The sequence below is a fragment of the Delftia sp. WSY_16 genome, assembly GCF_043104415.1.
GTDB lineage: Bacteria > Pseudomonadota > Gammaproteobacteria > Burkholderiales > Burkholderiaceae_C > Comamonas > Comamonas tsuruhatensis.
In genome coordinates, this window is record NZ_JBICKS010000037.1 from 278,717 (window position 1) to 334,911 (window position 56,195).

Annotated in this window: 50 protein-coding genes (2 of these 50 running past the window's edge); 33 read left to right on the plus strand and 17 right to left on the minus strand. The window is 66.4% G+C overall.

Features of this window, described 5'->3' with window-relative positions; translation table 11 throughout:
* The 6 genes from ACF8O7_RS19245 to mnmG form a co-directional block, all read right to left on the minus strand.
* Window positions 1–442, minus strand: partial view of a ParB/RepB/Spo0J family partition protein gene (locus ACF8O7_RS19245; protein WP_016447293.1) — the beginning only. It extends 494 nt beyond the left edge of the window; only the first 442 of its 936 coding nucleotides appear in the window; the start codon lies at window positions 440–442; its stop codon lies off the left edge, out of view.
* Between the two features lie 13 nt (window positions 443–455).
* Window positions 456–1,034: an alpha/beta hydrolase gene (locus ACF8O7_RS19250; RefSeq protein ID WP_212645598.1), complete on the minus strand. Its 579-nt coding sequence runs from the start codon at window positions 1,032–1,034 to the stop codon at window positions 456–458.
* 2 nt (window positions 1,035–1,036) lie between these two features.
* Complete coding sequence (locus tag ACF8O7_RS19255) at window positions 1,037–1,807, minus strand: ParA family protein (protein WP_016447291.1); 771 nt, start codon at window positions 1,805–1,807, stop codon at window positions 1,037–1,039.
* A gap of 13 nt (window positions 1,808–1,820) precedes the next feature.
* Complete coding sequence (locus tag ACF8O7_RS19260) at window positions 1,821–2,435, minus strand: LysE family transporter (RefSeq protein ID WP_043789502.1); 615 nt, start codon at window positions 2,433–2,435, stop codon at window positions 1,821–1,823.
* Between the two features lie 106 nt (window positions 2,436–2,541).
* Entirely contained in the window at window positions 2,542–3,204 is a 663-nt protein-coding gene (gene rsmG / locus ACF8O7_RS19265) for a 16S rRNA (guanine(527)-N(7))-methyltransferase RsmG (protein ID WP_016447289.1), read from the minus strand.
* Entirely contained in the window at window positions 3,201–5,180 is a 1,980-nt protein-coding gene (gene mnmG / locus ACF8O7_RS19270; protein ID WP_016447288.1) for a tRNA uridine-5-carboxymethylaminomethyl(34) synthesis enzyme MnmG, read from the minus strand. The genes rsmG and mnmG overlap by 4 nt, the downstream gene beginning before the upstream one ends.
* 302 nt (window positions 5,181–5,482) lie before the next feature.
* On the opposite strand from mnmG, the gene ACF8O7_RS19275 reads away from it, so the two are divergent.
* From ACF8O7_RS19275 to ACF8O7_RS19285, 3 genes are all read left to right on the plus strand, one after another.
* Window positions 5,483–6,070, plus strand: a complete 588-nt coding sequence (locus ACF8O7_RS19275) for an NADPH-dependent FMN reductase (RefSeq protein ID WP_017405070.1) — start codon at window positions 5,483–5,485, stop codon at window positions 6,068–6,070.
* 95 nt (window positions 6,071–6,165) lie between these two features.
* On the plus strand, window positions 6,166–6,774 hold the full coding sequence (gene gstA, locus ACF8O7_RS19280; RefSeq protein WP_013799958.1) for a glutathione transferase GstA: 609 nt from the start codon (window positions 6,166–6,168) through the stop codon (window positions 6,772–6,774).
* A gap of 287 nt (window positions 6,775–7,061) precedes the next feature.
* Window positions 7,062–8,180, plus strand: a complete 1,119-nt coding sequence (locus ACF8O7_RS19285; RefSeq protein ID WP_126311542.1) for an alkene reductase — start codon at window positions 7,062–7,064, stop codon at window positions 8,178–8,180.
* A 105-nt stretch (window positions 8,181–8,285) separates the two neighbouring features.
* Here the strand turns inward: ACF8O7_RS19285 and ACF8O7_RS19290 are convergent, their stop codons facing one another.
* Window positions 8,286–9,989: a methyl-accepting chemotaxis protein gene (locus tag ACF8O7_RS19290; RefSeq protein WP_016447285.1), complete on the minus strand. Its 1,704-nt coding sequence runs from the start codon at window positions 9,987–9,989 to the stop codon at window positions 8,286–8,288.
* A gap of 300 nt (window positions 9,990–10,289) precedes the next feature.
* Here ACF8O7_RS19290 and ACF8O7_RS19295 point away from each other — a divergent pair, with 300 nt between their 5' ends.
* From ACF8O7_RS19295 to ACF8O7_RS19305, 3 genes are read left to right on the plus strand one after another with little or no spacing between them, the layout of a single operon-like run.
* The gene (locus ACF8O7_RS19295) at window positions 10,290–10,484 is read left to right on the plus strand and encodes a heavy-metal-associated domain-containing protein (protein ID WP_012201975.1); all 195 of its coding nucleotides are present in this window, start codon (window positions 10,290–10,292) and stop codon (window positions 10,482–10,484) included.
* Between the two features lie 21 nt (window positions 10,485–10,505).
* On the plus strand, window positions 10,506–10,943 hold the full coding sequence (gene cueR, locus ACF8O7_RS19300; protein ID WP_046985949.1) for a Cu(I)-responsive transcriptional regulator: 438 nt from the start codon (window positions 10,506–10,508) through the stop codon (window positions 10,941–10,943).
* A 14-nt stretch (window positions 10,944–10,957) separates the two neighbouring features.
* A complete protein-coding gene (locus tag ACF8O7_RS19305; protein ID WP_088166414.1) occupies window positions 10,958–12,583 on the plus strand; it encodes an ATP-binding protein in 1,626 nt (541 codons plus the stop codon).
* Between the two features lie 200 nt (window positions 12,584–12,783).
* Here ACF8O7_RS19305 and ACF8O7_RS19310 read toward each other — a convergent pair whose 3' ends face one another.
* Window positions 12,784–13,527 carry a TetR/AcrR family transcriptional regulator gene (locus tag ACF8O7_RS19310; protein ID WP_392444040.1) on the minus strand — a complete coding sequence of 248 codons (744 nt, stop codon included), beginning with the start codon at window positions 13,525–13,527 and terminating at the stop codon, window positions 12,784–12,786.
* Between the two features lie 130 nt (window positions 13,528–13,657).
* On the opposite strand from ACF8O7_RS19310, the gene ACF8O7_RS19315 reads away from it, so the two are divergent.
* The 8 genes from ACF8O7_RS19315 (at window position 13,658) to ACF8O7_RS19350 (ending at window position 22,606) form a co-directional block, all read left to right on the plus strand.
* Entirely contained in the window at window positions 13,658–14,542 is an 885-nt protein-coding gene (locus tag ACF8O7_RS19315; RefSeq protein ID WP_126311541.1) for an ABC transporter ATP-binding protein, read from the plus strand.
* Window positions 14,539–15,420 (plus strand): branched-chain amino acid ABC transporter permease, encoded by an 882-nt coding sequence (locus ACF8O7_RS19320; protein ID WP_017406956.1) that lies wholly within the window; start codon window positions 14,539–14,541, stop codon window positions 15,418–15,420. The genes ACF8O7_RS19315 and ACF8O7_RS19320 overlap by 4 nt, the downstream gene beginning before the upstream one ends.
* Before the next feature lie 22 nt (window positions 15,421–15,442).
* Complete coding sequence (locus tag ACF8O7_RS19325) at window positions 15,443–16,480, plus strand: branched-chain amino acid ABC transporter permease (protein ID WP_034365427.1); 1,038 nt, start codon at window positions 15,443–15,445, stop codon at window positions 16,478–16,480.
* Window positions 16,481–16,516: 36 nt separating this feature from the next.
* Window positions 16,517–17,698, plus strand: a complete 1,182-nt coding sequence (locus ACF8O7_RS19330; protein WP_016447278.1) for an ABC transporter substrate-binding protein — start codon at window positions 16,517–16,519, stop codon at window positions 17,696–17,698.
* 25 nt (window positions 17,699–17,723) lie between these two features.
* Window positions 17,724–18,542 carry an ABC transporter ATP-binding protein gene (locus tag ACF8O7_RS19335; RefSeq protein WP_016447277.1) on the plus strand — a complete coding sequence of 273 codons (819 nt, stop codon included), beginning with the start codon at window positions 17,724–17,726 and terminating at the stop codon, window positions 18,540–18,542.
* A gap of 145 nt (window positions 18,543–18,687) precedes the next feature.
* The gene (locus ACF8O7_RS19340; RefSeq protein ID WP_392444042.1) at window positions 18,688–20,523 is read left to right on the plus strand and encodes an AMP-dependent synthetase/ligase; all 1,836 of its coding nucleotides are present in this window, start codon (window positions 18,688–18,690) and stop codon (window positions 20,521–20,523) included.
* Window positions 20,524–20,530: 7 nt separating this feature from the next.
* Window positions 20,531–21,319 carry an enoyl-CoA hydratase/isomerase family protein gene (locus tag ACF8O7_RS19345; RefSeq protein ID WP_126311538.1) on the plus strand — a complete coding sequence of 263 codons (789 nt, stop codon included), beginning with the start codon at window positions 20,531–20,533 and terminating at the stop codon, window positions 21,317–21,319.
* A 99-nt stretch (window positions 21,320–21,418) separates the two neighbouring features.
* Window positions 21,419–22,606, plus strand: a complete 1,188-nt coding sequence (locus ACF8O7_RS19350; RefSeq protein ID WP_016447274.1) for an acetyl-CoA C-acyltransferase family protein — start codon at window positions 21,419–21,421, stop codon at window positions 22,604–22,606.
* A gap of 64 nt (window positions 22,607–22,670) precedes the next feature.
* On the opposite strand, the gene ACF8O7_RS19355 is transcribed toward ACF8O7_RS19350, so the two are convergent.
* Complete coding sequence (locus ACF8O7_RS19355) at window positions 22,671–23,708, minus strand: recombination-associated protein RdgC (protein WP_126311537.1); 1,038 nt, start codon at window positions 23,706–23,708, stop codon at window positions 22,671–22,673.
* Between the two features lie 309 nt (window positions 23,709–24,017).
* Here ACF8O7_RS19355 and ACF8O7_RS19360 point away from each other — a divergent pair, with 309 nt between their 5' ends.
* Window positions 24,018–24,563, plus strand: a complete 546-nt coding sequence (locus tag ACF8O7_RS19360) for a Spy/CpxP family protein refolding chaperone (protein ID WP_126311536.1) — start codon at window positions 24,018–24,020, stop codon at window positions 24,561–24,563.
* 176 nt (window positions 24,564–24,739) lie between these two features.
* Window positions 24,740–25,372, plus strand: a complete 633-nt coding sequence (locus ACF8O7_RS19365) for an acyloxyacyl hydrolase (RefSeq protein ID WP_126311535.1) — start codon at window positions 24,740–24,742, stop codon at window positions 25,370–25,372.
* 1,523 nt (window positions 25,373–26,895) lie between these two features.
* On the opposite strand, the gene dinG is transcribed toward ACF8O7_RS19365, so the two are convergent.
* Complete coding sequence (gene dinG / locus ACF8O7_RS19370) at window positions 26,896–29,070, minus strand: ATP-dependent DNA helicase DinG (RefSeq protein ID WP_154832960.1); 2,175 nt, start codon at window positions 29,068–29,070, stop codon at window positions 26,896–26,898.
* Between the two features lie 816 nt (window positions 29,071–29,886).
* Between dinG and ACF8O7_RS19375 the strand changes: the two genes are divergently transcribed.
* The 5 genes from ACF8O7_RS19375 to ACF8O7_RS19395 all read left to right on the plus strand — a co-directional run bounded on the left by ACF8O7_RS19375 (window position 29,887) and on the right by ACF8O7_RS19395 (window position 37,880).
* Window positions 29,887–31,035 (plus strand): efflux RND transporter periplasmic adaptor subunit, encoded by a 1,149-nt coding sequence (locus ACF8O7_RS19375; RefSeq protein ID WP_016454185.1) that lies wholly within the window; start codon window positions 29,887–29,889, stop codon window positions 31,033–31,035.
* Between the two features lie 21 nt (window positions 31,036–31,056).
* Window positions 31,057–34,170, plus strand: a complete 3,114-nt coding sequence (locus tag ACF8O7_RS19380; RefSeq protein ID WP_016447267.1) for an efflux RND transporter permease subunit — start codon at window positions 31,057–31,059, stop codon at window positions 34,168–34,170.
* A gap of 310 nt (window positions 34,171–34,480) precedes the next feature.
* Complete coding sequence (locus ACF8O7_RS19385; RefSeq protein WP_223275166.1) at window positions 34,481–35,617, plus strand: TolC family protein; 1,137 nt, start codon at window positions 34,481–34,483, stop codon at window positions 35,615–35,617.
* A 153-nt stretch (window positions 35,618–35,770) separates the two neighbouring features.
* A complete protein-coding gene (locus tag ACF8O7_RS19390; RefSeq protein WP_017407046.1) occupies window positions 35,771–36,475 on the plus strand; it encodes a response regulator transcription factor in 705 nt (234 codons plus the stop codon).
* A gap of 4 nt (window positions 36,476–36,479) precedes the next feature.
* Window positions 36,480–37,880, plus strand: coding sequence for a HAMP domain-containing sensor histidine kinase (locus tag ACF8O7_RS19395; protein WP_046239392.1), 1,401 nt, complete (start codon window positions 36,480–36,482; stop codon window positions 37,878–37,880).
* Window positions 37,881–37,887: 7 nt separating this feature from the next.
* Here ACF8O7_RS19395 and ACF8O7_RS19400 read toward each other — a convergent pair whose 3' ends face one another.
* From ACF8O7_RS19400 to ACF8O7_RS19410, 3 genes are all read right to left on the minus strand, one after another.
* A complete protein-coding gene (locus ACF8O7_RS19400) occupies window positions 37,888–38,286 on the minus strand; it encodes a YkgJ family cysteine cluster protein (RefSeq protein WP_013799932.1) in 399 nt (132 codons plus the stop codon).
* Window positions 38,287–38,415: 129 nt separating this feature from the next.
* Window positions 38,416–38,880, minus strand: a complete 465-nt coding sequence (locus ACF8O7_RS19405) for a MaoC family dehydratase (RefSeq protein ID WP_016447265.1) — start codon at window positions 38,878–38,880, stop codon at window positions 38,416–38,418.
* A gap of 11 nt (window positions 38,881–38,891) precedes the next feature.
* A complete protein-coding gene (locus tag ACF8O7_RS19410) occupies window positions 38,892–39,863 on the minus strand; it encodes a tripartite tricarboxylate transporter substrate binding protein (protein ID WP_279493759.1) in 972 nt (323 codons plus the stop codon).
* 126 nt (window positions 39,864–39,989) lie between these two features.
* Between ACF8O7_RS19410 and ACF8O7_RS19415 the strand changes: the two genes are divergently transcribed.
* Together ACF8O7_RS19415 and ACF8O7_RS19420 are read left to right on the plus strand one after the other, a co-directional pair.
* On the plus strand, window positions 39,990–40,910 hold the full coding sequence (locus ACF8O7_RS19415; protein ID WP_279495519.1) for a LysR family transcriptional regulator: 921 nt from the start codon (window positions 39,990–39,992) through the stop codon (window positions 40,908–40,910).
* A gap of 133 nt (window positions 40,911–41,043) precedes the next feature.
* Window positions 41,044–42,150, plus strand: a complete 1,107-nt coding sequence (locus tag ACF8O7_RS19420; RefSeq protein ID WP_239009550.1) for a CaiB/BaiF CoA-transferase family protein — start codon at window positions 41,044–41,046, stop codon at window positions 42,148–42,150.
* 81 nt (window positions 42,151–42,231) lie between these two features.
* Here ACF8O7_RS19420 and gyrB read toward each other — a convergent pair whose 3' ends face one another.
* From gyrB to dnaA, 3 genes are all read right to left on the minus strand, one after another.
* The gene (gyrB, locus tag ACF8O7_RS19425) at window positions 42,232–44,811 is read right to left on the minus strand and encodes a DNA topoisomerase (ATP-hydrolyzing) subunit B (protein WP_126311529.1); all 2,580 of its coding nucleotides are present in this window, start codon (window positions 44,809–44,811) and stop codon (window positions 42,232–42,234) included.
* Between the two features lie 202 nt (window positions 44,812–45,013).
* Window positions 45,014–46,132 (minus strand): DNA polymerase III subunit beta, encoded by a 1,119-nt coding sequence (dnaN, locus tag ACF8O7_RS19430; RefSeq protein ID WP_016447260.1) that lies wholly within the window; start codon window positions 46,130–46,132, stop codon window positions 45,014–45,016.
* A gap of 121 nt (window positions 46,133–46,253) precedes the next feature.
* On the minus strand, window positions 46,254–47,660 hold the full coding sequence (gene dnaA / locus ACF8O7_RS19435; protein WP_016447259.1) for a chromosomal replication initiator protein DnaA: 1,407 nt from the start codon (window positions 47,658–47,660) through the stop codon (window positions 46,254–46,256).
* 414 nt (window positions 47,661–48,074) lie between these two features.
* Here dnaA and rpmH point away from each other — a divergent pair, with 414 nt between their 5' ends.
* The 7 genes from rpmH to ACF8O7_RS19470 all read left to right on the plus strand — a co-directional run bounded on the left by rpmH (window position 48,075) and on the right by ACF8O7_RS19470 (window position 53,909).
* Entirely contained in the window at window positions 48,075–48,209 is a 135-nt protein-coding gene (gene rpmH, locus ACF8O7_RS19440) for a 50S ribosomal protein L34 (RefSeq protein WP_012207856.1), read from the plus strand.
* 58 nt (window positions 48,210–48,267) lie between these two features.
* Window positions 48,268–48,777, plus strand: coding sequence for a ribonuclease P protein component (locus ACF8O7_RS19445; protein ID WP_017407041.1), 510 nt, complete (start codon window positions 48,268–48,270; stop codon window positions 48,775–48,777).
* Entirely contained in the window at window positions 48,774–49,064 is a 291-nt protein-coding gene (gene yidD, locus ACF8O7_RS19450; RefSeq protein WP_016447257.1) for a membrane protein insertion efficiency factor YidD, read from the plus strand. The genes ACF8O7_RS19445 and yidD overlap by 4 nt, the downstream gene beginning before the upstream one ends.
* The gene (yidC, locus tag ACF8O7_RS19455) at window positions 49,061–50,770 is read left to right on the plus strand and encodes a membrane protein insertase YidC (protein WP_126311527.1); all 1,710 of its coding nucleotides are present in this window, start codon (window positions 49,061–49,063) and stop codon (window positions 50,768–50,770) included. The genes yidD and yidC overlap by 4 nt, the downstream gene beginning before the upstream one ends.
* Window positions 50,771–50,870: 100 nt before the next feature.
* Entirely contained in the window at window positions 50,871–52,292 is a 1,422-nt protein-coding gene (mnmE, locus tag ACF8O7_RS19460) for a tRNA uridine-5-carboxymethylaminomethyl(34) synthesis GTPase MnmE (protein WP_016454193.1), read from the plus strand.
* Between the two features lie 222 nt (window positions 52,293–52,514).
* Complete coding sequence (locus ACF8O7_RS19465) at window positions 52,515–52,994, plus strand: Crp/Fnr family transcriptional regulator (protein ID WP_016447254.1); 480 nt, start codon at window positions 52,515–52,517, stop codon at window positions 52,992–52,994.
* Between the two features lie 177 nt (window positions 52,995–53,171).
* A complete protein-coding gene (locus ACF8O7_RS19470; RefSeq protein ID WP_070080762.1) occupies window positions 53,172–53,909 on the plus strand; it encodes a hypothetical protein in 738 nt (245 codons plus the stop codon).
* Between the two features lie 17 nt (window positions 53,910–53,926).
* Here the strand turns inward: ACF8O7_RS19470 and ACF8O7_RS19475 are convergent, their stop codons facing one another.
* Window positions 53,927–54,484 (minus strand): adenine phosphoribosyltransferase, encoded by a 558-nt coding sequence (locus ACF8O7_RS19475; RefSeq protein WP_017405006.1) that lies wholly within the window; start codon window positions 54,482–54,484, stop codon window positions 53,927–53,929.
* Between the two features lie 97 nt (window positions 54,485–54,581).
* Here ACF8O7_RS19475 and ACF8O7_RS19480 point away from each other — a divergent pair, with 97 nt between their 5' ends.
* The 3 genes in view from ACF8O7_RS19480 to lptC are tightly spaced (each overlapping or abutting the next) and all read left to right on the plus strand, a layout consistent with a single transcriptional unit that may run on beyond the window.
* Window positions 54,582–55,583, plus strand: coding sequence for an SIS domain-containing protein (locus tag ACF8O7_RS19480; protein ID WP_016447251.1), 1,002 nt, complete (start codon window positions 54,582–54,584; stop codon window positions 55,581–55,583).
* Complete coding sequence (locus ACF8O7_RS19485) at window positions 55,583–56,143, plus strand: HAD family hydrolase (protein ID WP_016454196.1); 561 nt, start codon at window positions 55,583–55,585, stop codon at window positions 56,141–56,143. Before ACF8O7_RS19480 ends, ACF8O7_RS19485 begins: the two co-directional genes overlap by 1 nt.
* Window positions 56,140–56,195 carry the 5' portion of an LPS export ABC transporter periplasmic protein LptC gene (gene lptC, locus ACF8O7_RS19490; RefSeq protein ID WP_016447249.1) on the plus strand. The gene runs 562 nt beyond the window's last position, so only the first 56 of its 618 coding nucleotides appear in the window; it begins with the start codon at window positions 56,140–56,142; its stop codon lies off the right edge, out of view. Before ACF8O7_RS19485 ends, lptC begins: the two co-directional genes overlap by 4 nt.

Sequence of the window (56,195 nt, forward strand, 5' to 3'; positions counted from 1 at the left end):
GCGACAGGCCCTGGGCCTCTTCCAGCGGGTTGAGGTCCTCGCGCTGGATGTTCTCGATCAGCGCCATGGCGGCGGCGGCCTCGTCGGGCACCTCGCGCACCAGCACCGGCACCTCGGCCAGGCCGGCGATGCGGGCTGCGCGAAAGCGCCGCTCGCCCGCGATGATTTCGTATTTGCCGGCGTGCTCGCCCTTGGCCAGGCGGCGCACCAGAATGGGCTGCATGATGCCCTGGGCCTTGATGCTTTCGGCCAGCTCGTAGAGCGCGCCCTCGTCCATGTGGGTGCGCGGCTGGTACTGGCCGGGCACCATCACGTCCAGCTGCAGGATGCTGGGCAGCCCGGTCTCGGCCACGGGGCCGCCGGCCTCTTCCTTGTCGTGGACCTTGGGGCCGAGCAGGGCTTCGAGTCCGCGTCCCAGTCCCTTGGGTTTCTTGGTCACCATGGTGTTGTCCTTGTCAAAGCGATGCCAGCAGCGCGTGTCCGCTGTCCCAATCGCCCAGCCCGCTGGCCGTGTTGAGATGGCCCGAAGGCCCTGCATCGACGAATCGTGCGCCCCAGGCATCGGCCATGGCTTGCACGCGCTGGGCGCTGCAGTAAATGTCGTTGTCGCTGCCGACCACGATGGAGGCAAACGGCAGGCGCTGCATCATCACGGGCGACCAGCCAGGCAATTGCTCGCGCAGCTGGGGCTGCTCGGTATCGCCGGGGGCGACCAGCAGCGCGCCACGCACCTTGCGGGCGGCCAGCGGCGAATGCGCAGCCCACCACGCCACAAGGATGCAGCCCAGACTGTGCGCCACCAGCACCACGGGGCGCGGCGCGTCGAGCACCGTCTCCTGCAGCCTGGCGCTCCAGTCGCCGCGCAGCGGACGGTCCCAGTCGTTTTGCTCCAGGCGGCGGTAGCCGTGGCGCTGCTCCCAGCGGCTTTGCCAGTGGTCGGCGTCCGAGTTCTGCCAGCCGGGCAGCAGCCAGACGTCCTCGGCAGCCCACCCGGTCGGCACGCCCTGCCCTGCCGTTTCATGTGAACCTTGCATGGCTACATCTTCTTGATGCGGCGCACCATCTCGTGCGCGAAATCGATGAAGGCCTTGCTGCCCTTGGCGCCCGGGTCGAAGACCACGCCAGGCACGCCATAGCTGGGCGCCTCGGCCAGGCGCACATTGCGCGGGATCACGGTGTCGAAGACCTTGTCGCCGAAGTGCTCCTTGAGCTGGTCGCTGACCTGCTGCTGCAGCGTGGTGCGCGGGTCGAACATCACGCGCAGCAGGCCGATGATCTGCAGGTCGGGGTTCATGTTGGCATGCACCTGCTTGATGGTGTTGACCAGGTCGGTCAGGCCTTCGAGCGCGAAGTACTCGCACTGCATGGGCACGACCACGCCATGGGCCGCGCACAGGCCGTTCAGGGTGAGCATGGACAGGCTGGGCGGGCAGTCCACGAGCACGAAGTCGTAGTCGGCATCGGCCGCCCTGAGGGCGCCCTTCAGACGCTCGTTGCGGCGCTCCAGCGTGACCAGCTCGATCTCGGCGCCGCTGAGTTCGCGGTTGGCGCCCAGCACGTCATAGCCCACGGCCTCGGAGCGCACGGCGGCTTCCTTGACGCTGGCGTTCTCCAGCAGCACGTCGTAGACCGACAGCTCCAGCGCGCGCTTGTCCACGCCCGAGCCCATGGTGGCATTGCCCTGGGGGTCCAGGTCGATCATCAGCACGCGCTGGCCGATCTTGGCCAGGCCCGCAGCAAGGTTGACGGCGGTGGTGGTCTTGCCGACCCCACCCTTTTGATTGGCGACACAGAAGATTTTGGCCATGGTATTTACACGCTTATTTGGCGATGGCCAGCTTGAGGCCAAAACCGATCAGAAACACGCCCGCAGTCTTTTCGAGAACCCGGGAAACCGCAGGATTGGCGCGCATGCGCTCGGCCAGATGCGCGGTCAGCAGCACCACGATCAGGCAATAGAGAAAGGTCAGAGCAGCCACCGTGGCCGCCATCACCGCGAACGTGAGCAGGCCCTGGTGGCTTGCGGGATCCACGAACAGCGGGAAGAAGGCCATGTAGAACACGATGGACTTGGGGTTCATCAGGGTGATCAGGCCAGCCTGGCGAAAGTAGTGGCGCGGCTCGATGTGCAGCACGGGCTTTTCGCCGGGCCTGGCCGTGAGCATCCTGAAACCCAGCCAGCCCAGGTAGGCGGCGCCCAGCCACTGCACGGCATGGAAGGCCGCGGGATAGGAAGCCAGCAACGCGGCCACGCCCGCCACCGCCATCCAGATCAGTACCTGGTCGGCCGCCAGCACGCCGGCGCAGGCCGCCATTCCGGCACGTATGCCGCCCTTGCCGGTGGAGGTGATCAGCGCCAGATTGCCCGGCCCCGGAATCAGCAAAAACAGAAGAATGGCAACAACGAATGCGCTGAAATCGGAGATGCCGAACATGCTGACCCCTGAGCGATGAAAGCTGGGAGTTTATGCGAGGGCCATGGCCAGCGCATGGGGAACATGGCCCCGCCGCAACGCGGCAGTGTGCCATTCGGTAAAAAAATCAGGCTGCAGCAGTGCGCAGCCAGAGGATGCAGCGCTCGGCATCGAGGCCCGGCACCTTCAATGGTTCCACGTGAAACACCTGCACGTCGGCAGGCAGCGCGGCGATTTCCTCGTCGGGGTGCTTGCCCTTCATGGCCAGCCAGGTGCCGCCCTCCTCCAGCGACTGGCGCGACCAGCTGGTGAAGTCCGCCAGCGAGGCAAAGGCCCGGCAGCTGATCAGCGGATAGCGCGTGGTCAACTGCTCCACGCGGCTGTGGATGCCGCGCAGGTTGGGCAGGCGCAGAGTGGCCGCCGCCTGCTGGATGAAGGCCGCCTTCTTGCCCACCGTGTCCACGCAGTGCACGTCGATCTGCGGGCAGCAGACGGCAAAGACCACGCCGGGCAGGCCGCCGCCCGATCCCACGTCCAGCATGGCGGTGCGCCCTGCGCGCGCAGGCATCTGGGCCAGGTGGCGCTGCAGGGGCGGCACGGCGGCCAGGCTGTCGAGCAGGTGGTGGGTCAGCATTTCCTGCGGATCACGCACTGCCGTGAGGTTGTAGACCTTGTTCCACTTGCCCAGCAGGGCCTGGAATTCCATCAGCGTATCGACCTGGGCAGGGGAAAGCTCCAGGCCCAGCGCCCGCAGGCCGGCCTCGAGAGGAGCGCGCAGTTCCTGGCTCATGCGGATGCCTCCTCGCCCTTCGCGTCTGTCACATCAGGGGCAAAGCCGCGGAAGCCCCCCTTCTTCAGGTGCACCATGAGCAGGGAGATCGCCGCTGGCGTCACGCCCGACATGCGCGATGCCTGGCCCAGCGTCTCGGGCCTGTGCTTTTGCAGCGACTGGCGCACCTCGAAGGACAGGGCCGGCACCTGCATATAGTCCAGCTCGGCCGGCAGGCGCAGGTTCTCGAAGTGGGCGGCGCGCTGCACCTCGTCCTTCTGGCGGTCGATGTAGCCTGCGTACTTGGCCGCGATCTCCACCTGCTCGACGACGGAGGCGCTGAGATCGCCCAGCACCTCGGGCTGCACATCGGCCGAGGCATAGCGGCCCTCGTTCAGGCTCATCAGCTTGCCGTAGCCCACATCGGGGCGGCGCAGCAGGTCGAACAGGTTGTATTCACGCTCGATGGACTTGCCCAGCACCCGCTCCGATTCCTCGGGCGCGACGATGCGCGGATTGACCCAGGTGGACTTCAGGCGCTCTGTTTCACGTGAAACAGCATCGCGCTTGCGGCTGAAGGCATCCCAGCGCGCATCGTCCACCAGACCCATGGCGCGGCCCGCCTCGGTCAGGCGCATGTCGGCGTTGTCCTCGCGCAGCTGCAGACGGAACTCGGCGCGGCTGGTGAACATGCGGTAGGGCTCGGTCACGCCCTTGGTGATCAGGTCATCGACCAGCACGCCCAGGTAGGCCTCGTCGCGGCGCGGCAGCCAGGCTTCCTGGCCGCGGCACTGCAGCGCGGCGTTGAGGCCTGCGAACAGGCCCTGGGCCGCCGCTTCCTCGTAGCCGGTCGTGCCGTTGATCTGGCCCGCGAAGAACAGGCCCTGGATCTGGCGCGTCTCGAAGCTGCTCTTGAGCGAGCGCGGATCGAAGTAGTCGTACTCGATGGCGTAGCCGGGGCGCAGGATGTGCGCGTTCTCCAGCCCCTTCATGCTGCGCACCAGTTCGTACTGGATGTCGAAGGGCAGGCTGGTGGAGATGCCGTTGGGATAGAACTCGTTGGTGGTCAGGCCTTCGGGCTCCAGGAAGATCTGGTGGCTTTCCTTGTCGGCAAAGCGGTTGATCTTGTCCTCGACGCTGGGGCAGTAGCGCGGGCCCACGCCCTCGATCTTGCCCGTGAACATGGGGCTGCGGTCAAAGCCGCTGCGGATGATGTCGTGCGTGCGCTCGTTGGTGTGGGTGATCCAGCAGGGCATCTGGCGCGGGTGCATGGCCGCATTGCCGATGAAGCTGAACACGGGCAGCACGCCTTCGTTGACACCACCGGGCATGCCGTCGCCGGGCTGCTCCTCGCACTGCGAGAAGTCGATGCTGCGGCCATCCAGGCGCGGCGGCGTGCCGGTCTTCAGGCGGCCCTGGGGCAGCTGCAGTTCCTTGAGCCGCGACGACAGGCTGACGGCCGGCGGGTCGCCCGCGCGGCCTGCCGCGTAGTTGTTCAGGCCCACGTGGATCTTGCCGTCCAGGAAGGTACCCGCCGTGAGCACCACGGTGCGGCTGCGAAAGCGCACGCCCACCTGGGTGACGGCACCCACCACGCGGTCGCCCTCGACCATGAGGTCGTCCACCGCCTGCTGGAACAGCCACAGGTTGGGCTGGTTCTCCAGCATGTCGCGGATGGCGGCCTTGTAGAGAATGCGGTCGGCCTGGGCGCGCGTGGCACGCACGGCCGGGCCCTTGGAGCTGTTGAGGATGCGGAACTGTATGCCGCCGATATCGGTGGCCAGCGCCATGGCGCCGCCCAGCGCATCCACTTCCTTGACCAGATGGCCCTTGCCGATCCCGCCGATGCTGGGATTGCAGCTCATCTGGCCCAGGGTCTCGATGTTGTGGCTGAGCAGCAGCGTCCTGCAGCCCATGCGCGCAGCGGCCAGCGCGGCCTCGGTGCCGGCGTGGCCGCCACCGACCACGATCACATCAAATTCCTGTGGGTACAACATGCTTATCACTCCGGGGGCCTGCCCGGCCCAAGCCCCCGACACGGAGCACTCACGCTCCGGCGCTCATGGCAGGTGGCCCTCGTTCATGTAGCGAGGGGAACCCAGCGGGGAACCCGCGATTTTCCCACCTTTGCCGCACCAGTGCCTTGCAAGGGGTCGGCCAGCCCTGCCACCGGGCCGGTACTCTGCCGGTGTTCCACGTGAAACAGGGCGGCGGGCGGCGGCATTCTCCGCAGGATGCTGCGCGCCGCCGCCCGCAACGCGGCCCGCTTGCAAGAAACATGTGCAGGGCCTGTGATGCAATGGCGGCCATGCAGATCCTCATCTTCGCGGGCAGTACCCGCCAACAATCGCACAACCGGCGCCTGGCCGCCGCCGCCGCCGACATGGCGCGCGAACTGGGCGCCCAGCCCACGCTGCTGGAGCTGTCGGATTTCGACATCCCCATGTACAACGCCGACCTGGAGGCCAGCGGCACGCCGCCCGACGTGCTGCGCTTCAAGGCCGCGCTGCACAGCCACCCGGCCTGGCTGATCTGCTCGCCCGAGTACAACGGCAGCTACCCTGCCCTGCTCAAGAACGCCATCGACTGGGCTTCCAGCCCCGTGGCCGGTGATCCGGTCTGGTCCGATGGCACCCTGCCCTTTCGCGGCAAGGTCGTGGGCATGGCCAGCGCCTCGCCCGGCGGCCTGGGCGGCCTGCGCGCCCAGTCGCACCTGGCGCCGCTGCTGCTGAACCTGCAGTGCTGGCTGGCGCCCGTGAGCCACGCCGTGGGCCAGGCAGGCCAGGCATTCGACGACGCCGGCCGCCTGCAGCGATCACAGGACCAGCAGGGCATGAAGGCCGTGCTGGAACAGGTGCTCTGGGCTGCACAGCGCCTGTCGGCCTGAACCCTGGCGCCAGCGCGGTCCCATCATGCGCAGCCCCGCCACATGGGGTTAGCATGGGCGCTTGTCTTTCTTACCCTGATCGGAAGCCATCCACCATGAAGCTCTACTACAGCCCTGGCGCCTGCTCTCTGTCTCCCCACATCGTCCTGCACGAGGCAGGCCTGGCCTACGAGCCGGTCCTGGCCAGCACCAAGACGCACAAGCTGCAGGACGGCACGGACTACTACGGCATCAACCCGCTGGGCTATGTTCCCTTCCTCGTGCTCGACGACGGCGACACGCTGCATGAAGGCCCGGCCATCGTCCAGTACCTGGCCGATCTGGTCCCCGAGAAGAAGCTGGCCCCGGCCAACGGCACCATGGCCCGCTACCACCTGCAGGAGTGGCTGAACTTCATCGGCACCGAGCTGCACAAGGGCTTCGGTCCCCTGTTCAACCCCGCCACACCCGACGACTACAAGCCCGTGGTGCGCCAGCGCGTGCTGGACCGCCTCAAGTGGGTGGACGGCGAGCTCAATGGCCGCGACTACCTGATGGGCGAGCAGTTCACCGTGGCCGACGCCTACCTGTTCACCGTGACGGGCTGGGCCCAGTTCGTGGGCGTGGACATCTCCGAGCTGACCAACCTCCTGGCCTACCGCGAGCGCGTGCTGGCCCGCCCTGCCGTGCAGGCCGCGATGAAGGCCGAAGGCCTGCTCAAGTAAGCAGCGCCGCGCTGCGGCGCTCAAGGCCTGACGGGGCCGGCTGGTGTGGAACCGGCCGGCCCTTTGTCTTTGGTGCCTGCGGCGCAGGCCTGGCGCCTGCGGATGCGCGACTGCACCTCGGCGGGTGCCGCGCGCATCTGCCGGGCCATGCGGCATGCGGGCGTCGCCTGCACGACAGCGCGCAAATCCCTGGCCTGCACGATTGATTCCATGGGCGTAATCTGTGCCGTACGCCGCGCCGCCCGCACAGGTGGCGCTTTTGCTTCACGCACAGAAAGCCCCGTTGCATGACCTCTCTGTTCGATCCCATACAGGCTGGCGAACTGCGCCTGCCCAACCGCATCGCCATGGCGCCGCTGACGCGCAACCGCGCACCCCAGGCCCTGCCCAACGACATCATGGTCACCTACTACGCCCAGCGCGCCAGCGCCGGCCTGCTGATCAGCGAAGGCACGGCCATCAGCCACCAGGGCCAGGGCTATGCCCATGTGCCGGGCCTGTACGGCAGCGAGCAGCTCGACGGCTGGAAGCGCGTGACCGACGCCGTGCACAAGGAGGGCGGGCGCATCGTCACCCAGCTGTGGCATGTGGGCCGGGTCTCGCACACCTCGCTGCAGCCCGAAGGCCAGGCGCCCGTGGGACCGTCCCCGGTGGCGGCCAGATCCAAGACCTATGTGATCGACGAGGACTCGGGCAAGGGCCAGTTCGTGCCCACCTCCGCGCCGCGCGCGCTCGCCCAGCAGGAGCTTCCCGCCATCGTCCACAGCTTCGCCGTGGCCGCGCGCAATGCCGTGGAGACGGCCGGTTTCGACGGCGTGGAGCTGCACGGCGCCAACGGCTACCTGCTGGACCAGTTCCTCAAGACCGGCGCCAACCGGCGCGATGACGACTACGGCGGCAGCATCGAGAACCGCGCCCGCCTGCTGCTCGAATGCACGCGCGCCGCCGCCGATGCCGTGGGCGGCGGCCGCGTGGGCATCCGCCTGTCGCCCGTGACGCCGGCCAACGACATCGCCGATGCCGATCCCCAGCCGCTGTTCGAATACGTGGTGCGCCAGCTGGCGCCGCTGGGCCTGGCCTACATCCACATCATCGAAGGCTCCACCGGCGGCCCGCGTGAATTGCCGGACCGGCCCTTCGACTACGCGGCCCTCAAATCCGCCTACCGCCAGGCCGGCGGCCAGGGCGCCTGGATGGTCAACAACGGCTATGACCGCGACATGGCCCTGCGCGCCGTGGAAAACGGCCACGCCGATATCGTGGCCTTCGGCAAGGCCTTCATCTCCAATCCCGACCTGGTCCACCGCCTGCACGACGACCTGCCGCTGAACCCCTGGAACTCCAGCCTGTTCTACGGCGGCGGCGCAGAGGGCTATATCGACTACCCGTTCGCGCGCCAGGCCTGATTTGCGGCGCTGCAAAGCAAAAAGCCCGCAGGCATGGCCTGCGGGCTTTTTTCGTTCGCGCGATTCACGGGGTCACGTGAAACAGGGCCGCTGGCCCCTGCCTTCTCAGGCGTGTTCCAGCAGCTGGGTCTCGCGCGTGTCCCGGCCAGAGGCCAGCGAGGCGCGGCCTGCCGCCGGCGCCAGGCTGGGCTGGCCCTGGGAGGGACGGCCATAGGAAGCATGCGAGCCCATGGACGCCACGGCCGCACCGGCAATGCGGAACTGTCCCACCACCTGCGCCAGGCGCGCGGCCTGCTCGCGCAGCGACTCGGCGGCTGCGGCCGATTCCTCGACCAGGGCTGCGTTCTGCTGCGTCATGCGGTCGATGTCGCCCACGGCCTGGTTGACCTGGCCGATGCCGCCCGACTGCTCGCTGGAAGCCGCCGTGATCTCGCCAATGATGTCGCCCACGCGCTGCACGCTGTCCACGATCTCCTTCATGGTCTTGCCAGCATCCTCCACCTGGCGCACGCCCACATCCACGGCCTGCACGCTGGTCTGGATCAGCGCCTTGATCTCGCTGGCCGCCTGGGCCGAGCGCTGGGCCAGGGATCGCACCTCGGCCGCCACCACGGCAAAGCCGCGGCCCTGCTCGCCGGCGCGCGCCGCTTCCACGGCGGCGTTCAGCGCCAGGATGTTGGTCTGGAAGGCGATGGAGTCGATCAGGCCGATGATGTCGCCGATCTTGCGGCTGGAGGTCGTGATCTCCTGCATGCTCACCACGGCCTGGGCCACCACGTCGCCACCGCGCGTGGCCGTGGTCGAGGCAGAGGCCGCCAGCTGGTTGGCCAGCTGCGAGGACGATGCCGTCTGCTGCACCGTGGCCGTGAGCTGGGACAGCGAGGCCACGGTCTCCTGCACATTGCTGGCCGTCTGCTCTGTGCGCGAGGACAGGTCCTGGTTGCCCGTGGCGATCTCCTGGCTGGCCGTGGCGATGTTGCCGCTGGCGTCGCGCACCTGGGTCACCATGGAGCCCAGGCTCTGCTGCATCTGGTCCAGCGCGCGCTGCAGGTCGGCCACCTCGTCCTTGCCCTCCACCTTCACGCTCTGCGACAGGTCGCCCTGGGCGATGGTCAGCGCCGTCTGGCGCGCCTGCACCAGGGGGCGGCAGATGGACAGCATGTTCATCAGCGTCAGCGGCACCACCACCAGCACCGTGAGCACCACGGCGGCAACGAAGATCCACTGCGTCTGCTCGGCCACGCCCTGCTCCTCGGCGGCCATGGCATCGACCTGCTGGCGCAGCAGCTGGTCGAGCTGGGCGATGAGCTTTTCGACCTCGGCCACCTCGGCCATGGCCTTGCCGCTCATGCGGTTGGCCGTGGTGGCCGTGTCGTAGCCACCGGCCTCCAGCTGGCGCGCAATGTGCTCGAACTGCTGGCGGTAGCGGTCCACACGGTCGGAGATGCCGCTGACGATGGCATCGTCGGCAGGGTCCTCGTCCTTCAGAAAACGCCCCGCCACGGCCTTGACGCGCTCGATGGCCGCCAGCCACTGCCCGTGGGCCTTGCGCACCTCGTCGGCACGCTCGTACTGGATGATCATGTCCTTTTCATGGGCGCGCACCGCGCCCAGCTCGGCGCGCAACTCCACCATGTAGCCCATCTTGGCGTACGAGGTATGCATGAACTGCTGACTCATGCCATGGATGCGGAACATGCCCAGCATCCCGGCTCCGCCCAGCAGACCCAGCAGCACCAGCACCATGGCGATGGCACCCAGCATCCGCGTGCGGATCGTGAAAGCCCGCATCATTCCCAACAAGTTCATGACCGTTTTCCTCTCTGTCAGTCAGGGCGCACGCACGGTCTCCAAATGCATAGCGCCAACGTAAATACAAATTGTTGCAGTTTGTCAGATGATCGCCAATGGTCTATGACGGTTTTTGCATATTCACGGCTCTTTTCGATCTATCGGCCATTGCAGCGGATCATTGAGCCGGCCGACTCACATCGAGTTGGGCCAAATCAACCCTTGCCCAGCCAGGCGCTTGACCTTGCCATGGTGTCAGGGTTCAACATGCCGTCCATGGCTTGCGCCACTTCGGCGCGCCCCAACCAGGAGCTAGAAATGCAACATGTTTTCACCGTGCAGGGCATGACCTGCGGCCACTGCGAACGCGCCGTCACCCAGGCCGTGCAGGGCGTGGATGACCAGGCCCAGGTAAAAATCGATCGCGCAGCCCAGCGCGTGGAAGTCGACAGCAGCGCCAGCCGCGAGGCGCTGGGCGCGGCCATCGCCGAAGAAGGCTACAAGGTCGCCTGAGTCCCCGGAGTGACACGCACCATGTCCGCCCAAGCACAGCACTGGCCCGTCTCCATCGGCGAGGCCGCGCGCCGCGCCGGTGTCTCGGCGCGCATGGTGCGCCACTACGAAGCCCAGGGCCTGCTGCCGCCCATGCACCGCACGGACGGCGGCTACCGCCAGTACGCCGAGTCCGACGTGCACGCCCTGCGCTTCATCCGCCGCGCCCGCGACCTCGGTTTCTCCATGGACGAGATCGCCACCTTGCTGGGCCTGTGGCAGGACAAGAGCCGTGCCAGCAGCCAAGTCAAGGACATCGCCCAGCGCCACATCGACGCACTGACCGAGCGCATCGCCGCCATGCAGGCCATGCAGCGCACGCTCAAGACCCTGGTGCACTGCTGCCACGGCGACGACCGGCCGGACTGCCCGATCTTGGATGATCTGGCGGCGCCCGACACAGTGGGAAGCGGCGCTTAATTTAAGCTGTGGGCATGCTTACCACGCCCACCCAGCTTCACCAATGGTTGCTTGAGCCTGAAGGTCAGCGGCTTGAGTTCAAGGAAGCCAAGCAGCGCTATGACTTTGAAAAACTGCTCAAGTACTGCGTAGCCCTGGCCAACGAAGGCGGCGGCGCCATCGTGCTGGGCGTGACCGACAAACGACCTCGCCTCATCGTGGGTACGCAGGCGTTCGAAGATCCGGGCCGCACCGAGGCCGGATTGCACCAGAGACTGGGCCACCGTATCCCTGTTGAGGAACTGCGCCTGCCGCAAGGCCGTGTGCTGGTTGTGCGTGTGCCCTCCCGGCTGCCGGGCACGGCATGGCAGATCGACGGCAGCTTTCTCAAACGGGCCGGCGATGATCTGGCGGCAATGAGCGCGCAAGAACTGCGGGCCATCTTCGATGAAACCGGCCCCGACTTCTCGGCACAGCCATGCCCAGGGGCCACGCTGGAGGATCTGGAGCCGTCATCCATTGCATTGTTCCGGGAGCGCTGGGCTCGCAAAGGCAATACCGCTCGCAGACGCGAACTGAGCGACGAACAGACCCTGCGGGATGCAGAGTTGCTCGTAGAAGGCAATCAGGTGAGCTATGCCGCGCTCATCCTGTTCGGCAAAAGAGCGGCTCTGACAAGATGGTTGGCCCAGGCGGAGCTGGTCTTTGAATACCGGTCGTCCGAAGCAGCAGGACCGGCTGCCGATCGCGAAGAGTTTCGAGAGGGCTTTTTTGCGTGGCAGGACGCGCTCTGGAAAAAGATCAACTTGCGCAATGACCGCCAAAGCTACCAGGACGACTTTTTCCGCATGGACCTGCCGACATTTGCCGAGGTTCCGGTCCGGGAAGCGCTCCTGAATGCGGTTGCCCATAGGGACTATCGCCTGGGTGGTTCGATTTTCGTCAGGCAATTTTCCAAGCGGCTGGAGGTGATCAGCCCGGGAGGGCTGCCGCCCGGAATCACGCCCGAGAACATCATTGACCAACAGAATCCGCGCAATCGCAGACTCGCCGAAGCCCTCGCCCGCTGCGGCTTGATCGAGCGCTCTGGTCAAGGCCTGAATCTCATGGTGGAAAGCGCGGTGCGACAAGGCAAGCCCCTGCCCAGCCTTGCAGGAACATCCGCCCACGAAGTACGGCTGACCCTGGAAGGCGGAGTGCGCAACCCGGCCTTCGTACGCTTCATGGAGCACCTCGGCGAAGAGAAGCTGAGCAGCTTCTCGACATTGGACTACCTCGCGCTGGAATGCCTGCAACAGGAAAAGCCGCTGTCTGCCCCTTTGAGGGAACGCCTTGCAGGCCTGCTGGCGGCGGGAGCGGTGGAATCCATAGGTCGAGGCAAAGGGACGCGCTACATCCTGTCCGAGGCCTTGTATGCGTCTTTGGGCGCAAAAGGAACGCATACCCGGCAACGCGGCCTGGACAGAGAGACCAACAAGGCGCTGCTGCTCAAACACCTCACAAAGCACAGAGAGCATGGTGCTGCGCTGGCCGAACTGCGGCAGGTGCTGCCGTCCTTGCCAATGAGTGCCGTTCAGGATCTGCTGAAAGAGCTGCGCAATGAGGGGCGCCTCCAGCTGATGGGTGCGCGCCGTTGGGCACGATGGCATTTGTCGGATTGATATCTGCAGCGTTTGGGCCGTGGCATCAAGACCGGTCTATGAGTCCAAAAGATGCCAAGTTCTTTAGCCTCTTTTAGAGAGTGCGAAAAACTGTTTCCCCACAACGACTTATAAAGCGCCCCAAAATTGCCGGAGGCTCTTTTAGGCTCTTGGAAACACCTCTATAGAACCAAAGCTCTGCGGGCATGTGCGGCTTCGGCTCAATCCTTGGAAGGGTTTGCCGCGCGCTTTGCGGGGGCCGCGCGCCGAGCAGGCTCCGCCCTGCGCAACACCCCCCCCATCAAGGTATCAATGCACTGCTGCGCCACTTCCTCGGCCGAGTACTGGCCGCCGGGCTGGTACCAGCGGCCTATCCAGCTGAGCGCGCCGGCAATCACGAAGGCGGTCATCTTGGGGTCGCAGGAGGCCAGGGAGCCCTCCTGCACGCCAGCGGCCACCAGGCGCCGGAAGGCCTGGTCTATGGCGGCCTTCTGGCGGCGCAGTTCGCGGCGGCTGTCGGGGGGGACCTGTTCGTCGCCGACACGGATCAGGCACATGCCGAAGTCCATGGTGACGATGCGCGCATAGACCTGCATGCAGGCGCGCAGCTGGTCCACGGCCTGGCCACCTGCGCGGCGCGAGGCCTCGATGCCTTCCAGCGTCATGGCCAGGCCCTGGTTCACGCACTGCAGCAGGATCTCGTCCTTGTTCTTGACGTAGTAGTACAGCGTGGGCTTGCTCACGCCCAGCCGCGCGGCGATGTCGTCCAGCGAGGTGGCGGAGAAGCCGCGCTCGTTGAACAGCTGCGCGGCGGCCTGCAGCACGGCTTGGCGCTTGGCCTCGCGCTGCTGCTCGCGGTCGGGCGTGCCGCTCCAGGGCGAGTCCACGGCGGGCGCCGCACGGCCTTTGCGGGCGCGGGTTCCGGGGCTGGGTCGGGTCTTGATTTCAGGGCTCGATGGCTTCATGGCGGCGGGTGCACCGGGGAAATCACCGATGCTGCATGCGGTGGGCGACAACCAGAATCTACTCCAAAGTAAACAGCCTACGCATCAGTAGGCTCCTGCCCGGCTCGACGAACCAACGCACGAGACAGCCATGGAGACACACCCCGACGGCGGCCGGCCCGCCCCCTTGCTGCAGGTCGATGGCATCACGCTCGCCTTTGGCGGCGTGAAGGCGCTGTCGGGCGTGGGCTTCGATGTGCAGCCCGGCTCGATCACGGCGGTGATCGGTCCCAACGGCGCGGGCAAGACGTCGCTGTTCAACACCATCTCGGGCTTTTACCGGCCCACGGGCGGCTCCATCCGCTTCCAGGGCGAGGACATCACGCGCGTGCCGGCGCCGCGCCGCGCGCGGCTGGGCCTGGGGCGCAGCTTCCAGAACATTGCGCTGTTCCGGGGCATGACGGTGCTGGACAACATCAAGCTGGGCCGCCACGCCCACCTGCGCACCAACGTGTTCGATGCCCTGCTCTACCTGGGCCGCGCTCGCCGCGAAGAGGCCGAGCTGCGCCGCGACATCGAGGAGCGCATCATCGATTTCCTGGAGATAGACCACATCCGACATGCGCCCGTGGCCGCCCTGTCCTACGGCCTGCAAAAACGCGTGGAGATGGCGCGCGCCCTGGCCATGCAGCCGCGCATCCTGATGCTGGACGAGCCCGTGGCCGGCATGAACCGCGAGGAGACCGAGGACATGGCGCGCTTCATCCTGGACGTGCGCGCCGAATGGGGCGTGACCGTGCTCATGGTGGAGCACGACATGGGCATGGTCATGGACCTGTCCGACCATGTGGTGGTGCTCAACTTCGGCCAGGTCATCGCCCAGGGCACGCCCGCCGTGGTGCAGGCCGATCCCGAGGTGAACCGGGCCTACCTGGGCGCCGGTGATGTGGGCGAGCTGCGGCGCCGGCTGCGCGGCGCGTCCGCCCGGCCGGAGCCCGCCACGCCGCAGCCTGCCCTGGCACAGGAAGCCGCATGATGGACTGGGCCTACCTGTTCGAGATTGCCCTCACGGGCCTGGCCGGCGGCGGCCTGTATGCGCTGGCCGCGCTGGCCTTCGTGGTGGTCTACAAGGCCACGCGCGTGGTCAACATCGCCATCGGCGAGCTGCTGATGGTGGGCGCCTACCTGTTCTTCACCTTCGCGGCCATGTTCGCGCTGCCGCTGTGGCTGGCCATTCCCGCCGCCGTGCTGGGCACGGGGCTGCTGGGCGCGCTGATCGAGCGCACCATGATCCGGCCGCTGCTGGGCGAGCCGCCGATCTCGGTGTTCATGGTCACCGTGGGCCTGGCCTCGGTGCTGGTGGGCCTGGTGGAGCTGATCTGGACGGCCGACCAGCGCCGCCTGCCCGAGTTCATGCCCACGCAGCCCGTGATGATCGGCGAGGCCTTTCTCGCGCCCAAGGTGGCCTGGGGCGCAGCCGTGGCCGTGGTCTTCATCGCGGCCGTGCTGCTGGTGTTCCGCTACTGGCGCGGCGGCGTGGCCCTGCGTGCGACGGCCAGCGACCAGGCAGCGGCCTATTCGGTGGGCATCAATGTGCCGCGCGTGTTCTCGCTGGCGTGGGCGGTGTCGGCCATGATCGCCGCCGTGTCGGGAATCATCGTCGGCTCCATCGGCGGCATCTCGTCGAGCATGGGCGTGTTCGGCCTGTCGGTGCTGGTGGTCGTCATCGTGGGCGGGCTGGACAGCGTGCTGGGCGCCCTGGTCGGCGGCCTGTTCATCGGCCTGGTGGAGGCGCTGGCCGGCGCCTACCTGGGCGGCGAATACAAGCTGCTGGCCACCTTCATCGTGCTGGTCGTGGTGCTGATGCTCAGGCCCTACGGCCTGTTCGGCACGCACGAGATCGAGCGGCTCTAGACAGTTTCGCAAGGACGGCAGCATGCGCATAGGCACCCTCAAGGAAAGCTACATCGCCGACGCGGCGCTGTTCGACTCCCGCACGCAACGCATCTGGCTGGCCGTGGCCGGCGCGCTGCTGCTGCTGTTCCCCTTCATGGCCAGCGACTACTGGCTGTACCTGGCCTGCCTGGTCAGCATCAACGTGGCCAGCGCCACGGGGCTGAACATCCTCACGGGCTACACGGGCCTGGTGAGCCTGGGCCAGGCCGCCTTCATGGGCCTGGGCGCCTATACGGTGGCCATCGTGCAGGCGCGCTGGGGCACGCCCGTGCTGTTCAACCTGCTGGCGGGCGGCTTCGTGGCCATGCTGGGCGGCATCGTGGTGGGCCTGCCCTCGCTGCGCGTCAAGGGCCTGTACCTGGCGATTGCCACCATCGCGGCCTCGTTCATCGCGCACTTCCTGTTCGCCAACCTCAGGCTCACGGGCGGCACGGCCGGCCTGACGCTGCAGCCGGCCACGGTGTTCGGCGTGGCGCTGGATACGTCGTTCCGGCTGTACTGGGTGATCGTGCCGGTCACGCTGCTGATGCTGCTGGGCGCGGCCAACCTGTTTCGCACGCGCACAGGCCGCGCCTTCATCGCCATCCGCGACCGCGACATCTCGGCCGAGGTGCTGGGCATACCGCTGCTGCGCTACAAGCTGCTGTCGTTCGGGCTGTCCTCGTTCTACGCAGGCGTGGCGGGCGGGCTGTGGGCGTACTTCTTCCGCGTGGTCACGCCTGAGAGCTTTCCGCTCTTGATGTCCATCTTCTTTCTGGCGGCCATCATCGTCGGCGGCATGGGCTCCATCCTGGGCTCCATCCTGGGCGCGGTCTTCATGACCATGGTGCCGGAGCTGCTCAAGCTCATCGTGGACCTGCTGCCCGGCGGCTCCGAGCTCACCGTCTTCCTGTCGCCCGTGCGCACCATGGTGTTCGGGCTGCTGATCATCGTCTTTCTGGTCTTCGAGCCGCAGGGGCTCGCACAAATGTGGCGGCGCCTGCGCCGCTTCTTCCACCTGTGGCCCTTCCGCAATTGAGGCGGCGCCGCGCACGACAAGCAAAAGGAGACAAGCATGCAGCAACACCCGACTTCCTCGCGCCGCCGCAGCCTGCTGCTGGCGGCCGGCGCCAGCCTGGCCGCGCCGCTGGCCGCCCGCGCCCAGGCCGGTGGCGAAGACATTGTGATCGGCGGCTCCATCCCCATGACGGGCGTGTTCGCCTTCGCGGGCGTGGGCATCAATGCCGGCATGGGCGACTACGTGAAGATCGTCAACGAGGCCGGCGGCATCAAGGGCCGCAAGGTCCGCTACGTGCCCGAGGACACGGGCTACAAGGTCGATGTCTCGGTGGCCGCGTTCAAGAAGATCACCAGCCAGAACAAGGTCAACCTCTACTACGGCGACTCCACGGGCTTTTCCAAGACCATCAATCCGGAGCTGGACCGCAACGGCGCCATCCTCATGGCGGGCGCCTCCTTCGCCACCGAGCTCAACAACCCGGCCAAGTACCCGAACCAGTTCCTCGTGGGGCCCGACTACACGGAGATGTTCGGCATCCTGCTCAAGCACATCGCCAAGGAAAAACCGGGCGCCAAGGTGGCCTTCGTCTACTCCGACTCCGAATTCGGCCGCGACCCCATCGAGGCCAGCGAAGCGGCCGCCAAGAAGCTGGGCCTGAACATGGTGGCCAAGCTGATGACGCCGCCCGGCAGCGTGGACGTGTCCACCGAAGTCATCAAGCTGCGCCGCGCCGCGCCCGACTACACCATCTTCCACGGCTACATCCTCGCGCCCATTCCCGAGTTCATCCAGCAGGGCAAGCAGATGGGCATGACCAGCCGATGGATGGGCACCTTCTGGACCATGGACAGCTCCACCGTCATGAAGATGGGCGAGGCCGGCGACGGCTTCATGGGCGTCATGCCCTACCGCTACTACTACGACACCTCGGCCAAGGCGCCCATGCTGGACAAGATCCGCGCGCTGCGCCCCGAGTACCAGAGCACGGCCTATATCCAGGGCTTTCTGGCGGCCATGCTGTTCGTGGAATCGGCCAGGCGCTGCCTGGACGCGGGCAAGCCGCTCACCGGCCCCAACCTCAAGGCAGCGCTCAACTCCATCAAGGACTTCGACACGGGCGGACTGATCGGCGTGCCCATCACCATCAAGGGCAATTCGATTCCCGTGGGCCGCGTCTACAAGGCGGACATGAAGGCGCAGAAGATGCTGCCCGCCTCTGACTGGATCGCACTTTGACTGTCGTCCGAACAGACGCCCGCACATGACCGAGCAGCCCACGGACAAGGTCCTCGAAATCAACAACATCGAGGTCATCTACAACAAGGTCGTGCAGGCCCTGCGCGGCCTGTCGCTGGCCGTTCCGCGCGGCCAGATCGTGGCGCTGCTGGGCAGCAACGGCGCGGGCAAGAGCACCACGCTCAAGGCCGTCTCCGGACTGCTGGCGCTGGAGGACGGCCTGCTGGCCAGCGGCAGCGTGCGCTACAACGGCCAGTCCACCGCGCAGTACGCGCCCCAGCAGCTGGTGCGCCTGGGGCTGTCGCATGTGATGGAGGGCCGGCGCGTGTTCGAGGACCTCACGGTGGAGGAAAACCTCGTGGCCGCGACCTACGCGCTCACGGGCCGCCATCAAGTCAAGCCCGACTTCGACCTGGTCTACAGCTACTTCCCGCGCCTGCATGAGCGACGCAAAGGCCTGGCCGGCTACCTGTCGGGCGGCGAGCAGCAGATGCTGGCCATTGGCCGCGCGCTGATCGCCGAGCCCCAGCTCATGCTGCTGGACGAGCCCTCGCTGGGCCTGGCGCCCAAGCTGGTGGAGGACATCTTCACCATCATCGCGCGCATCAATGCCGAGCGCGGCACCTCCATGCTGCTGGTCGAGCAGAACGCCACCGTGGCCCTGGCCGTGGCGCACAGCGGCTACATCATGGAGAACGGCAAGATCGTCATCGACGGCCCGGCCGAACGCCTGGCCCAGGATGCCGACGTGCGCGAGTTCTACCTGGGCATGGGTGGTGGCGGCGAGGCAAAAAGTTTTCGCGACCTGAAGCACTACAAGCGCCGCAAGCGCTGGTTGTCATGAAGCACCCCCTGAGTCGCTTCGCGCCTTCCCCCTCTCTCCCGCTTCGCGAGGGAGGGGGACAGCACCCTCGGTGCGGGGCGGCCCTTCCTCGGTGCTCCCGTGTGGGGGCACGCCAGTGTCACAGGCAGCGCGATGGGTCATTGATATGAAGAACCTTCCCGAACTCACCCTGCCCCAGATGCTGGCCGAACGCGCGCGCAGCGATGCCCAGCGCGTGGCCATACGGCAAAAGGACTTCGGCATCTGGAAGCCCACCAGCTGGGCGCGCTACCACGAGCGTGCCAGCCACTTCGGGCTGGGCCTGGCGCAGCTGGGCCTGCCGCCAGGCGGCCACATGGGCGTGATCTCCGAGAACCGCATCGAGTGGGTGCTGGCCCAGATGGGCGCGGGCCTGATCGGCGCCATCACCGTGGGCGTCTACCCCACCAGTCCCACGCCCGAGGTCGCCTACGTGGCCGGACACGCGGACATCGCCATCATGGTGTGCGAGGACCAGGAGCAGACCGACAAGCTGCTGGCCGCCCTGCCCGAGCTGCCGCAGCTGCAGAAAATCATCGTCATGGAGACCAAGGGCCTGCGCAGCCTTGCGCCCGAGCTGCGCGCACTGATCACCACCTTCGACGAGGTCGAGCGCCTGGGCGCCCAGGCCGCCAGCCGCGCCCCCATCGAACAGGCGCTGGCACGCCAGACGCTGGATGACGTGGGGCTGATGATCTACACCTCGGGCTCCACCGGCAAGCCCAAGGGCGCCATGATCACCTACCGCAACATCCGCGGCGTGGTGCCCGGCATTGCCGAGCGGCTGGGGCTGGATGGCGGCACGCGCCACCTGTCCTACCTGCCGCTGTGCCACGTGGCCGAGCAGATGCTGACCAGCTTCGTGCCGGTCTACCTGGGCTCGCAGGTGCACTTCGGCGAGTCCATCCGCACGGTGCAGGAAGACCTGCGCGAAGTCGCGCCCAACATGTTCCTGGGCGTGCCACGCATCTGGGAAAAGCTGCATGCGGCCATCAGCATCAAGATGCAGGAGACCGGGCCGCTGCGCCGCACGCTCTACCGGCGTGCCATGGCCGCCTGCGCGCCGCTGGCCGAAAAGCCCCGCAGGCAGTGGAGCCTGGCCGAACACCTCACCTGGGCCGCCAGCTACTGGAGCGTGCTGCGCGCACTGCAGAACTTCATCGGCCTGCGCCAGGTGCGCGTGGCGCTCACGGGCGCCGCGCCCATACCACCCGACGTGGTGCGCTTTTTCCGCACGCTGGGCGTGCCGCTGATCGAGGTCTACGGCCTGACCGAATCCACGGGCATGGTCACGGGCCACCGGCTGGACGACGTGTCCGTGGGCAGCGTAGGCGTGGCCACCGAAGGCGTGCAATGGCGCATTGCCAGCCTCGACAGCAGCGCGGGCCACGAGGGTGACGACAGCGGCGAACTGCAGATCAAGGGCGACATGGTCTTCGCGGGCTACTACAAGAACCCCGAGGCCACGGCGCAAAGCATCCAGGACGGCTGGCTGCACACGGGCGACGTGGTGCGCGTGCAGGGCGGCCAGCTGCGCATCGTGGACCGCCTCAAGGACATCATGATCACCGCCGGCGGCAAGAACCTCACGCCCTCGGAGATCGAGAACACCATGAAGGCCAGCCCCTTCATCAAGGAGTGCATCGTCGTGGCCGAGGGCCGCAAGTTCGTGGGCGCGCTGGTGCAGATCGACTACGAGACCGTGGGCCAATGGGCCCAGGCGCGGCGCATTGCCTTCACGCATTTCCGCTCCCTGGCCGAGATGCCCGAGGTGCGCGCGCTCATCGAGGCCGAGATCGCGCAGGGCAATGCGCGCCTGGCCCAGGTCTCGCATGTGCGGCGCTTCCATCTGCTGACCAAGGAGCTGGACCACGACGATGGCGAAGTCACGGCCACGATGAAGGTGCGCCGCTCGTCCATCTACAAGACCTACGCCGCCGAAATCGACGCCCTGTACCACTGAGCCTCCCATGACCGATACGCAAGACACCCCGCTGCAGCTGCAGCGCGAAGGCGCCATCGCCACGCTGACCTTCCACCGCCCCGCCGCCCTCAACGCCATCGACGTGCCCATGGCACTGGCGCTGCGCGACGCCGTGCGCGCCCTGGCCCAGGACCGCGCGCTGCGCTGCGTGGTGCTGGAAGGCGCAGGCCGCGCCTTCATGGCGGGCGGCGACTTGGACACGCTGGCCGCCGACCCCGTGCGCGGCGCGGCCGAGCTGCTGGCGCCGCTCAACGAGGCCGTGGCGCTGCTGGGCCAGCTAGATGCGCCCGTCATCGCCAAGGTGCATGGCGCGGCGGCAGGCGCAGGCCTGTCGCTGATACTGCAGGCCGACTTCGTCTGCGCGGCCGAGGGCACGCGCTTCAACCTGGCCTACATCAACCTGGGCGCCAGCTGCGACGTGGGCGCCTCCTGGGCGCTGCCGCGCATCGTGGGCCTGCGCAACGCGCTGGAGATCGCCATGCTGGGCGAGACCCTGGACTGCGCCCAAGCGCAGCGCCTGAGCCTCATCAACCGTGTCCTGCCGCCCGCCGAACTCGACGCCGCCGTGCAGCAGCTGGCCCAGCGCCTGGCCGCCGGCCCCACGGTGGCGCTGGGCCATATGCGCCGCCTCATGCGCGCCGGTCTGGACCGCAGCCTGCGCGAGCAGCTGGCGGCCGAGGCCTGCGCCTTCGATGCCTGTGCGCGCACGGCCGACCTGCCGCGCGGCATTGCGGCGTTCCACGCCAGGCAGACGCCGCAATTCGAGGGACGTTGACCTGCGCCCGGAACTGACGCCGAGGCGGCTGCGCTGCCTGCCGCCTGCCCGGCACAATGCACTCCATCCCCCGTGTTCATCGCTTCGAGGAGCTTCACCATGACCCCACGCGACGTCTTCGTCGTCGGCACTGCGCGCACCGCCATCGGCACCTTCGGCGGCAGCCTCAAGGACGTACCCAACACCCAGCTGGCCACCACGGCCGTCAAGGCCGCCATGGAGCGCGCGGGCCTGGCGCCCGACGCCGTCGGCCACGTGGTCATGGGCAATGTGATCCCCACCGATACCAAGGACGCCTACCTCTCGCGCGTGGCCGCCATCGATGCGGGCTGCCCCATCGAGACGCCGGCCTTCAACGTCAACCGGCTGTGCGGCTCCGGCCTGCAGGCCATCGTCTCTGCCGCCCAGGCCATTGCGCTGGGCGATTGCGACGTGGCCATCGGCGGCGGCAGCGAGTCCATGAGCCGCGGCCCCTACTTCGACCAGGCCGCGCGCTGGGGCGCGCGCATGGGCGACGCCAAGAGCATCGACTACATGCTGGGCATCCTGCACGATCCCTGGCAGAAGATGCACATGGGCATCACGGCCGAGAACGTGGCCGAGCGCTACCACATCAGCCGTGAAATGCAGGATGAACTGGCAGCGGCCAGCCACCAGCGCGCGGCCGCTGCCATCGCGGCCGGCCACTTCAAGGAGCAGATCGTTCCCGTGGAAATCGCCACGCGCAAGGGCGTCGTGGTCTTCGACACCGACGAGCATGTGCGCGCGGCCACCACCATCGAAGTGCTCAGCGCCATGAAGCCGGCCTTCCGCAAGGAAGGCGGCACCGTGACGGCCGGCAATGCCTCGGGCATCAACGACGGCGCGGCCGCCGTGGCGCTGGCCGCAGGCGATCGCGTGGCTGCCCTGGGACTGAAGCCGCTGGCGCGCCTGGTCGGCTACGCCCATGCCGGCGTGGACCCCGCCTACATGGGCATAGGCCCCGTGCCGGCCACGCAGAAGGTACTGCAGCGCACGGGCCTGAAGATTGCAGACATGGACGTCATCGAGGCCAACGAGGCCTTCGCGGCCCAGGCCTGCGCCGTGATCCAGCAACTGGCGCTGGACCCGGCCAAGGTCAATCCCAACGGCTCGGGCATCTCGCTGGGCCACCCGGTCGGCGCCACGGGCGCCATCATCACCACCAAGGCCATCGCCGAACTGCAGCGCACGGGCGGCCGCTATGCGCTGGTGACCATGTGCATAGGCGGCGGCCAGGGCATCGCAGCCATCTTCGAAAGGGTCTGAGCGCCCTGGGGGCGCGGCGATGTTTCACATGAAACATTGCCGGCCCGGGTGCCCGGCTGCTGGCTCAGAACGGCGCTTCTTCAGGCGCCGTGTCCACGGGTGCCGTGGCCGGCCCCGTCAGCGCTCCACGGCCCGATGCCGCTGCGCGCGGTGCCGTCGCGGGAGCGTAGGCAGCAGGCGTCTGCAGCGATGCGGGAAGATCCTGGCCCAGGCCCGTGCGCCCTTCCCCGCCCAACGCCTCGATCAGATCGGGGATGAGCCTGGACAGCTCGCCCGTGGCAATCGCCACGTCGGCATCGAAGCCGCCGTCGTCCTGCGACTGGCCTTCCATCACGGCATCGAGCAGCGCGATCTTGCGGATCTGCAGACCCTCGGTCAGCACAAAGCTCACGCGGTCGTCCCAGGTCAGCGCCAGGCGCGTGGGCAGCTTGCCGTGCTCGATGTGCTGGCGCACCTCGTCGATGTCCAGCGGATGGCGCGCATAGCGCACCACGGCCTTGGATTCGTCGGCGGCCTTGAGCTCGCATTCACGGTCAATCGAAAAGCCGGCCGGGCTTTCCTGCGTGGTCAGCCAGTGCGCCATGGCGGCCTGTGCGCTGGTCTGCGTATCGACCAGGGCCAGCGCAAAGCCTGTGAGGCCCTCCACCAGCGAGCTGACCACCTCGTCGGCGCGCGCCTGGCTGCCGGTGTCCAGCACCAGGGTGCGGGCCTGCGGGTCCAGCCACACCCACATGGAGCCCTGCTTGGTGAAGGCCATGGGCAGCAGGTCCAGCTTGGCCTCGTCCTTGAGTTCCTTCTTTTCCTTCTTGCCGGGCTTGCGGCCTTCGGTGGCCTCGATGTGGGCGGCCTTCTCGTTGACGCGGCGGTTGAGCACGCTGGCCGGCAGCATCTTGGCCTCGGTCATGAAGCGCATCACCCACTGATTGGCCACGGACTCGGCCAGCGGGCCATGGGGCTCGCCGCGCGGCGGCACCCAGCCGGCGCTGCGCTCCTGCGTGGCGCCGCACTCGGCAAACGGGCTCTTGCCCAGGGCTTCTTCAAGCTGCTGCAAATCGCCCTGCCAGCTCTCGGCAATGCGATAGACGATCATGTTTTTGAACATAGCGAACCTTTGCTCGGACGGACTGCGGCCGTGCCGCAAGAGGGTGTGCAACACCGGGCTGCGCCGCCTCCATCCAGAGGGAGAAAACAGAAAAAACAGCAGGGGCGCCATGCCTTGGCGCCCCGCCCGGCCATTGTGCATGCCTGGCACCGGACAGCGCTGCACAAGCTTGTCAATTCTTTACAAGCCCTGCGCAAAACCTCACGGCCCCGATACATCGGACGACCACACTTCAACCATCCGCTGCACAGGGCTCGCCAAGTGCCTTGACGGCGGCCTTCAGTCACCCTCTCCAGAAAGGATTTTGGAATGACCACCACCTTCCGCCGCACCCTCGCCAGCGCCGCAGCTGCCACCGCCTTGCTGGCCTCGTTCGCCCTGCCCTCGTACGCCCAGACCGCCGCGCCGGCAGCACCGGCTGCAGCCACCACGCCCAAGCCCGAACGTCCCATGCACAAGCCCGGCGAGCGCCGCGAGCACATGCAGCAGCGCATCGCCAAGCTCAAGGCCGACCTCAAGCTCACGCCGGCCCAGGAGACCGCATGGAACACCTATGCGGCCACCTTCAAGCCCGGCGAGCGTCCCCAGCGCATGGAGCGCGAGGACTTCGCCAAGCTGACCACGCCCCAGCGCATCGACAAGATGCGTGAAATGCGCGCCCAGCGCGCGGCCGATGCCGATCGCCGCGGCGAAGCCACCAAGGCCTTCTACGCCCAGCTGGATGCCAGCCAGCAAAAGACCTTCGATGCCGCCACGCTGCACAAGGGCCACCCTGGCCACCACGGCATGGGCCACGGCCCGCGCCATGACCACAAGAGCGGCCAGGCCCGCCCTGCCCCGGCACCTGCCCAGTAAGCGCCAGCCTGGCCTGCCTGCCACCGGCGGGCAGCCGGATTGCTTGAGCCAGCCCTTGCACGGACGCCTTGTCGGGCGACCGACAGTGCAAGGGCTTTTTTGCTGACGCCCCGGTCTTCACCAGCCTCCCTAGAGTGTTACAGGCACAGCAACGTGTGCCGCCCCCGGAGAAGATCATGGCCCTCAAAATCATTCAAACGACGCCATCCAGCTACCAGCGCCTCGCCAAGGCACGCATCCATCCGCCAGCACGCCTGGCAGCGACCGTGATGCTGGCCTGCGCAGGCGCTGTCCTGCCGATGGCGACCCAGGCGCAATCCTTGGCGCCGGAATCCACCCCTTCCCTGTACCTGCAATATGGCGCGGCCGAGCGCAGCGCCGACAGCTGGACCCTGGGCGTTACCGTGCCCTGGCGCAACTGGCGCCATGCGCTGTGGGGCGGCCAGCTCAGCGGCTACTGGGATATCTGGGGCGCGCGATGGTCCGCCCCCCTGGAAGGCAGCCACCGCAGCACCTGGGTGGTGGGCATCAATCCCACGCTGCGCTGGCGTGGCAGCAACGGACAGTCGCCCTGGTTTGCAGAAACCGGCGTGGGTCTGAGCTGGGCACTGAACCGGCGCTACGTCACGGACGAGAAGGAATTCCCGACCCGCTACAACTTCGCCACCCATATCGGCGTGGGCTACCTGTTTGGCAACCAAGGCCAGCATGAACTGGTGCTGAGGCTGGAGCACCATTCCAACGCTGGCATCAAGAAGCCCAACCCCGGCGAAAACTTCCTGCAGGTGCGCTACGCCCACCATTTCTGACCATCGCTGCAGCCCAGCCCCGACCACCCGCGAGGTGGTCTTTTTTTTGCCCGCTGCAGACCTGTGGAAAAACCTGGGTATAAAAACCTTGTAAATCCATACTTATTCACAGGATGGATGCATCGCGGAAAGTTGTTCCCAAAACGGGTGCAGCTGCAAGGCAGCATCCACCACAGGGTTTGCATACTCATAACTTATTGATTTTCCATGTGAAAAATCAGTTATCAACAATTAAGCGCTTCACTTACTACTACTACTAATTAAAAAATAGAAGAAATAGGAATAACAGCCGAGCTCGGTTTTTCACAGCACGAACGCCGATCTGGATAAAAAAAGCAGCCCCCTTGCCCAGGAAAAGCTGCTTGTCAACAGATCACAGCATGGTCAGACCCTGTGTTCATCCATGCATCACAGGTCTACCTTCTGACTGATAAACGCTTAAATTTCTTTTAAATCAATAACTTACGAGAAAACATCACAAAAAAAGCCTGTCATGCAAAACTGTGGATAGAAGATGATCAACTTTCAAGTTATCCACAGAAAAATCCGTGACATGCAATCTATCCCCGTTGGCAAGACACCGGGAACAGGGCGTTGACCACATGTTTTTCAGTACGCTAGATCCTTGTTTTTTTTAAGGTAATGGCAGTTATCCACAGAGATATCATGCCTCTACTACTACGACTATTCTTTATAAGAAGATCAAAGAACAACCAAAGGCGAAGTCACGCCGGGAAGCCAAGGCAGCCAGGTTTGCCAAAAAAACAGACGCGTGAGCTTGGCTGGAGCCAGGCATGTGCAAATAAGGACTGCGCTCCAGCGAAATTGGCGCGCCTGTCTGCAAAAAATCCGCAAGGCTCCTGGGCGATGGCCTTGCTCATGAAGACAAGACTTCACCCGTCACCCGGTTGGCATGCAGGTGAACGACGGCCTTTTTCACGCCTGGCTGTGAACAACCAGGGAAAACTTCGAGGAAACGGCGTCTCTCGCACGGGCGCATGCGGACACGCCAGAGACCACCGTTGTTCATTCAAAAAAATTCAATCCTTGATCTGGGCCCTGCTAGCGGCCTGTGCATCCGAATCAGGAGCAGCTGATCCAGCACTGGCAAGGGCAATCACGAAAAGTGATGGCTGCAGCACTGCAGGGAGAAAGGATGGGAATCAGGCCGTCTCTCCAACGGCCCGCAGACAGCGCAAACACCAGGCAGATGCCAGGAACCCTGCAGGGGCGCCAAAGCGCTTCCTGGGGCCGCCTGATGGCCTGTGGGCCGAGATCTACGGGGGTGGTCGGCAGGTGTGGCCTGCGAGGTCGCGCAGGTCCTTTGAACCTGTTGCCGGGCGCCGCATGCATGAACGGATCCCGTGGAGTGAAGTTGCCCACAGGCTGTGTGCAAATGGCCTGTGGGCAATCGGGAGGATGGTTTTCAGGAAAATTGCCTGAAATCAAGGGCTTGTGTGGATGGGGGAAGGTGGAGGAAACGGAGAGGGGCTGGTTTCCCCGTTCTTTCCACAGCTTTCGTCTCAGCGTGCCGGGCGGCGCTGCAGGGCAAAGGGCGGCAGGCCCTTGAGCAGCTGCTGGCCATAGCTGGTGTTCACCAGGCGCCGGTCATAGCAGTAGACATGGGCCTGGTCTTCCTCGGTGCGGATGGCGCGGCCCACCCACTGGGCCAGCCGTATCGCCGTGGCCGGCACCACGAGTTCGTTGAAGGGGTTGCGGCCGCTGCTGCGCAGCCATTCGGCGCGGGCCTCGCCCACGGGGTCGTCGGGCGGGGCAAAGGGCAGCTTGGTGATGAACAGGGACTCGCACAGTGCGCCGGGCAGGTCCAGTCCCTCCCCGAAGGACTGCATGCCGAAGATGATGGAGGGCTCGCCCATCTCCACGGCATCGCGGTGGCGTGCCAGCAGCAGGGCGCGGGGCATGGCCGTCTGCACCAGCACCTGCGAGCGCATGGCCGTGGACAGCGCATCCACCGCCAGGCGCATCTGCTCGCGCGAGGTGAACAGCACCAGGGCGCCAGCCTGCACACGGGACAGGTCGCCCAGCAGCGCGTCCACCATCTCTTGGGTGAAGCGGGCGGCTTCCTTCGGATCGGCCACGGTTTCGCGCGCCACCAGCGTGCCCTGTCGCGCGTAGTCGAAGGGGCTGGGCACTTCCAGCGTGGTCACGGCCGCATCGTCGTGCAGGCCGGCCTCGCGCAGGAAGAAGTCGAATTGTCCACAGCTGGTCAAGGTGGCCGACGTGAGCACCGCGCCGCGCACCTGGGACCACAGGTGATGGCGCAGCGTGGCGCCGGGCAGGATGGGGCTGGCATGGGCCTTGACCACGATGTACTCGCCATCTGTCTCCAACGTGAACCATTTGGCATTGGGCACGCGGCTACTGTCGTCATCCTGCGCCGGCTGCTGCATCAGCAACTGGGCCGTGTCATAGACGGATTCCAGGCGGGGTGCCAGTGCGCCAACCTGTGCATAAGCTGTAGACAGCCTGCGTGCTTCCTCTGGATTGTCCTTGATGGCGGCACGCAGCGCCTTGGAGATGGCGCGCAGCGCGTCCAGAAAGCTGTTGGCATGGTGGGCCGCCCTGCCCAGCGGCTCCAGCAGGGGCTCGGGCAGCATGCCGCGCGGCACGCGCACCCGGGCCGGCCCCCAGCTGTCCTTTTGTGACTTGAGCGTATCGCCGTACAGCTCCATCACCAGGCGCGCCAGTTCCTGCAGCTGCTGGCGCAGCTGGCTTGCATGGCTGGGCAGGTCGGCCAGTTCCTCCACTTCGACCAGGGTATTCACGCGCAGGGCGCGGCTGGTCAGCTTGTCTATCCAGCCCAGGCGGCTCAGGTCCATCTCGCCGGCGAACTGGCCCAGCGCCGTGGCGGGCAGATGGTGGGCTTCGTCCAGCACCAGAAGGCAGTTGTCCAGCTCGGGCAGCAGCCGCGCGCCCAGGGAGGACAGCAGCAGATCGTGGTTGGCCACGATGACCTGGGCGGCCACCAGGTCCTTGCGGCGCTCGTAGTAGACGCAGTTGCTGAAGGCCGGGCAGTGCTTGCCCGTGCAGGACGAGGATTCGGCCGCCACGGGGCTCCAGGCCTCGGCCTCGGGCGGGGTTTCCAGAGAGTCGCGGTCGCCGTCCCAGGCCTGGCTGGCCAGCGCGTTGGCCATGCTTTTGTAGAACTGCATGCGCGCCTCCAGCTCCAGGGCCGGGCGTGCCACGCGGCTTTGGGCCTGGGCCTTTTCCTCGGCGAACAGATCGTCCAGATCCTCGTCCTGGGCCTCGCCGGTGCTGGCCAGCCGCTCCAGCTTCAGTTTGCAGACAAAGCGGCCCCGGCCCTTGGCCAGCGCGAACTTGAAAGGCTGCTCCAGCTGCTGGGCCAGCGCGGGCAGATCCTTGTTCACCAGCTGTTCCTGCAGCGCCACGGTGGCCGTGGAAATCAGCACCCGGGTGCCGCGCGCCAGCGCCATCGAAATGGCGGGAATGCTGTACGCCAGCGATTTGCCCACCCCCGTTCCGGCCTGCACCACGGCAATGGACCGGGTGGGCTCCGGCGCGCCCTCATCGATTTTTCCCAGCTGGGCCTGGCTCAAGGTCTGCGCGACCTGGGCTGCCATTTTTCGCTGCCCCTCACGATTTCGGAACCCCGGGATGGCTCCGACCACGTCATCGAAGGATTTCAGGGCTTGGTCAGCCCATTTTTTTTCATGCATTTCGGCGTATTTCGACCAGATGGATCACTTTGGTCCGTCTGTTTATAAGGATTCGTACAGTGATATGTATTAAATAAGATGCGAAATCTTATGGAATACAGCGCACAAAGCGCGTTTTTCGTATGCCGTACAGCCTACAAGCTGCACGTCATATGGATCACTGCACCCGCCAATCGCATGTGCGTACAGGTGGGTATCGGAGGCCGGGATGGACATCTGTCCACCGGCTGTTCCTGGATTGTTCCCATGGCCGTTGATGGCTGTGCGCGTGGCTGCATCCACAGTCTTGCCCACAGCTGCCAGGGTGTGCGGCCTGTGGTCAATCTTGTGTGCATGCTGTTGGCATGCCTGTGGATTGATGGAGTGATTGTCGCGATTCATCGTTGATTTGCAACGAATTTTTCGCGGATTCAGGTTTGCTGCAATTTGCAGAAGGTGATGAAAGTTGTCACCACTGTGGAAAACAGGGCCTGTGCAGATCTCTGGCTTTGCAGGGCGCATTTTTCCCCGGGATATCCACAGGTCTGCCGCCGCTGCGGCCTGGCCTGGGTCCCACGCCAGGCGGCAGGTCCGGGACCGCGCAGGCTGTGCGCCGCGGACCGCGCCGGATCTCGCAAAAGTCCGCCAAAGGCACAGACCATCCCCGCCGGGGACAGGTCCCGGGGGCGAGCCCAGGGCATGCGAGTGCCTTACCAAACGGTAATGAAGGCTTCACGCACGCCGGAAGATGCGTTTTCTAGCATCTGTTTCATCTCAGGAGACAAGGGTCGGCTCGCTGCAGTCCCTGCGCTCCAGGCATGGATTGAAGGGGCAAGAATGATCAAGACACTTGCGGGCCTGCCCACGGCAGCCCGGTTTCCGGCGGCCTCGGCATGCGCCGTCATCGCCGTGGCCTGCCTTGTGGCGGGCTGCGATGCATCCAAGGCATCGGCACAGAACGAGCCTGCCGCGCAGGCACCCGCGCCCGCCGGCGTGGTGCGGGTCAAGCCCGAGTCGCTGAAGATGCTGGACATCGCCGCGGTGGCCGATCCGCAGGGCACGCAGATGGCCTGGGCGCCGGCGCGCGTGACCTTTGCCGAGGACCGCGTGGCCACCGTCTCGGTGCCGCTGGCCGCGCGCGTGGTGTCCGTGCGTGCCCACGTGGGCGACATCGTCAAGGCCGGCGACGAGCTGGCCACCCTGGTCAGCCCCGAGGCGCTGCGCGTGCGCTACGAAGTGGAAGCTGCCCGCAGCGCGCATGACGTGGCCACCGTGGAAGTGCGGCGCCAGCAGACCATGGTGGACAAGGGCGTGGGCGTGGAGGTGGATCTGCGCGCGGCCCAGGCAAAGCTGCGCGAGTCGGCCCAGGAGCTGGCGCGTGCCCAGGGCACGTCGGCGCTGCTGGGGCAAGGCGGCGGCGACCGGCTGGTGCTGCGTGCGCCGCGCGCCGGCGTGGTGGCCGAGCGCAAGGCCGTGGTCGGCGCCTCGGTCGAGCCCAGCGGCGAGCTGTTCCTGATCGGCGATCCCGCCGCCATGAACGTGGTGGCCGATGTCTTCGAAAGCGATCTGCCCGGCATCCGCCTGGGCAGTGCCGTGCAGGTCGATGTGCCGCAGCTGCCCAAGCCCCTGACCGGCACGGTGCGCCACCTGGGCGCCACGCTGGACAAGGAATCGCGCCGCGCCTCCGTCATCGTGCAGCTCGATGCGCAAAACCCCGTGCTGCGTTCCGGCATGCAGGCGCGCGTGGGCCTGCAGGTCTCCAACGAGCACGAGATGCTGATCCCCGTGACGGCCGTGCTCATCAAGGATGAAAGCCGCAGCATCGTCTTCGTGCAGACCGGCGAGCTGCAGTTCGAGGCCCGCACCGTGGTGCTGGGCCGGCCCTCGCGCGGCATGGTGCCCGTGGTGTCGGGCCTGAAGTCGGGTGAGAAGATCGTCGTGCGCGGTGGCCTGCTGCTCGACGGCGCAGCCAGCCAGCTGCTCTGATCGCGGCAAGGAGTCCCATCAATGCTGCGTTCCCTGATAGCGTTTGTGGTGCACCGGCGGCTCGTCGCCCTGTGCGCCACCCTGATCATCGCCATCTATGGCGTGTATTCGTACCTGCACACGGCCATCGAGGCCTATCCCGATGTGACCAATGTGCAGGTGGGCGTGATTGCCCAGGCGCCGGGCCTGGCCCCCGAGGAGGTGGAGCGCCAGATCACCCAGCCGCTGGAGCGCGAGCTCAACGGCACGCCGGGCCTGGTGTCGCTGCGCTCGGAGAGCTACTTCGGCCTGGCCATGATCAACCTCGTCTTCAATGACGAGGCCGACAGCTTCCATGCGCGCGCCGAGGTGTCGCAGCGCCTGCCCCAGGCCAATCTGCCCGACGGCGTCACGCCCGAGATGGCGCCCGACTACACGCCGCTGGGCAAGATCTTCTACTACCGCCTGAAGAGCGACCGCCACACGCTGGCGCAGCTGCGCACCGAGCAGGAATGGCGCGTGGTGCGCGTGCTCAAGCAGGTGCAGGGCGTGGCGGACGTGGTCAGCATCGGCGGCTTCGTCAAGGAGTACCACGTCGAGGTCGATCCCGAGAAGCTGTATGCGCTGGGCCTGTCGCTGGAAGACGTGAGCGATGCCCTGTCCAAGTCCAACCGCAACGTGGGCGGCGGCCTGATGCGCCGCGGCGAGCAGTCGCTGATCATCCGCGGTATCGGCCTGCTGCGCACGCCGCAGGAGATCCAGGGCGTGGTCGTGGCCATGCGCGGCAGCGCGCCCGTGACCATTGGCGACGTGGCGCGCGTGGTGCAGTCGCACACGCCGCGCCAGGGCTCGGTGGGCATGGACGATGCCGACGACGTGGTCCAGGGCATCGTGCTGCTCAAGCGCGGCGAGAACCCCTCGGTGGTGCTGGACCAGATCCATGCCAAGGTGGCCGCGCTCAATGACGGCGGCCTGCCCGAGGGCATGCACATGGAGACCAACTACGACCGCTCCGACCTGGTCGGCCACACGCTGGGCACGGTGCAGCACAACCTGCTGTTCGGCGCCACGCTGATCGTGGGCGTGCTGTGGCTGTTCCTGCGCAGCCTGCGCGGCTCGCTGATCGTGGCCACAGTGATCCCGCTGTCGCTGCTGGTGGCCTTCATCGGCCTGCACCTGCTGGGCATGCCGGCCAACCTGATCTCCATGGGTGCCATCGACTTCGGCATCATGGTGGACGGCGCCGTGGTGCTGGCCGAGAACATCATCCGCAACGCCCGCCTGCGCAAGCCGCAGACGCAGGCGGACATGCGCCACATCATCATCGACTCGGCCGTGGCCGTGGCCAAGCCCACGCTGTTCGCCATGGCCATCGTGATCGCGGCGCTGATCCCCGTGTTCTCGCTGGAAAGCATCGAGGGCCGCATCTTCCGTCCGCTGGCCATGACCTACAGCTTCGCGCTGCTGGGTGCCCTGGTCTTCGCCATGGGCCTGGTGCCGGCGCTGTGCGCGCTGTTCCTCAAGCCCCAGCACGTGATGGTGGAAGAGCCCAAGATCTTCGACCGCGCGCACCACGGCTACCAGCACTGGATCGGCAGCCTGCTGGGCGCCGGGCGGCGCCGTGTCATGGTGGTGGTCGCCTCGCTGGCCATCCTGGTGGCGGCCGGCCTGTCGGCCGCCTGGCTGGGCACGGAATTCCTGCCCGAGCTCGATGAAGGCGACGCCTACGTGCTGGTGCAGATGCCGGCATCGATCTCGCTGGAAAAGGGCCAGGAAGTGCTGCGCGACGTGCGCCTGCGCCTGAAGACCTTCCCCGAGGTCATCACCGTCACCACCGAGCAGGGCCGTCCCGAGTCCGGCACCGACAACGAGACGCTGAACCTGGCCAAGGTGCTGGTGCGCCTGAAGGGCCACGGCGAATGGCGCAAGGGCCTGACCAAGCCCCAGCTCATCGAGCAGATGCGCGCCACGCTCAGCGAGATTCCGGGCGTGTCGTTCAACTTCGCCCAGCCCATCCGCGACAGCGTGGAGGAATCGACGTCCGGCGCGCGCGGCCAGGTGGTGCTCAAGGTCTTCGGCCCCGACATTCCGCAGCTGCGCTCCATCCTGCAGCAGACCGTGGACCTGGTGAAGGACATCGACGGCGTGGTCGACCTGGGCCTGTACCGCGACGCGCCTGCGCCCCAGGTGCACGTGGAGTTCGACCGCCAGGCGCTGGCGCGCCAGGGCATTGCCATGGAGACCGCGCAAAAGACGCTGGAGGCGGCGCTGGCCGGCAACATCTCCACCACGCTGTGGGAAGGCGAGTACCCCGTGCCCGTGCGCGTGCGCCTGCCCTACGTGGACCGCATGGACGAGGAACGCATCCGCAACATCGCCATCCCCTTGCCCAATGGCGCTGCGGGCGGCTCGGTGCCGCTGCACTCCGTGGGCCAGGTGGCCATCAAGATCGGCAACTCCTCCATCTTCCGCGAAGGCAATGCGCGCTACATGGCGCTCAAGTTCAACGTGGAAGGCCGTGACATCGGCTCCGTGGTCAAGGACACGCTGGCCACGTTCAAGAAGAACGTGAAGATCCCCGAGGGCTACCAGGCCGTCTGGGGCGGCGAGTGGGAGAACCAGCAGCGCGCGGCCGCACGCCTGAAGATCGTGGTGCCGCTGTCGCTGATCATCGTCTACGCCCTGCTGTTCGGCGCGCTGGGCCAGGCGCGCAGCGCCGGCATCATCTTGCTGTGCGCGCCCTTCACCATGGTGGGCGGCATCGCGGCCCTGCACTTGGCGGGCATCGAGCTGTCCATCAGCGCGGCCATCGGCTTCATCGCCTTGCTGGGGCAGGTGGCGCTGGCCGGCCTGCTGGTGATCTCGGCCGTGGAGGAGCTGCGACGGCAGGGCATGCCCATGATGCAGGCCCTGGTCGAGGGCGCTGCCGAGCGCATGCGCTCCATCGTGCTCGTGGCGCTGCTGGCGCTGCTGGGCCTGCTGCCCATGGCGCTGTCCACGGGCGTGGGCAGCGAGACGCAAAAGCCCTTCGCCTCCGTGATCGTGGGCGGCATGGTGGTGCTGCCCCTGGTGGCCCTGGTGCTGCTGCCCGTGCTCTATGCGCTGCTGGGCCCCAAGAACATGTTGACGCAGGAAGAACTCGATGAAAAAGAGTAAGCACCCCCTGAGCGGCTGCGCCGCTTCCCCCTCTCTCGCTTCGCGGGAGGGGGACGACGCCATCGCCGCGAGGCGGCTCTTGCTTGGCGTCTCTGATTTGGGCCGTGCCGGTTTTGTGGGTCGTTCACCTTATCGGGCCCTGTTTGTGGCTGTGGCGCTGTGCTGCGGGGCGGGTTCTGCGCTTGCGCAGCAGGCTGTACCCGCTGTACCCGCTGTACCCGCTGTACCGGGCGGGGCGGCTGTGCCGGCCATCACTGCGGCGCCTGCTTCCGAGGTGGCTCCGGCGGCTGCGCCGCAGCAGCCGGTGGGGATGCAGGAGTATCTGCAGATGGTGGTGCGCAACCAGCCCCAGCTGGCTGCGCAGCGACTGCAGATCGGGATTGCGCAGGCGGACAGCCGCACGGCGGCGGCGTTTCCCAATCCTTCGGCGTCGTACAGCAGCAAGCCGGGCGAGAAGCAGTGGGGCATAGAGCAGCCGCTGCCCATTTTCGGCCAGCGGCGCCTGCGCATGGAGAACGCGCGCAAGGGCGAGACGGCGGCGCGCGCCAATGTCGAGGTGGCCGTGGCCACCACGCTCAACGATGCAGCCACGGCCTTCATTGATCTGCTGATGACGCAGCAGCGCCTGAAGGTCTGGCAAGAGGCGCAGGAGGCCCTGAACAGCGCGGGCAATATCGTGCGCGGACAGATCGAGGCCGGTGCGCGCAGCCGCTATGACGGCGCGCGCCTGAGCCTGCAGCAGGCCCAGATGGCCATGCAGGTCAGCCAGGCCCAGTCGGACTGGCAGGACGCCGCCTCGCACGCCGCCGCCCTGGCCGCCCTGCCCCAGTGGGCACCGCGCGCCACGGGCAGCCTGCAGGCCGTTCCCGTGGCCCAGCTGCTGCACGAGCAGGAACTTTGGGAGGCCGCGCGCCTGCGCCTGCCGGCCCTGGTGGCCGCCCAGGCCGAGCTGGACCAGCTGCGCCACAAGGTCGAGCTGGAACGCCGCGAAGCCCTGCCCACGCCCAGCATCAGCGTGGCGCGGGTGCGCAACCGGCTGGACGGCAACTACAACCAGATCGGCGTGTCGGTGGAGCTGCCGCTGTTCGATCGCCGCGAAGGCCCCATCGCGCGTGCCCAGGTGGAGGCCGAGCAGGCCCAGCTGCGCTACGACGCCGCGCTGATCGAGGCGCGTACCGAGCTGCAGCGCGCCATCAGGCAACTGAAGCTGCGCCGCGATGCCGTGCGCGCCTACGAAAAGCAGGGCCTGGCCCAGATCGCGCCGCTCAACCAGATGGCCCAGGATGCCTACAAGCTGGGCCAGGGCTCCATCCTGGAGCTGATCGATTCGCTGGGATCGATCAACGAGCACCGCCTGGAGCACCTGGACCTGGTCAAGGAAATGATGCTGGCCGAGTGGCAGGTGCGCGTGGCCAGCGGCGATCTGCCGATGTGGGCAGCGCCCTGACGGTTTCATGCGGCGCGGTGCTCTGGGATGCCGCGCGGCCCTGCCCCTAGCTGGAAAGAGGTGGTCAACATGCCGGCACCCCCACCGATCTCGGCGGAGTCTGGCGCGCCGTATAGTGTCTGCCTCAGTTTCGAGTCAGGCCCTGCCGCCCGCATGTACCGCTATCTCATCATCGAAGACGACGCGCTGAACGCGCGCTACATCGCCGAAGGCCTGCGCCAGCAGGGCGCGCAGGTGGCGGTGTGCAGCGATGGTGTGCAGGGCATCGCCATGGCCGTGGGCGAGAGCTGGGATGTGATCATCCTCGACCGCATGCTGCCCAACGGCTTCGACGGCCTGCAGATCCTGCAGACGCTGCGCTCCATGGGCAAGCAGACGCCGGTGCTGGTGCTCAGCGCCCTGTCGGCCACAGACGAGCGCGTGCGCGGCCTCAAGGCCGGCTGCGACGACTACCTGACCAAGCCCTTTGCCTTCTCCGAACTCTCGGCACGCCTGGAGGCCCTGGTGCGCCGCGCCCAGATCCCGGCCCCTGCGCGCGAGATGCGCCTGGCCGACCTGCGGCTGAACCTGCTCACGCGCAGCGCCGAGCGCGCGGGCCAGCCGCTGGCGCTGCAGCCGCGCGAGTTCCGCCTGCTGGCCTTTCTGATGCAGCACGCGCACCAGATCGTCACGCGCACCATGCTGCTGGAGTCGGTGTGGGACTACCGGTTCGACCCGCAGACCAATGTCATCGACGTGCACATCAGCCGCCTGCGCGGCAAGGTGGACAAGGGCTTCGAGCCCGCGCTGATCCACACCGTGCGCGGCGTGGGCTACAGCCTGTCGGACCGGCCGCAGGACCTGCCGCAGGTGGCCTGATCCCATGTCGCTGGCCAAGCCCTGGAGCTCCACGGCCTTCCGGCTGGCGCTGACCTACGGCGTGCTGCTGGTGCTGACCATGTCCATCGTGCTGTCGGTGTTCTACGTGCAGACCGTGGGCGTGCTGCGCATGCGCATGGACCGGCAGGCCGAGAACCACATGCGCCGCCTGGTCGAGCACCGCGACAAGTACGGCGAGCCCGCGCTGGAGGCCGAGATCCAGCAGACCCTGCTGGACGGCGTCAACACCGATACCGAAATCCTCATCCTCATGGATGGCGACGGCAATCCCATCATCGGCAACGCCGACGTGGTGCCCGCACGCCGCCTGACGGAGATGGGCGTGCGCGATCTCAAGGTGCGGCGCAACGGCCGCATCATCGCGGGCCGCGTGGCCGTGGCCCAGCTGTCCGACGGCAAGCTGCTGGCCGTGGGCAGCGACATGCAGGTGCAAAGCGATGTGGAGGAGCTGTTCGGCCGCGCCAGCCTGCTGGCCGGCCTGGTGGCCCTGGGCATGGCCGTACTGGGCGCCGGGGCCTTCCGGCGCGTGGTGGAAGAGCGGGCCGCCGACATCCGCAGCACCATGGCGCGCGTGGCCACGGGCGACCTGCGCCAGCGCATCCCGGTCACGCGCCGCGACGATGAGTTCACGCTGCTCAACCGCGACATCAACACCATGCTGGACCGGCTGGAACTGCTGATGGACGGCATACGCCATGTCTCCAACACCATCGCCCACAACCTGCGCACGCCGCTGACGCGCATCCTGCTGCGCCTGCGCAATGCCCAGCAGGCCACGCCCGAGGAAAAGAACGAGACGCTGGCGCTGGTGGCCCAGGAAGTGGCCGAGCTGGGCGTGGTCTTCGACAAGCTGCTGCAGATTGCCGAAGTGGAAAGCGGCGCCAGCCGCAAGAACTTCGCGCCCGTGGACCTGCGCGCCCTGCTGGTCGACGTGGTGGAGTTCTACGAACCGCTGGTCGAGGACGCAGGCGGCGTGCTGCGGCTGCAGGTCGAAGGCACGCCCATGGCGCTGGGCGACGGGGACCTGCTGGCCAGCGCCGTGGCCAACCTCGTGGACAACGCCATCAAGTACGGATCACTGCCCGACAGCGACCACGGCGCCGACATGCTGCTGCGCGCGGGCGTGGCCCACGAACACGGCATGGACGGCGGCGCCTGGGGCGTGGAAATCATCGTGCAGGACCGCGGCCCCGGCGTGGACGCGCAGACGCGCGAGAAGATGAGCACCCGCTTTTACCGCGCCGAATCGGACCGCGAAGGCTACGGCCTGGGCCTGGCCAGCGTGCTGGCCATCGTGCAGCTGCACGGCGGCAAGCTGGGCTTCGAGAACATGCATCCGGGCCTGCAGGCAAGGATCTGGCTGCCCGGGTTGCCCACGGCCTGAAGCCGTTTCAGCGGTCCTTGTGACCGTAGGCGCAAAAGCCGGGCTTGGGCCCCTTCTTGGGGTGCAGGCGACAGGTTTCGGGCCGCTTGTCGTAGACCGTGCAGCGCCGCGACTTGGCATCCAGAAAATTGCAGTCCCCGCTGGCGCGCCGCGCCATGGTGAAGATGTTGTGCTTGGGGTTGTAGTGGTCGATCAAGCGCATCTTCATCAGCCGCTTGGCGATGAGCTTGGGCTCCACGTTGTCCACCTCGAACGGATCCACCAGCTCCAGCCGCACCAGATCGGGCAGCTGCACCTCCAGCGGCATGGTGCAGCAGTTGGCCGCACAGCTGTCGCACATGCCGGGCTTGTATTTGCTCCAGGAGTCGAGGCGGTCGACGTCGACGATGCTGATGGGGGATCTCATGGTGGGGGATGGGCGTGTGCAGGGCCGCTATTTTTCGCCAGAAAGCCCGGCGGCGGTTGCCGCGCCGGCGTAGCCAAGCGAGGGGGCGGGTCTTTGGGGGACGCCGTCCCTGCATCCATCCCCTGGCCTTCAGGCCGGCCGCTTCCTCAACAGGTATTTCTGAAACCCGTCCGACACCCGCTCGTCGCGCTGGTTCAGCACCTCGGTGGCCAGGGTCAGCACGCCCGTGGTGTTGCCGGGCTTGAGCTCGGACACCGTCAGCGTGCAGTACAGCGTGTCGCCCACATGGACGGGGGCCAGGAAGCGGCTGCCCTGCTCCAGAAAGCCCTTGAGCGATTCCTCGACCATGTGCGGGAACAGGCCGGCGCCTGCCGCCGTCTGTATGGCCACCTGGTAGCCGTGGGCCAGCATATGGGGCATGCCGCGCGCGCGGCAGTACTCCACGTCGTAGTGCACGGGATGGTTGTCGCCGCTGGCCAGCTGGAAGGCGGCGAACAGGGCATCGGTCATGGTGCGCGATGGCAGGGCGAAGACCTCGCCCAGCGCGAAGTCTTCAAAGTAGCGCTGGGCGCACAGGGATGGGTGGCGTGGCATGGCGACTCTCCTCAGTTCGCGCTCATGTGGGCGGCCCGGGCGACCTTGCCCCATTTGTCCAGCTCCTGCTTGAGGAAGGCGGCCAGCGCCTGGGGGCGCGGCTGCATTTCCAGCACCAGGCCCATGTCGTAGGCCTTTTTCTGCAGCCCGGCATCGTCCACCGTGGCCTGCAGGCTGGACTGCAGGCGGGCAATCAGCGCTGGCGGCGTGCCTGCGGGGGCGAACACGGCGTTCCAGGTATAGGCCTCGTAGCCGGGCACCTGCTCGGCAATGGCAGGCGTGTCGGGCGTCTGCGGCAGGCGCTGGGCCATGGTGGTGGCCAGCAGGCGCACCGTGCCCGCCTTGACCTGGGCCAGGCCTGTGGGCGCGCTGTCCAGCATGAAGGCCAGGTGCCCGCCGATGAGGTCCTGTATGGCTGGCGCACTGCCCCGGTAGGGCACATGCTGGGCCCGGGTGCCCGCCATCAGGTTCAGCAGCTCCGCGCCCAGGTGCGGAGCGCTGCCCACGCCCGCCGATGCATAGCTGACCTGGCCGGGCCGCGCCCGCAGATAGGCCAGGAAATCCGGCAGGCTCTGCACGGGCAGCCGCTTGTCCACCACCAGCACCAGCGGCGCCCTGGCGAGCAGTCCCACGGGCGCGAAGTCTTCCTCCGTGCGGTAGCCCAGCTTGTCGTGGATGTAGGGATTGACGGCATGCGCCACCGTGGTCAGCAGCAGGGTGTAGCCGTCAGGGGCTGCCTTGGCAACCGCCTCCGTGCCCACCAGGGTGCCGGCACCCGTGCGGTTCTCGATCACCACGGGCGTGCCCAGCTTCTGGCTCCAGACATCGGCCATGGCGCGGCCAAAGGTGTCGGTGGGGCCGCCTGCCGCGTAGGGAATCACCAGCTTGATGGGGCGCGCCGGATAGTCCTGCGCTGCGACCGCGCCGGCGGCCAGAAGCAGGGCAGTGAGAAGGGTTTGGCGTCTTGCCGTCTTGAAGTCCATAATTTTCTCCGTTGTCTCCTGGCGCCGACTATAGAAATGCGCTGCCAATGCAGCCAGTCGAATCATTGATAGGGCGGTTAGAAACCGTCTAACACCAAGGAAATGCTCCCGGCGGGCATGCAACGGATGCGATATGAATTGACGGATCTCAGGGTTTTCCTTGCGATTGCCCAGGCCAAAAGCCTCAGCGCAGGCGCGGCTGAAATGCATTTGACGGCGCCATCGGCCAGCTACCGGCTCAAGAATCTGGAGCAGGCCATGGGCGCATCGCTGTTTGAAAGAACGTCCAAAGGCATGGTGCTGACCCCGGCGGGAATGACGGTCAAGAAATACGCCGATTCCATTTTCGGCAGCGTGGACCGCCTGCACGGAGAAATGCAAAGACACATCAACGGAATATCAGGCCATATCCGCGTATTTGCCAACAGCAGCACGCTGACGGGAATCGCGCCCGTGCTCAGCCGCTATCTGGCCCATTATCCGAACGTCAATGTGGACCTGGAGGAGCGCCTGAGCGAAGACACGGTGCGCGCCGTGCTCGACGGCAGTGCCGACGTGGGTCTGGTGGCCGGCCAGATCGATCTGCATGGCCTGCACGCCATCACCTATGGCCGCGATGAACTGGTGTTCGTGGTGCCCGCTGGCCACCCCTTGGCCGCCAGCAGCAGGGTGCCGCTGGAAACTGCGCTGACCTACGACCTGGTCTCGATCGGCCGCAAGACCAGCAACTTTCTCTACCTCCAAGGCATGGCATCCAGGCTGGGCATGAATCCCAGAGTACGTGTGCACGCACCAACATTCGAGGCCGTGCTGCAGTGCGTGCAGGAAGGCGTGGGCATTGCGCTGGTGCCGCGCTCCATTGCCCGGCCGGCGCTGCAGGCGCGCAGGCTGGCTGCCGTGGGCCTGGACGAGGCCTGGGCGCAGCGCGAGCAGAAGGTGGTCACGCGCGAACCCGAAACCCTGCCCGCCTATGCCCGCGATTTCGTGGCCTATGTGGCGGCCCAGCCTTTGCCCGAGGAAGGCGCCGTGCAGGAATCCCTGTCTTAGAAGATTTGAAATTCCGCTTAGAAAATGCCGACTGGCTGGGTGATGGTCGCACTTCTAGAATGCGGCGAATCGAATATTCGCCTCGTTCAAGAAAATGCAGACACGCCCATTGGATGGTTTGACGGTATTGGCCATGGAACACGCCGTGGCAGGGCCTTTTGCCAGCCGGCAGCTGGCGGACCTGGGCGCCAGGGTCATCAAGCTGGAGCGATTGCCCGATGGGGATTTTGCGCGGGGCTATGACGACAAGGTCCATGGTGAATCATCCTTTTTTGTCTGGGCCAATCGGGGAAAGCAAAGCCTGGCTGCAGATATCAAGACCGCCGAAGGGCAGAATATCGTCGGGAAAATACTGGAAAACGCCGATATCCTGATCCAGAACCTGGCCCCCGGTGCCATGCAGAGAATGGGCATGGATTTCGACAGCCTGCATGAGAAATATCCGCGTCTCATCGTCTGCGATATATCGGGCTATGGCGAAGGCGGACCGCTCAGCGACAAAAAGGCCTATGACCTGCTGATCCAGGCGGCAGCCGGCCTGATCTCGGTCACGGGCACGCCCGACCAGCCCGCGCGCGTGGGCATTTCCATCGCCGACATCGCGGCCGGCATGTATGCCTACTCGGGCATGCTGTCTGCCCTGCTGCAGCGCGCCCGCACCGGCCGGGGCCTGCGCGTGGAGGTATCCATGCTGGAGGCGCTGGCCGAATGGATGTCCTACCCGCTGAATTTCGCCCACTACGGCGGCGCGGCGCCTGCGCGCAGCGGGCTGACCCACCCTTCCATCGCGCCCTATGGCCAGTACACGGCCGGTGACGGCCAGAGCCTGATCTTCGGCCTGCAGAACGACCGCGAATGGCACAGCTTCTGCGCCCATGTGCTGCAGCAGCCCGCGCTGGCGCAGGACGCGCGCTTTGCCACCAACCTGCAGCGCGTGGCGCACCGCAAGGAACTCGACGCGGTGATCGCCTCCGTGCTGGCCCCCCTGAGCCGCGAACAGGCCATGCAGCGCCTGGATGCAGGCGGCATCGCCAACGCGCCGCTCAACGACATGCACGCGGTCTGGGACCATCCCCAGCTGCAGGCGCGTGAACGCTGGCGCGAGGTGGCCACGCCCACCGGCAGCATCCAGGCCCTGCTGCCCCCGGCCACGCTGTCGGATGCCGAAGCCGCCATGGGCGCCGTGCCCGCGCTGGGCGAGCATACGCAGGCGCTGTGGGAGGAGTTTGGTGGGCGGTGAACATGACCAGGGGCGCCAAGGTCCGGCCATGAAAAAAGCGCTCCTTGCAGAGCGCTTTTTGCAGTGTGCCGTTCGGCTGGATCAGACGTCGATATTGCCCGCCCGCAGCGCATTCGTCTCGATGAAGTCCCGGCGCGGCTCCACCTCGTCGCCCATGAGCATGGTGAACACGCGGTCGGCCTCGATGGCGTCGCCGATCTGCACCTGCAGCAGGCTGCGCACGGTGGGGTCCATGGTGGTCTCCCACAGCTGCTCGGGGTTCATTTCGCCCAGGCCCTTGTAGCGCTGGCGGGCCGTGGTGCGTTCGGCCTCGTGCAGCAGCCATTGCATGGCCTGGCGGAAGTCGGTGGCCTTGTCGCTCTTGGCCTTCTCGCCTTCGCCGCGCATGACCTTGGCGCCTTCGCCCAGCAGGCCGTTGAAGTTCTGGGCTTCGTCGGCCAGTGCGGCGTAGTCGTGGCTGCGCACGAACTCCTGGGTGAGGATGGAGCTCTTGATGTTGCCGTGGTGGTGGCGGCTGATGCGCAGCACGGGCTTTTCGGAGACCGGGTCGATTTCGGCCGTGACCTCGGCGGGCACGCCCGTGGTGGTCAACTCGCGCAGCTTGGCCTCCAGGATGGGGGCGCAGGCCTGTGCCGCCTCGATGCTGTCCAGCGTGATCTGCACGCCGTCGGCGATGGCGCGCAGGGCCTCGGCATCCATGAAGTTGGACAGGCGGTCGATGACGGTCTCGGCGGCCAGGTGCATGTTGGCCAGCTTGGCCAGTTCCTCGCCGTCCAGCGTGCGCGGGTTGGCGCCGCCGGTGCTGACGCTGGCGTTCATCAGCGCGATGCGCAGCAGGTACTGGTTGAGCGCGGGGCCGTCCTTGATGTACAGCTCTTCCTTGCCGTTCTTGACCTTGTACAGCGGTGGCTGGGCGATGTAGATGTGGCCGCGCTCGACCAGGTCCGGCATCTGGCGGTAGAAGAAGGTCAGCAGCAGGGTGCGGATGTGGGCGCCGTCCACGTCCGCGTCGGTCATGATGATGATGCGGTGGTAGCGCAGCTTGTTGGGGTCGAAATCGTCGCTGCCGCTCTTGCCCGATTCGGCCGTGGCCTTGCCGATGCCGGTGCCCAGGGCCGTGATCAGGGTGACGATTTCGTTGCTGGTCAGCAGCTTCTCGTAGCGGGCCTTTTCCACGTTCAGGATCTTGCCGCGCAGCGGCAGGATGGCCTGGAACTTGCGGTCGCGACCTTGCTTGGCGGAGCCGCCGGCGGAGTCACCCTCGACGATGTAGATCTCGCACAGCGCCGGGTCCTTTTCCTGGCAGTCGGCCAGCTTGCCGGGCAGGCCCATGCCGTCGAGCACACCCTTGCGGCGCGTCATCTCGCGGGCCTTGCGCGCGGCCTCGCGGGCACGCGCGGCATCGACGATCTTGCTGCACAGGATCTTGGCGTCGTTGGGCTTTTCCTCCAGGTAGTCGGTCAGCGCCTTGGCGACGATGTCCTCCACGGGCGCGCGCACTTCGCTGGAGACCAGCTTGTCCTTGGTCTGGCTGCTGAACTTGGGCTCGGGCACCTTCACGGACAGCACGCAGCACAGGCCTTCGCGCATGTCGTCGCCGCTGACCTCGACCTTGGCCTTCTTGGCCAGCTCGTTCTGCTCGATGTACTTGCCGATCACGCGCGTCATGGCGGCGCGCAGGCCCGTCAGGTGGGTGCCGCCGTCGCGCTGCGGGATGTTGTTGGTGAAGCACAGCACCTGCTCGGCGTAGCTGTCGTTCCACTGCATGGCGACTTCGACGCCGATCTCGGTGCCGGGGATGCCGCCGTAGCTTTCCGCAGGACGCGTGCCGTTGGCGTGGAAGGCGGTGGGGTGCAGCACCTTCTTGTTGGCGTTGATGAACTGCACGAAGCCCATGACGCCGCCGGCGCCGGAGAAGTCGTCCTCGCGGCCGTCGCGCTCGTCCTTGAGGCGGATGCGCACGCCGTTGTTCAGGAAGGACAGTTCGCGCAGGCGCTTGGCCAGGATCTCGTAGCGGAACTCATGGTTCTGCGTGAAGATTTCCGTGTCGGGCAGGAAGTGGACCTTGGTGCCGCGCTTGTCGCTCTTGCCGACCACGCGCATGGGCGAGACCTCGACGCCGTCCACGATCTCGATGGGGCGGTTCTGCACCTGGCCGCGCGAGAAGTCGATCTCGTAGACTTCGCCGTCGCGGCGCACGCTGAGCTTGAGCCAGATGGACAGTGCGTTCACGCAGGACACGCCCACGCCGTGCAGGCCGCCCGAGACCTTGTAGCTGTTCTGGTTGAACTTGCCGCCCGCGTGCAGTTCGGTGAGGGCGATTTCGGCCGCCGAGCGCTTGGGCTCGTGCTTGTCGTCCATCTTCACGCGCGTGGGGATGCCGCGGCCGTTGTCGATGACGGACAGGGAGCCATCGGCATGGATGGTGACCAGGATGTCGTCGCAGTAGCCGGCCAGGGCTTCGTCGATGGAGTTGTCCACCACTTCGAAGACCAGGTGGTGCAGGCCCGTGCCATCGGAGGTGTCGCCGATGTACATGCCGGGGCGCTTGCGCACGGCCTCCAGGCCTTCGAGGATCTGGATCGCGCCTTCGCCATAGCCGCTGGAGTCTGAGCCTTCGGGGGCAATGGTCTGGTTTTCTGGCTTGTTCTCGTCGGTCATGGAAGGCCCTGGGGTAGTTCCGTCGGAAGCTGTCGCTTCGCTTGAAAATGTTCGATTCGGCCGCTGGCGCGGTGCGTAGGGACGCGCGCTGCGGGCTACGAGTCGGATAGGGTGGTTGCGCGCCTTGCACCGGCTTGTGCCACCGGGCGGCGGGTGCAGGGGCTGCGCAATGTGTCAGGCATCGGGTAGGTGTGGCGCGCGCTCAGATGCGCATCGGCATCACGACGTACTTGAAGCTGTCGTTCTCGGGGATGGTCAGCAGCGCCGAGCTGTTGCCGTCCTGCAGGTCGATCCTGATCATGTCCTGGCCCATGTTGGACAGGGCGTCGATCAGGTAGGTGACGTTGAAGCCGATCTCGATGGTGTCGCCACCGTAGTCGATGTCCAGCTCGTCCATGGCCTCTTCCTGCTCGGCGTTGTTGGAGGCCACGCGCAAGGTGCCGGGCTCCACCGTCAGGCGCACGCCCTTGAACTTGTCGCTGGTCATGATGGCCGTGCGCTGCAGGCTGGCCAGCAGCGGGGCGCGGCCCAGGGTCACGCTGTTGGTGTGGTTGCGCGGGATGACGCGGTTGTAGTCGGGGAACTTGCCCTCGACCAGCTTGGTCACGAACTCCATGCCGCCAAAGGTGAACTTGGCCTGGTTGTTGGCGAACTGCATCTCGATGTGGGGCTGGTTCTCGCCGCCGGCATCCGACAGCAGGCGCTGCAGCTCCAGCACGGTCTTGCGCGGCAGGATCACTTCCTGCTTGGGCACTTCCACGTCCAGCTGGCTGCTTGCAAAGGCCAGGCGGTGGCCGTCGGTGGCCACCAGGGACAGCTGCTTGCCCTCGGCCACGAACAGGATGCCGTTGAGGTAGTAGCGGATGTCCTGCACGGCCATGGCGAAGGAGACCTGGCCCAGCAGGTCCTTGAGCACCTTCTGCGGCACGCTGAACGACGGGCCGAAGGCCGCAGCCTCCTGCACCAGCGGGAAATCCTCGGCCGGCAGGGTCTGCAGCGTGAAGCGGCTCTTGCCGCCCTTGAGCACCATCTTGGCCTGCTGGGTCTCCAGGCTCACGGTCTGGTCGCCGGGCATGGTCTTGAGGATGTCGATCAGCTTGCGCGCGCCCACGGTGGTGGTGAAGTCGCCGGTGTCGCCGCCGAGTTCGGCGGTGGTGCGGATCTGGATTTCCAGGTCGCTGGTGGTCAGCTGCAATGCGTTGCCGGTCTTCTTGATCAGCACGTTGGCCAGGATGGGCAGCGTGTGGCGGCGTTCGACGATGCCGGACACCGATTGCAGGACCGCGAGAACTTTGTCTTGTGTGGCTTTCAGGACGATCATGTCAACCTCTGATTTAAGGATGCGGGTCTCGGTGGGAGCGGCGGCTCACACATGAGCCCCCTCTTGCCGCTCGAATCCCCCATTTTGCCGCGTACGCAGGGCCTGAACGGGGGAGTTTTCATCAACCTTTGAGAGTTTGCTCCAGCACGTGCAGCTGCTGGTTCAGCTCGGTCAGCTGCTGGCGTTCGCCGGCGATCTTGCGCACCGCGTGCAGCACGGTGGTGTGGTCGCGTCCGCCGAACAGCTCGCCGATCTCGGGCAGGCTCTTCTGGGTCAATTCCTTGGCCAGGTACATGGCAATCTGGCGCGGCCGGGCAATGCTGGCCGGGCGCTTCTTGCTGTACATGTCGGCCACCTTGATCTTGTAGTAGTCGGCCACCGTCTTCTGGATGTTTTCCACGCTGATCTGGCGGTTCTGGATGGACAGCAGATCACGCAGGGCCTCGCGGGCCAGCTGGATGGAGACTTCCTTCTGGTTGAAGCGCGAATAGGCCAGGATCTTGCGCAGCGCGCCTTCGAGCTCGCGCACGTTGGAGCGCACGTTCTTGGCCACGAAGAAGGCGACTTCCTCGGGCATCTCGGCGTTCTCGGCGCGGGCCTTGTTGATCAGGATGGCCACGCGCATCTCCAGCTCGGGCGGCTCGATGGCCACCGTCAGCCCGGAGTCGAAGCGCGAGACCAGCCGCTCGTGGATGTTGGCCAGACCCTTGGGATAGGTGTCCGAGGTCATCACGATGTGGCTCTTCTTGGCCAGCAGGGCCTCGAAGGCGTTGAAGAACTCCTCCTGCGTGCGGTCCTTGTTGGCGAAGAACTGCACATCGTCGATCAGCAGCAGATCCAGCGAGTGGTAGCGCTCCTTGAATTCGTCAAAAGTGCGGCGCTGGTAGGCCTTGACCACATCCGAGACGAACTGCTCGGCGTGGATGTAGAGAACTTTCGCGTCGGGCTTGTCGGCCAGCAGCTTGTTGCCCACGGCATGCACCAGGTGGGTCTTGCCCAGGCCCACGCCGCCGTAGATGAACAGCGGGTTGTACAGGTGGCCGGGCGAGCCCGCCACATGCATGGCGGCCGAGCGTGCCATGCGGTTGGCCGTGCCTTCCACCAGGGTTTCAAAGGTCAGCGCGGCGTTCAGGCGCGTACGGAAGACCGGCGCTGCCGCGTCTTCGCCAGTGACCGTGGGCACCGAGGTGACAATGGTTTCCGGTGGGGCCGAGCGCTCGCTGGAAGATGGGCGAACATAAGTACGCACAACGCTTTCCCGTTGAGCGAGCGCTAACTCAAGTGTCACCGGCTGGCCATAGAGCGACTCCAGCATGGCCGAGATGCGGCCTGCATATTGGGCGCGGATCCAGTCGAGCTTGAAGCGGTTGGCCACGTAGACGGTGACTTTGGAGAAGTCTTCGGCGACGTGCGCGGTCAGGGGCTTGATCCAGGTGTTGAACTGCTGCTCAGGCATTTCCTGCCCCAGTTGCTCAACGCAGACTTGCCACAGGCCCTGGCCTGCATCGTTCGTAGGTTCCTCTGTCATTGTCGAAGTCTAGTTGTGGATAGGAGGAACTGTTGCGAGGCTGCCATTGTAGCTTTTGCGGAAGTTATCCACAAAATATCAGGAGCTTGTCCTCTGCCCTGTCGCAAAATGGGCAGGCATCCTTCAGGTTCGAAGGGCATTGCATCAAGTGGGCAACGCTGTGATAATCGCGGGTTTCCCTGAATGTGTTCAGGGTGATATGTCCCGCCCGTCTGCATCGGGTCTGCATGCTGCTGCTGGTTGCCTTGGGCGAAACCTTCCCGGTTCGCGCTCCTGGCCGCACATGGCAAGTGCATCGTGCAGATTTTTGGCAGGTGGCCTGGCGGTTTGCCTTTGTGGCGGCTGCTGGCTGCACTGCGTGTAGCGTGCCGGATACGGGACCGGTGCAAAACTGAACCTTCTCTAGGAACCAACATGAAACGTACTTACCAACCCTCCAAGACCCGTCGCGCCCGCACCCACGGCTTTCTGGTCCGCATGAAGACCAAGGGCGGCCGCGCCGTGATCAACGCTCGCCGCGCCAAGGGCCGCAAGCGTCTGGCCGTCTAAGGCCAGCCATTGCTGGGCGGTTTGCTCGCTGCACTGAACCCCTGAAAGGGGTGCTGGAATGCAACGGCTGAAAACACGTCCGCAGTTTCAGGCCGCCATGGCTGCCGGTACGATTTCGCGTACCGCGCACTTCGCCCTGCACCGTCTCGTTCTGACGGAGCAGGTCGCTGCCATGCCGCCACCGACAGGGCCCGGATCGCAAGATCCGCAGGCCCTGTTCGGCGTTGGCGCGGTGCGCCGGGATGCCTGGCTGGGTGCCATGGTGCCCAAGCGCTGGGCGCGCCGATCGGTGACACGCCACACCATCAAGCGGCAGATCTACGCCGTGGGCGGCGAGCACGAGGCCTTGATGCTCCATGGCGCGCATGTGGTGCGATTGCGCTCGGGCTTTGACCGGCGCCAGTTCGTGAGCGCCACGTCCGATGTGCTCAAGCAGGCGGTTCGTGCCGAGCTGCAGCAGCTGTTCGCCCATGCCGCGAAACGCCTGTCGCAGCCGGCACCCGGGTTGCCTCAGCCAGCGCAGGAGCCGGCCGCTGCCGCTGGCGAGCCTGCCGGAGCCACGCCATGATGCAGCGGCTGCTGATGGCGCTGGTGCGTGGCTATCGGCTGATGCTCAGTCCCTGGCTGGGCTCGGCCTGCCGCTTCACGCCGACCTGCTCTGCCTATTCCCTTGAAGCGCTGGAGCAACACGGCGCTGCGGTAGGCTCCTACCTGACACTGCGCCGACTGGCGCGCTGTCATCCGTGGTGTGACGGGGGGCATGACCCTGTGCCAGAGCACAAGCCCAGGCTGTTCACCAGCCTGACGGCTGCGCCCGAAAACACCCAACCTTCCTCACCTAAGAAGTCTTCATGAACGATATTCGCCGCACCATCCTGTGGGTGATATTTGGCTTTTCGCTGGTCTTGCTATGGGACAAATGGCAAGTGCACAACGGCAAGAAGGCCACTTTCTTCCCCGCGCCGGCCGTGGCCACGGCCCCGGCACCTGAAACGGGCAAGGCGCCCGGCGACGCCAGCGTGCCCTCGGCAGCGACTGCGGCAACGGCCGGTGCCGGCGAAGTGCCTGGCGGCGCTGCCGCGCCCGAGGCTGCCCCGCGCCAGAACGTGACCATCAGCACCGACGTGCTGCGCCTGACCTTCGACAGCCAGGGCGGCACGCTGCGACATGCCGAGCTGCTCAAGTACGCCGATTCCGCCCACAAGGACAAGCCGGTCGTGCTGTTCGACGAGAGCGTGCACCGTGTGTACCTGGGCCAGTCGGGCCTGATCGGCGGCGGTTTCCCCACGCACAAGACGACCATGACCGCGCTGCCCGGTGCACGCGAGCTCAAGGACGGCGAGGACCAGATGGAGCTTCGCTTCGAGTCGCCCGACATGGGCGGCGTGAAGCTGGTCAAGATCTGGACGCTCAAGCGCGGTGCCTACGACATCGGCGTGCGCCATGAAGTGGTGAACATCGGCACGACTGCCGTGAACCCGCAGCTGTACCTGCAGCTGGTGCGCGACGGCAACAAGCCCGAAGGCGAAGAGTCCACCATGTACTCCACCTTCACGGGCCCGGCCGTCTACACCGACGAGAAGAAGTACCAGAAGGTCGAGTTCAAGGACATCGAAAACGGCAAGGCCAGCGTCGAGAAGTCGTCCTCGGGCGGCTACGTGGCCATGGTCCAGCATTACTTTGCCAGCGCCTGGCTGCTGGCCGAAGGCGTGCAGCGCGAGAACTTCCTGCGCAAGGTGGACAGCAACCTCTACGCCGTCGGCATGATCACGCCCGTGGGCACCATCGAGCCCGGCCAGAGCAAGAGCGTGGAAGCGCGCCTGTTTGCCGGACCCCAGATCGAAAAGCGCCTGGAGGCTCTGGCCCCCGGCCTGGAACTGGTCAAGGACTATGGCTGGCTGACCATCCTGGCCAAGCCGCTGTACTGGCTGCTGGACAAGCTGCACGGTTTCCTGGGCAACTGGGGCTGGTCCATCGTGGCCCTGGTGCTGCTGCTGAAGATCGCCTTCTACTGGCTCAATGCCAAGGCCTACTCCTCGATGGCCAAGATGAAGGCCATCAACCCGCGCATCATGGAAATGCGCGAGCGCCTCAAGGACAAGCCCCAGCAGATGCAGCAGGAGATGATGCGCATCTACCGCGAGGAAAAGGTCAACCCCATGGGCGGCTGCCTGCCCATCATCATCCAGATCCCAGTGTTCATCGCGCTGTACTGGGTGCTGCTGTCCAGCGTGGAAATCCGCAACGCGCCCTGGATCGGCTGGATCACCGACCTGTCGGCCAAGGACCCGCTGTTCATCCTGCCCGTGCTGATGACCCTGTCGTCGCTGCTGCAGACCGCGCTGAACCCCGCTCCGCCGGATCCGATGCAGGCCAAGATGATGTGGATCATGCCCCTGGTCTTCAGCGTGATGTTCTTCTTCTTCCCGGCCGGCCTGGTGCTGTACTGGCTGACGAACAACATCCTGTCCATTGCCCAGCAGTGGATCATCAACACCCGCATGGGCGTGCCGCCGCAGTTCAATCTGCCCAACTTCGGCAAGACCAAGCCTGCCAAGTAAGCCTGCGAAGGCCCTGGCTCCAAAGCCCGCTTCGGCGGGCTTTTTTCATGGGCGGCCTATCATCGGCGGCCTGAAATCCCTTCCCAAGAAAGCTCCATCCATGCTGCCCCGCCACAACGACCCCATTGCCGCCATCGCCACCGCTCCGGGGCGCGGCGCCGTGGGCATCGTGCGCGTCTCCGGCAAGGGGGTGGCGCCGCTGGTGCGGGTGCTGTGCGGGCGCGACCTCAAGCCGCGCGAGGCCACCTACCTGCCGTTGCGCGATGCCGCAGGCGGACCCATAGACCACGGCCTGGCCCTGTTCTTCCCGGCGCCGCACAGCTACACCGGCGAGGACGTGCTGGAGCTGCAGGCCCACGGCGGCCCGGTCGTGCTGCAGCTGCTGCTGGCACGCTGCCTGGAGGCGGCGCAAGAGCCTCTCGAAGGCCATCGCAGCGTACTGCCTGGCCTGCGCCTGGCCCAGCCTGGGGAATTCACCGAACGTGCCTTTCTCAACGACAAGATCGATCTGGCCCAGGCCGAAGCCATTGCCGACCTGATCGACGCCAGCACCGAGGCCGCCGCGCGCAGCGCAAGCCGCTCGCTGTCGGGAGCCTTCTCCGAGGAGATTCATGGCCTGCGCGATGCGCTGGTGCACCTGCGCATGCTGGTCGAGGCCACGCTGGACTTTCCCGAGGAAGAGATCGACTTCCTGCAAAAGGCCGATGCCAGCGGCCAGCTCGCGCGGCTGCGCGGCAAGCTGGACCAGGTGCTGTCGCGCGCCCACCAGGGTGCGCTGCTGCGCGAAGGCATCAAGGTCGTGATCGCAGGGCAGCCCAATGCGGGCAAGAGCTCGCTGCTCAATGCGCTGGCCGGTGCCGAGCTGGCCATCGTCACGCCCATCGCCGGCACCACGCGCGACAAGGTGCAGCAGACCATCCAGATCGAGGGCGTGCCGCTGCACGTGATAGACACAGCCGGCCTGCGCGAGAGCAGTGACGAAGTCGAGCGCATCGGCATCGCCCGCGCCTGGGAGGAGATCGCTGCGGCCGATGCCGTGCTCTTCCTGCACGACCTCACGCGCATGGGCGACAACGACTATCTGGCCGCAGACGCGGCCATCGCCGAAACCCTGGCCCAGAAGCTGCCGGGCCAGGTGCCCGTGATCGATGTCTGGAACAAGACCGATCGCGCCGAGCCGGCCCAGCTGCAGGCGCATGGCGGGCGCGAAGGCAGCGTGGCGCTGTCGGCACGCACCGGCGACGGCCTGGATGCGCTGCGCCGGCGCCTGCTGGATGTGGCCGGATGGCAGTCCGCCCCCGAAGGCCTGTACCTGGCGCGCGCACGCCATGTGGAGGCGCTGCAGGCCGTGGCCGCGCACCTGGAAGAGGCCGAGCTGCAGCTGGCGGCCCAGGCCGCCCATCTGGACCTGCTGGCCGAGGAACTGCGCCTGGCCCAGGTCTCGCTGAACTCCATCACCGGGGAATTCAGCTCGGATGACCTGCTGGGTGTGATCTTCTCGAGCTTTTGCATTGGCAAGTGACAGAGGGGATGCGGGCTGTGCGCGGCATGCCCAGCACGGCTGATGAGATGGCGGCAATATTTATCTTTTGCTACAAAATTTGCCGTCGAAAACCCACGCGCCGGCATTGGCGTGCGCGCTGCCGTCGCTTAGCATGCGGCGTGCCGCAGCGGCCCTTGCCGCGGCCTGTCGCCGGGTGCCGTCCCGGAGCGGGTACGCGGCCCACTTCGAACCGGATCCGCCATGTCTTCTTCCTCCCACAATGATTTGCGGCCTTTGGCCCAGGCCATGTCGTCGGCCGTGGCTGTCGACGGTGTGCAGAACGCGCTGACCTCGGAGCAGTGGGATCTGCTGGCACCTTACCTGGTGCCCGTCACTCTGGCCGCGGGCGAGCTGCTGTTTGCCGAAGGTTCGCTGGACCGCAATCTGTACTTCGTGGAGTCCGGCAGCCTCAGCGTGCACTACCAGGATGCCAAGGAGCGCATCCGCCTGGCCATCGTCGGTCCGGGCTCCATCCTGGGCGAGGGCGCCTTCTTCGCGCACCGCGCGCGCCACGCCACCGTGCAGGCTGCCGCGCCGGGGCGCCTGTGGTGCCTGACGGCCATGCGCTTCGCCGAACTCAGCAACCGCCAGCCCGGGGTGGCGCTGGCCCTGGTCATGGCCGCCGGCCAGGTCCTGGCGCGACGCGCGGTGGACAGCCGCCGCCGGGTGGCGAGCACCTGAGCAGCACCTGAACGGCACTTGGGCGAAGGCTCTCCGGGGGCCGGGTGGGATTACAGACCGGGCTTTGCTCTGCGACAAATTGATACAGCGGTTTTTGCAACACCTGTGCTCAAAATGTCGCCAAGTTGCAGGCACAATGCCGCGAGTTTGTGACTATTCGTGACAATGAGAGCCCCCATGTCTGTGTTCAACTGGTTTTCCCGCAAGCCTTTGCCCGAACAGGGTCGTGGTTCGCCTGGAAACGATGGCCAGGCCAACCCCGCGGCACGCCGTGATGCCGTCGCGGCCGGGCGCCGCAGCGAGCGGTCCGAGCGCCGTGAGCAGCTCTATGGCGTGGTGCGCGATGTCATGGTGCGTGCCGGGGTGTTGTCGGCCAGCTACAAGTTCAAGGTGCTCTCGCTGGACAGCGTGGGCCAGCGCTTCGTGGTGATGATGGACCTGGCACGGGCCTATGCCAGCGAAACCGCTCGGCTCAGCGAGATCGAGGCCATGCTGGCCCAGGCGGCCAAGGCCCGCATGGGCGCGGTCGTGACAGCCGTGTACTGGCGGGTCAGCGACCAGAACGCCGCCGCCCAGGCCCAGGTGCATTCCGTGGCCGTGCGCACACCGCGTCCCGTCCAGCCCGTGGCCGTCCCCGTCGTGGCTGCGATGGAGGCCGTGGCGCCCCAGCGCCGCAGGCAGGACACGGCGCCGTTCGAGCCCATAGACGATCAGGAAATGGCCGCCTTCAAGATGGCCGTGGCGGCCATGCCCGCTGCAGCCCGTGGTGCGGGCTCTGCAGCTGCGGCGCCCGCCGGCGTGCGCCGCTCGGGCCCCTTGCTCGGGCCAGGCGCAGGCGAACGCGGCGCGGACTTTCACCACAGCACGCTGGACCATCTGGACCTGGGTGTCACCCAGTACGGCGAACTGCGCTGACCGGGCGCCGGCCTGATTCAGTGGCCGGCGAAATCCACCAGCGTGAACAGCGGCAGGCCGCCATCGCGCAGCAGGGTGGAGCCGCCCAGTTCGGGCAGATCCACGATGGCCGCGCCCTCGATCACCGTGGCGCCCAGCTTTTCCAGCAATCTCTTGCCGGCCATCATGGTGCCGCCGGTGGCGATCAGGTCGTCGATCAGCAGTACGCGATCGCCGGTCTTGACGGCATCTGTGTGCAGCTCCACCGTGGCGCTGCCGTATTCGAGCTCATAGGTTTCCTCCACCGTGGTGAACGGCAGCTTGCCCTTCTTGCGGATGGGCACAAAGCCAACGCCCAGCTCGTGGGCCACCACGGCACCCAGGATGAAGCCGCGTGCATCGAGCCCTGCCACCACGTCGGGGCGCATGCCGCGCTGCATGTAGCGGTGCACGAAGGCGTCGGTCATCACGCGAAAGACCTGGGGGTCCTGCAGCAGCGGCGTGATGTCGCGGAACTGCACGCCGGGCGCCGGCCAGTCGGGCACGGTGCGTATGTGCGATCGCAGGTAGTCGTTGACGCTGAGGGTGGTGTGCATGGCGCTGGATCGGGGGCTGGAAAGAACGGGCCAGTGTACCCAGACGCCCGATGGGGGCCGCCGCCGCCGGGTAGCCAGACCGCCTAAAATCTTCCAGATGAATTCTGATGCTGCCACCTTGAATGCGCTGGATACGTCCAGGGTCCTGCGCCTGGCCCGCGACACCCTGGGCATCGAGGCCGATGCCCTTCTTGCCATGTCGCAGCGCCTGGATGGCGTGTTCGGTGAAGTGGTGCAGCGCATCCTGAGCCTGTCCGGCCGTGTCGTCGTGATGGGCATGGGCAAGAGTGGCCATGTCGGGCGCAAGGTGGCGGCCACCCTGGCATCCACGGGCACTCCCGCCTTCTTCGTGCATCCGGGCGAGGCCAGCCATGGCGACCTGGGCATGGTGACCGGCATCGATCTGGTACTGGCGCTGTCCAACAGCGGCGAGGCCGATGAACTCACCGTGCTGCTGCCTGCCATCAAGCGCCAGGGCATACCCCTGGTGGCCATGACCGGCGGCGCGCAGTCCACGCTGGCCCGCCATGCCGACTGGGTGCTGGACACCCGTGTGGAGCGCGAGGCCTGCCCTTTGAACCTGGCACCCACGGCCAGCACCACCGCGCAGATGGCCATGGGCGACGCCCTTGCCGTGGCACTGCTCGATGCACGCGGCTTTGGCGCCGAGGACTTTGCGCGCTCCCATCCGGGCGGCGCGCTGGGCCGCAAGCTGCTGACCCATGTGCGCGATGTCATGCGCAGCGGCAAAGAGCTGCCCAAGGTCGGGGCCGATGCCAGCTTTGTCGAGTTGATGCGCGAGATGAGCGCCAAGGGCCTGGGCTGCTCGGCCATCGTCGATGCGGCAGGCGTGCTGCAAGGCATCTTCACCGACGGAGACCTGCGCCGCCGTGTCGAGGCCGGCACCGACCTGCGCGCGCTGCAGGCCGGCGATGTCATGCACAAGGGCCCCCGCACCATCGCCGAAGACGCGCTGGCCGTCGACGCCGCCAGCATGATGGAGGAGCACGGCATCACCGCCGTGCTGGTGGCCGATGCGCAGCACCAGCTGCGCGGCGTGGTCCATATCCGCGACCTGATGCGCGCCAAGGTAATCTGATGGCACGCGCTCCCTTGACGCCCGTGCAGAACTGGGACGCACCGCTGCTGCTGCTGGCGCAGGACGTGCGGGTGGCATTCTTCGATGTCGATGGCGTGCTGACCGATGGCGGCCTGCTGTTCTCTGGCGAAGGCGAAGTGCTCAAGCGCTTCAACACGCTGGACGGCCATGGTCTGAAACTGCTGCAAAAGGCTGGCATCACGCCCGCCGTGGTGACGGGCCGCGATTCGCCCGCGCTTCGCCTGCGGCTGAGCAATCTGGGCGTCACGCATGCGCGCTTTGGCACGGAAGACAAGGTGCCTGCCGCCGAGGCCATCCTGAAGGAGCTGGGCCTGCAATGGCACCAGGCGGCAGCCATGGGCGACGACTGGCCGGACCTGCCCGTGATGCGGCGCTCCGCCTTCGCCTGCGCACCGGCCAACGCCCATGACGAAGTGCTGGCCGTGGCCGATTGGGTCACGCCGCGCAGCGGCGGTGAAGGAGCGGTGCGCCAGCTGTGCGACCTGCTGCTGGCCGCGCGTGGCGCCTATGCCGGGCTGCTGGCGGAATACGCATCATGACCCAGGCCTGGCGCCGCGTCGGTGACCGGCTTTCCCTGTACCTGCCCGTGCT

Bases quoted from the DNA above. Each gene is read 5' to 3' on its own strand.
- ACF8O7_RS19380 (WP_016447267.1), top strand. From the start codon at position 31,057: ATGCTGCGTTCCCTGATAGCGTTTGTGGTGCACCGGCGGCTCGTCGCC.
- ACF8O7_RS19305 (WP_088166414.1), top strand. From the start codon at position 10,958: ATGCTTACCACGCCCACCCAGCTTCACCAATGGTTGCTTGAGCCTGAA.
- ACF8O7_RS19390 (WP_017407046.1), top strand. From the start codon at position 35,771: ATGTACCGCTATCTCATCATCGAAGACGACGCGCTGAACGCGCGCTAC.
- ACF8O7_RS19365 (WP_126311535.1), top strand. From the start codon at position 24,740: ATGGCCCTCAAAATCATTCAAACGACGCCATCCAGCTACCAGCGCCTC.
- ACF8O7_RS19375 (WP_016454185.1), top strand. From the start codon at position 29,887: ATGATCAAGACACTTGCGGGCCTGCCCACGGCAGCCCGGTTTCCGGCG.
- ACF8O7_RS19330 (WP_016447278.1), top strand. From the start codon at position 16,517: ATGCAGCAACACCCGACTTCCTCGCGCCGCCGCAGCCTGCTGCTGGCG.
- ACF8O7_RS19335 (WP_016447277.1), top strand. From the start codon at position 17,724: ATGACCGAGCAGCCCACGGACAAGGTCCTCGAAATCAACAACATCGAG.
- ACF8O7_RS19415 (WP_279495519.1), top strand. From the start codon at position 39,990: ATGCGATATGAATTGACGGATCTCAGGGTTTTCCTTGCGATTGCCCAG.
- dnaA (WP_016447259.1), bottom strand. From the start codon at position 47,660: ATGACAGAGGAACCTACGAACGATGCAGGCCAGGGCCTGTGGCAAGTC.
- ACF8O7_RS19340 (WP_392444042.1), top strand. From the start codon at position 18,688: ATGAAGAACCTTCCCGAACTCACCCTGCCCCAGATGCTGGCCGAACGC.
- ACF8O7_RS19350 (WP_016447274.1), top strand. From the start codon at position 21,419: ATGACCCCACGCGACGTCTTCGTCGTCGGCACTGCGCGCACCGCCATC.
- ACF8O7_RS19410 (WP_279493759.1), bottom strand. From the start codon at position 39,863: ATGGACTTCAAGACGGCAAGACGCCAAACCCTTCTCACTGCCCTGCTT.
- gstA (WP_013799958.1), top strand. From the start codon at position 6,166: ATGAAGCTCTACTACAGCCCTGGCGCCTGCTCTCTGTCTCCCCACATC.
- ACF8O7_RS19385 (WP_223275166.1), top strand. From the start codon at position 34,481: ATGCAGGAGTATCTGCAGATGGTGGTGCGCAACCAGCCCCAGCTGGCT.
- ACF8O7_RS19285 (WP_126311542.1), top strand. From the start codon at position 7,062: ATGACCTCTCTGTTCGATCCCATACAGGCTGGCGAACTGCGCCTGCCC.
- dinG (WP_154832960.1), bottom strand. From the start codon at position 29,070: ATGCATGAAAAAAAATGGGCTGACCAAGCCCTGAAATCCTTCGATGAC.
- ACF8O7_RS19360 (WP_126311536.1), top strand. From the start codon at position 24,018: ATGACCACCACCTTCCGCCGCACCCTCGCCAGCGCCGCAGCTGCCACC.
- gyrB (WP_126311529.1), bottom strand. From the start codon at position 44,811: ATGACCGACGAGAACAAGCCAGAAAACCAGACCATTGCCCCCGAAGGC.
- rsmG (WP_016447289.1), bottom strand. From the start codon at position 3,204: ATGAGCCAGGAACTGCGCGCTCCTCTCGAGGCCGGCCTGCGGGCGCTG.
- ACF8O7_RS19250 (WP_212645598.1), bottom strand. From the start codon at position 1,034: ATGCAAGGTTCACATGAAACGGCAGGGCAGGGCGTGCCGACCGGGTGG.
- ACF8O7_RS19310 (WP_392444040.1), bottom strand. From the start codon at position 13,527: ATGAAGCCATCGAGCCCTGAAATCAAGACCCGACCCAGCCCCGGAACC.
- ACF8O7_RS19470 (WP_070080762.1), top strand. From the start codon at position 53,172: ATGTCTGTGTTCAACTGGTTTTCCCGCAAGCCTTTGCCCGAACAGGGT.
- ACF8O7_RS19255 (WP_016447291.1), bottom strand. From the start codon at position 1,807: ATGGCCAAAATCTTCTGTGTCGCCAATCAAAAGGGTGGGGTCGGCAAG.
- ACF8O7_RS19400 (WP_013799932.1), bottom strand. From the start codon at position 38,286: ATGAGATCCCCCATCAGCATCGTCGACGTCGACCGCCTCGACTCCTGG.
- ACF8O7_RS19325 (WP_034365427.1), top strand. From the start codon at position 15,443: ATGCGCATAGGCACCCTCAAGGAAAGCTACATCGCCGACGCGGCGCTG.
- yidC (WP_126311527.1), top strand. From the start codon at position 49,061: ATGAACGATATTCGCCGCACCATCCTGTGGGTGATATTTGGCTTTTCG.
- mnmG (WP_016447288.1), bottom strand. From the start codon at position 5,180: ATGTTGTACCCACAGGAATTTGATGTGATCGTGGTCGGTGGCGGCCAC.
- ACF8O7_RS19395 (WP_046239392.1), top strand. From the start codon at position 36,480: ATGTCGCTGGCCAAGCCCTGGAGCTCCACGGCCTTCCGGCTGGCGCTG.
- ACF8O7_RS19315 (WP_126311541.1), top strand. From the start codon at position 13,658: ATGGAGACACACCCCGACGGCGGCCGGCCCGCCCCCTTGCTGCAGGTC.
- ACF8O7_RS19275 (WP_017405070.1), top strand. From the start codon at position 5,483: ATGGCGGCCATGCAGATCCTCATCTTCGCGGGCAGTACCCGCCAACAA.
- ACF8O7_RS19405 (WP_016447265.1), bottom strand. From the start codon at position 38,880: ATGCCACGCCACCCATCCCTGTGCGCCCAGCGCTACTTTGAAGACTTC.
- ACF8O7_RS19480 (WP_016447251.1), top strand. From the start codon at position 54,582: ATGAATTCTGATGCTGCCACCTTGAATGCGCTGGATACGTCCAGGGTC.
- ACF8O7_RS19290 (WP_016447285.1), bottom strand. From the start codon at position 9,989: ATGAACTTGTTGGGAATGATGCGGGCTTTCACGATCCGCACGCGGATG.
- dnaN (WP_016447260.1), bottom strand. From the start codon at position 46,132: ATGATCGTCCTGAAAGCCACACAAGACAAAGTTCTCGCGGTCCTGCAA.
- cueR (WP_046985949.1), top strand. From the start codon at position 10,506: ATGTCCGCCCAAGCACAGCACTGGCCCGTCTCCATCGGCGAGGCCGCG.
- ACF8O7_RS19445 (WP_017407041.1), top strand. From the start codon at position 48,268: ATGCAACGGCTGAAAACACGTCCGCAGTTTCAGGCCGCCATGGCTGCC.
- ACF8O7_RS19420 (WP_239009550.1), top strand. From the start codon at position 41,044: ATGGAACACGCCGTGGCAGGGCCTTTTGCCAGCCGGCAGCTGGCGGAC.
- rpmH (WP_012207856.1), top strand. From the start codon at position 48,075: ATGAAACGTACTTACCAACCCTCCAAGACCCGTCGCGCCCGCACCCAC.
- ACF8O7_RS19295 (WP_012201975.1), top strand. From the start codon at position 10,290: ATGCAACATGTTTTCACCGTGCAGGGCATGACCTGCGGCCACTGCGAA.
- yidD (WP_016447257.1), top strand. From the start codon at position 48,774: ATGATGCAGCGGCTGCTGATGGCGCTGGTGCGTGGCTATCGGCTGATG.
- ACF8O7_RS19355 (WP_126311537.1), bottom strand. From the start codon at position 23,708: ATGTTCAAAAACATGATCGTCTATCGCATTGCCGAGAGCTGGCAGGGC.
- ACF8O7_RS19260 (WP_043789502.1), bottom strand. From the start codon at position 2,435: ATGTTCGGCATCTCCGATTTCAGCGCATTCGTTGTTGCCATTCTTCTG.
- ACF8O7_RS19465 (WP_016447254.1), top strand. From the start codon at position 52,515: ATGTCTTCTTCCTCCCACAATGATTTGCGGCCTTTGGCCCAGGCCATG.
- ACF8O7_RS19475 (WP_017405006.1), bottom strand. From the start codon at position 54,484: ATGCACACCACCCTCAGCGTCAACGACTACCTGCGATCGCACATACGC.
- ACF8O7_RS19320 (WP_017406956.1), top strand. From the start codon at position 14,539: ATGATGGACTGGGCCTACCTGTTCGAGATTGCCCTCACGGGCCTGGCC.
- mnmE (WP_016454193.1), top strand. From the start codon at position 50,871: ATGCTGCCCCGCCACAACGACCCCATTGCCGCCATCGCCACCGCTCCG.
- ACF8O7_RS19485 (WP_016454196.1), top strand. From the start codon at position 55,583: ATGGCACGCGCTCCCTTGACGCCCGTGCAGAACTGGGACGCACCGCTG.
- ACF8O7_RS19345 (WP_126311538.1), top strand. From the start codon at position 20,531: ATGACCGATACGCAAGACACCCCGCTGCAGCTGCAGCGCGAAGGCGCC.